Source organism: Stenotrophomonas sp. Bg11-02 (assembly GCF_002836635.1).
Lineage (GTDB): Bacteria > Pseudomonadota > Gammaproteobacteria > Xanthomonadales > Xanthomonadaceae > Stenotrophomonas > Stenotrophomonas lacuserhaii.
In genome coordinates this window covers 115344-173014 of sequence record NZ_PJAY01000051.1, presented here as the reverse complement: position 1 = coordinate 173014, position 57671 = coordinate 115344, and the positions used below count along the sequence as shown (strand labels likewise).

The following is a 57671-nucleotide window of genomic DNA, read 5'->3' as shown; positions in this document are numbered from 1 at the left end:
AAGCTCCCACTCCTCACGGCCCACGAATGGCAGTCCTTCCAGGTGCCAGGTCAGCAGATAGTCGCCGCCAGTGGTCTTCACCACTGCCGGTGCAACGTGCGAGGACAAAGGAATGAACTCGCTGATCGACGTATCGGGACTGAACATGCAACGCTCCTGGATCACTGGGCAAACCGTACTGCGGATGAGGCTTCTCAGCGCGTTTTCTTGGGACGCCGGTAGTCGTCCGGCGCCGGGGTCTTGCGGTAGGCATTGGGACTGAACACCCACATCCCGTCATGGTCCTGCAGGTTCCGCGCACGGAACTTGAACTGCAGGCGCAATCCCATCAGACGGAAGATCATTTCGTCACGCTTTGCCATCTGCCGCATGATGAAAACCGCCACTGGAATCGCGAGAAGCACCCACAGATTCCAGTACATGGACAGCAGCAAAAGGCCGCCGGCGACCATGAAGAACGGCACATACGGCACGCCGAGGAACATCGCCGGCCGTGTGCATCCGCGGAAGACGACGTTCTTATGCATAGAACAGGCTGGAGGCCTGCACGAGCGCGGCGGTGCATTCGGTGGCGCCGTCACCCAGCAGCATCTTGGCGATCTGGCTGGCTGCACCGATCAGCAGACCACCGATCAGGATCGGCGACACGTCGGAGATGCGCTTGTGGGCGAAGGCGATCTGGTAACCGGCGAAGATCACCGCGATGGTGACGACGGCGATCGAAGCCATGTTGAGCAGGCCGCTGATGCTGTCGAAGAAGCCACAGACCTTCTTGTCGGTGTCAGCGAAGCCACCCGGGGTTGCGAACACTTCCGGCACGAACAGGGCGCCGACGAAGGCAGTCGCCAGCGCGAGGGTCTTGGCGGTGCGCTTGGCGTTGGCGAGATCGATCTGGGTCTTCATGGGTTACTTTCCTTTCCTGAGCTGGAGGGTCACTGCGTTGACGGGCCGCGGGGGCGCCCCGGTTAAAATTCAGAACACGAAAGCGTCATCCACAGGCGGCCGCTGGGGAGCCTGGGGTTGCTGCGGGAGCGGCGCGTTGCCTGCTGGCGACGCGTTGCGCTGCCCCCAAGGCTGCACCAGGACAGGCTCCTGCGAGCCTTGGGTACCAGGCCCGGGAGCGATCACTTGCTGCGGTGGCTCGGCATACTGGCCGATCGGCTGCTGGGGCTGGGTCGGCTGCACTGCCCTGTCGACCAAGCCCATCACCACCCGCGACAACGCTGAATCGGCGGTGTTGAGCAGGCTGCCGCGAACCATGGCATTGGTATCCGGGTACACCACGTAAGCACGTGCCGGATCATCCGGCTGTGCCACCACCACCGGCGCCTGGCCGCTGGAGATACGATTGTTCAGCCGCGTCACCCGCTCGGGCAGTGGCTGGCGCGTGGCCGCCGCAGGACGCGGGCCCTGGCGGTCGATCACGCGGATGGGCTGCACGCCACCGCCGACCGCTGCCACCATCTGGCTGCGCTTGATCGAGTTGAAGACCTTGTCCACGTAGCCGTGCCGGAACCCGGTGGTGAAGTTGCCCGAGTAGTAGCAGCTGAAGGATTTGCCCCAGTCACCGCCCGAACGCGAATGGCATTCGGCCAGGATGCGCGAGGCCGCCTGCAGGTTCGGGCAGGTCTCGAATGCTTTCTCGTAGCTGTTGAGCCCGTACTTGGCCAGGTTGTAGCGGTTCACCTGGCCCAGCCCCAACGAAAAGTTGTAGCCGTTCTGTTCCAGCATGCGCGCGGTGGCCACGGCCTCGTCCAACCGCTGCGGCTGGCGCGCCAGCGCGCCGCCGACCACGCCGATGGCGTACGGATTTCGCGACGATTCCACCTGCACGACGTGCTTCATCACGTCCATGGAGACGGCCATTTCCGGGCAGGCCAGTGCCTCGAGTCCAGGCAGCATCAGCGTGCCCTCCCCTTGCCAGTGTTCATCCGTTCCTCAATGTGCATGCCCATGGTCAGTGCTCCTGTCCCTGGGTGCGGCCGGGATTGAAATCGATGCCGGTGATGTAGCGCGAGCCAGCATGTGCCTTCACGTGCACCACGATGTCGATGGTCATCTGCAGCAGGCGTTTGATCACCGCGAACTCCAGGCCGGAGCCCTCTGCGGACGCCTTCACCATCAGCGCCAGCTGGTCCCAGGTCTGTTCCGGGCTGCCGGCGTGGCAGCTGGTGATCGAGCCGGGATGGCCGGAGGCGCAGTTGCGGATGAAGTAGAAGGCTTCATCACCGCGCAGCTCGGCCAGGATGATGCGGTCCGGCTTCATGCGCAGGCACGCTTCCATGCAGGTCTTTGCGGTGACGTTGCTGCTGCTCTGCCCACCCTTGGAGTACAGCAGGTGCACCACGTTGGGCTGGGTGATGAACAGTTCGCGCGCATCCTCGATGGTCACCAGCCGCTCGTCGGCCGGAATATGGTTGACCAGCGACTTCATGAAGGTGGTCTTGCCGCTGCCGGTGGCACCGGACACCACGATGTTTTTGCGGTACTGCACCGCGCGCTTGAAGAACTCGGCGTAGTCGCGCGAATGGCGCAGCGCGAGCAGCTCCTGGTCCTGCGTGTTGAGGCCGGCTTCCTGTTCCAGGATCTGGTCGAAGAAGCCGTCCTGCTGATACTGCGCCAGCGTGCGGGTGTGCTTTGAAGGCAGGCGGATCGTGATGGATACCTTGCCGCCATCGCAGGCCGGCGGTATCACGAACTGCGCGCGTGGCCCGCTGGGGAAGGTCAACGAGACCATCGGGTCGGCATCGGTGATGCGCTGCCCGGTGTTGCTCTCGTTGACCACCGCCGTGCAGAACTGGCGCGCGCGCTCGAAGGTCAAGGTCGGCACCTCGACGCGTTCCCAGCCACTACGGGTTTCCAGGTACAGCTCGCCCGGACGGTTGATGCAGATTTCCGTCACGTCCTGCGACTCCATGAACCCGGCAATGCCCAGCACTTCGTACTGGTACTGCAGGAATTCACTGGAGACCAGTGCGATGGGGGAAGTTTCTGCGTCCACGGTCCGTTGCGCTCCTTACATCCGGCGGCCGAGCACGGCGCTGAAGTCGACGTCTTTGGCGACGTAGACGTTCATGACAGTGCCCTGGTTGACGGTGACGGTAGGCTGCGGTCTCTGTGAAAGTGCCTCGTTGGCGAGACGCTCCATGGTGCGTGCGGTCGCGCTTTCGTACGGACTCTGCACGGCGAAACCATTGCTTCCGATCGTCGTAGTCTCGGGGCCATTTTCAGCCGCTGCGTATTTGAACGCATCCGCCAGCAGACTGATCATCAGCGCGCTGGTCAGGCGCTTCCCCCAATGCGCGGTGTACTGACCCGGCACGCCGGCTCCACCAAGTCCATCCGTACCCGGGCTGGACATCGCAACATCAATCCCGTTGGGGGTAGTGATGCGATCCCAGATCACGTCGACACGCTCGCCCACCGGACCGCCGCCATAGCTCCCATAGATCTTTGAGCCTTTTGGCAGCAGCAATGTGCGTCCATTGATTGAATATACGGGCTCCGTGACAAGACAGGACGTATAACCCGGCACGTCGGTTATGATGCGGGTCTCGAGCACGCAGCGCAGGTAGGTACCGCGCACGAGCAGCGCGTCCGGACTACGGATGTAGGAGGCGTTCGAAATGTCCTCTACGTCTGCACCACGGCGAACCGATTGATCCCCACCGTTGGCCTGGGTCTGGTTCTGATTCAGCTGAGCGACCAATGCCGCGCGCGTTGCCGGATCAACCCCACCTTGAGACGGTTGCCCCTGTCCACCGCCCAGTGCCTCGGCGGCAGCAATTCGCCGTTCGAGCAGCGTGGGCTCACGCGGCGCACGCGGCATGGGGTCCTGAGCAAGCAACTCAAGCTGCTGGCTCTCCTGCGACGCAGGTTCGGGCGGAAGCAGCGGAATCGCATCGGCCTGGGCCGACGCCTGGGGCTGCGGCGTCGCTGCAACGCTGGGCAGCTCCGGCGTCGTGGTACGCGCTTCACTGCGCGGCGCACGTTCGGGTTCGGCTTCGCCGCCCTTGCGCAGCAGCAGGAAACCCATGGCGATTACCAGCAGCAGGATTCCGCCCAGAAAGAGCAAGGCCTTCCGGTCAAGGCGCCGTTCCTCCACTGTGCGCAGGCGAGGAGCGGCTGCATCCAGGTCCGGATCAGCCTGCGCTTCGGCGCGGTTGAAATAAGGGTTGTTCTCGGGCTGCGTGCCATCACCTGGATTACGAGCCGGCGGCACGTCACGGCGGTCGTAGGGACCGTTTTCCGGGGGAGTGTTCTGGCTCATTTATTCACGTTCCTTCGCAGACCAACGACATTCTGGCCGTGGCGGATCACCAGGTAGGGATGGGTGCCGTGTACCACAAGCGTGTTTCCTTCCACCGTGGTATTGACCACGAAGTCCTCGCCATTCTCGGTCTCTCGGCCAAATACCGCCGGGAAGATGCCAGTCTTGTATTCGGGTGACGCAGGCAGGCGCACGTAAGTGAAGCGACCGTCGTCGTACGCATTCACCGGGATCAACCAGCCCATCCTCTTCGCGCGACGCGTTGAATACGAGTAGTCGAAGTTGTAGCGCCGATCCTTTGCCAGCGATGTGCTGAGCAACGGCTTGGCCTCTTCTTCAACCGCTTCCTGGGCAACACCAAACTCGGAATCGCTGGGGTAGCTGAAGGCGATCCGGTACTGGACGCCCGCCTTGCGCGCCTGGTCGAGCTGACGCCAATCGGTCGCCACCACCTTCAGCTCGAAGATGTAGGAATGCGTTTCTGTGCGCACCATCATGTTGGTGTCCACGTCCACGTTCTTCGGCTTGAGATAGAACACGTTATCGCGGCGGGTAAGCTCCCAGCCTGCGCTGAAACCCGTGCTGTAATCAAGGATCTTCTCGTTCGGACTCAGCTCGATCTGGGTGGTCAGGCCCAGACCGGTGCGTACGGTATAGATGCGATCTTTTTCGTATTCGTAAAGGTCAACGCCCTGCGCCGAGGCCGAAGCTGCCGACAGGGCCAACGCCCCGACGAACAACCATGCAAATGTCCTGATCTTGCGACTACTCATCGGGTGCTTGCTCCATCAGCAGTTCCGGTGGAAAGGTTGCGCGCCGGCAGTGGCGTGCCTTGGCCCGGCGCAGCCTGCGCCGGCGAGCCGGGAACCGGCGCACCTTGGGCAGGCACCGGTTGCGGTGTATAGGAGCTAGGCGCAGCCTGCTCCGCCGTCGTACCGGGAGGTAGCGGCTGCGCGGGCACCGCCAGCGGCTGACCTGTCACAGGATCAAAGCGGGCGACCGGCTGTGCAGGTGCCAGTTCAGCGGCTACCCCGGCTGGCGCGGCAGTGACTGGCGCGGCGGTGCTGGCATCGGGAACCGGAACGCCGCCGGCGGCGTAGTCGCGGTCCACGCGGTATTCAGTCACCTGGAAGGAGAGCGGGTTAAGCACCCGCTCCTGCTCGTTGAGTGCGAGCGCCGCTTTGTACTCGAACTGCAGGGTGACCAACTGATTGTCCATATAGGTGGAGGCTCCGGTCCGCTTATCCAGCAACGTGCGCTGGATGCGTACCGAGGCACCACGGAAACCGCCACTTGGGAGAACGCCGAGCGGGGTGATGCTGAGTATCTTCACCCGCACCGCGCGGCCGGTACCGTAAAGGACCAGGGGACTCTGCGGGTTGCTGCGGTTGTACAGGGCCTGCAGCGCCGCGCCGACCGGCTGGCTGGACATCACGAAGACCTGCTCCCAGTCGCGCAGGCCCATGATCGCGTAATCGTAGGACTCACGTGCCAGCACATACTGGGCGACGTTGCTGCGGTTGATCGCCTCGTTGCTGGTGATCGAGTTCTCGCCCAGGTTTCCGGAAAGTCGCGCAACCGAGGCCGTACCCGTGTAGGCGTCGGCCATCACCAGGAACGGCACCTTCTCCTTCAGCGGCAGCATGTAGTAGTAGCCGCCGGCGAGCGCCAAGGACATCACCAGCGACGCACCGGCCACCCACCAGGCACGACGCTCGCTCTTGCGCGCCATGTCGGCCACGGTCAGCTCATAGCTCACCGCCTTGGCGACCGCCTGCTCCACCTTGGGACTATTGCCTGGGTCTTTCTTACGGAACATGGGGTTTTCCGGACTGCATGATCGTCAATGAGCGCCATGCCCCTGCGACCAGCGCAGGAACATCACGACGGGAAAACGGCAGCAGTCAGCTACCGCTTGGCGCGGTTTCGGCGGGTGCGGATGCGGGTGTGGCGCTGGGAGCGCTGGCTGGCGTGGTGGCCGCCGTCGGCACCGCGGCGCTGCTGCCGGCCACGATCTTGTTGCCCACGATGCTCACGTAAACACCCTGCGCTGCGTATGCAGTGGTGACGTCGGCCACGGCTTGCTGCGCACTGGTCGTGGAGATACGGGAGACGCCGCCATGCAGCGTGTAATCCGACCCCAGCCGGTAATCCAGCGACATCCCCGAATCGGCAGCCCAACGCTCGAGCATGGCCTTCAACGTGCCATCCATCGGCGATGCCTGGAAGGCATAGCTGGTGTACAGGGGAATTTCCGTGGGCGCGGCGTCGAAGCGATTGACCGGCTTCCACCGCCCGCCGAAATCAGGTGCAGGCTTGGTGGCACAACCCGACATCGCAACCGCCGCCACGGCGATGAAAATCTTCAGCAACGCTTGCTGCATACGAACATCCTTTGACGTACGAATAAGCAGCTTCGATACGGGTGGTTCGGCAGTCCAGCGTTGCATCTGCACGCTGGAACCGGTTACGCGCCGGCCTGTGCCGTTACGTGCAACCGTCTCCCCTGCGGCTCAAGCCGCCTGCCCAACAGACGCTGCGCAGGCCCTGGGGACCTGCTGCATCGCCTTGCACCGTGTACGAAGCCATCCCTGTTCCGGTGATGCTGCGCATCACCTGATCGACTCCATCAGTTCGATGAACTGAACCGATGCGGAAGAATCGCATAGAACGAGGTCAAGAGTGCGTCAAGAAAGCATGAAAGTTCAACGTATGCACGACAATTTGTTGACGTGCGTCACCAGTTCACGCCGGTGAACGCATTTATTTGACGTCATTCATCGCGCGATGATTCATATCTGCAAGCTGGGAACGTCAACCTTTGCTAGCAGGCGCGAAGTGAAGTGGCGATCCTTGTAGTAGCGGATCTTGTCGCACATCACCGGGTGTGGAATGCCCTCGTACAGGAACACTTCTTTGTCCGTGCCCATGGCCTTCAGCTCCTGGGGCAGCATCAGCGCACGCCGCTCCTCACTGAAGCTGTGGCTCTTCTCGCGGCCCTTGGTGATGTTCTTCTTGCGCAGGGTGGTGTAGCCCAGCATGTCCGAATAATCGTTGGCATCCTGCTGCTCGCGCGGGGCGAACAGGATCTGCAGCGCATGGTTGGTGATGATGGTGCGCGACACGTCGCGGCCGTAGGTGGCATCCAGCTGGGCCATGCTCTGGATGATCGGCAGCAGCCGCACGTTGTAGCCGGCCATGTAGGACACCGCCGAGGCAATGATGTCGACCTTGCCGATGGAGGTGAACTCGTCCATCAGCAGCAGCACCTGGTGCTTCAGGTCCGGATTGGACTTGGGCAGTTCCTTGGTATTGAGGTTGATGATCTGGCTGAAGAACAGGTTGATGATCATCCGGCTTTCGGCCAGCTTGTTGGGCTGGATGCCGATGTAGATGGTCATCTTCTTCTTGCGCAGGTCGGTCAGCAGGAAGTCGTTGGTGCTGGTGGCCGCGTCCAGCACCGGGTTGATCCAGGCGTTCAGCGGCTCCTTGAAGGTGCCCATGATCGAGGCGAAGGTCTCATCAGCCTGCGACAGCAGGTTGGCGAAGGCCGACTTGGCGTTGCCGCTCAGGAATGGCCGGCTGGCCAGGGTCTGCAGGTCCTTGCGCAGGTCGCTGCCATCACCGGAGGAGATGCGGTAGATCGCGCCCAGGGTCGGCACGCCCTGCCCGCCCGGGAAGCCGCTGCGGCGTTCGTCATCATGATTGTCGAACAGGTACAACGTAAACGCCATGAACGCGTTGCGCGCCTGGCTGACCCAGAACTTCTGGTCGTCCGAGCCATCCGGATACAGCATCGCGGCGATGCTCATCAGGTCGGACACGCGGAAGGCCGGGTCATCGGAGACGTAGCTGAGCGGATTCCAGCGATGGCTGCGGCGGTCTTCGGCGAAGGGGTTGAACAGGAACACTTCCTGCCCCTGTTTGGCGCGCCAGCCACTGGTGAGCTCGTAATTTTCCTGCTTGATGTCCAGCACCACCACCGACTCTTCGTATTCCAGCAGGTTGGGAATCACCACGCCCACGCCCTTGCCCGAACGGGTCGGCGCAGCCAGGATCACGAACTGCTGGCCGGACAGGCGCACCAGCTTGCCCTTGTAACTGCCCACCACGATGCTGTCGCCGGTCTTCTTGAACAGCCCGTGTGAAGACAGGTCCGAGCCGGTGGCGAAGCGCGCATCGCCGTGCAGGCCCTTCTTCTTGCGCCGCAGCAGCAGGAAACCGGCCACCACCACGAACAGGAACAGCGGGATGCCGAAGCCCACGTAACCGGCGGCCTTGATCTTGCCCACGAAGGGCGCGACCTGCGGCTGGTCCAGCGCACTGACGTAGGGGTAGTAGGTGTTCCAGCTGAAATGGCCGGTGTCCAGGCCAAGGAACAGCAGGGTCAGGTAGCCCGAAAGCAGGTAGCCGGTGACGAGCGTCGCGACGATGGCGACCGAATAACGAACCAATTTCTGCGTGGACAAACCCGATCCTCCGTGAGCGCATGATGGGCCGGACTCTACACAACTGACCGTGACACGGGTAGGTGCACCGCCCTGGACACCCCCGGTGGGTGACGACTGCCCCCGGTGGGTGACGACCGTTGGTCGTCACGCTCTTCCCGATTCCTCCCACCACATCACACCATGCGGACCACTATCCGGGTATGCTCCGCGCGCCAAAAAAACAAAACCTGGAGCAACGGAATGCAACTACTCTCTTGGAGGCTCAGGCCTGCGCTGCTGTGTGCCACCGCGTTGGCCATTTCCAGCGCTGCGTTCGCCGCCCCCCAGGCCGGCGGAGCTGCAAGCAAGCTCCCTCCGCCCGGCACGATGTCAGCGGGCCTCCCTGCTGGCGTCGATATCTTCAGCAGCATGTTCGTCAGCGACAGCAAACATATTGTCGGCGATGGCATGGGCGCCACCGCAGTGGAGGCCAAGGCGCGCGCGCGCATGGAATGCCAGAAGGCCGCCCCGGACTGTGTTGAACTGGCCACCTTCCCGATCCGCAACCATTGCACGGGTATCGCCGCCGACAAGGGCGCAGTTGCCGGCAAGCGCGCCGTGTTCGTCATGGCAGCAGCCTCCGACACCGCCGAGGCAAAGTCATTGGGCGCCTCGGTGATGGAGCAATGCACCGCCACTGGCGCCAAACAGTGCGAGGTGCAGCTTGAATACTGTTTCTAGCATCCACTGGCGCGGCGCACTGGTGATCGCCGGCCTGCTGTTCGCGGGCGGCACCGCCCAAGCCCAGAATGGTGCGCAGGCTAGGCAACAGGCGCATGCGGCGCAGATGAACTTCCTTGGCTGGCAGCAGAGCCAGCAGGCTGTCCGCTACATCAGCGCGGAAGAAGCCAACGCCGCCCAGGAAGCCGCTGCCGCAGCGCGAGCTGCAGCGCGCCGGGTCAGCGATGATGCCAAGCGTGACTGGTGGGGTTCCGTGGTGGTCAGCACGGCGGATGGCAGCTGGAACGTCATCCTCAACCAGTACGAGCCGCAGACGGCAACGCGTGACGCAATGGGAAAATGCGAAGGAACCTGCTGGCCCGTAGCCACCTTCGCCAACAGCTGCGTGGTGCCAGCCTACAGCCAACAGGGCGGCATGTACTTCAATCACGGCGAGAGCAAGAAAAAGGCTGTTGATGCAGCACTCTCCACCTGCAAGGCTGCTGGGGGCGAGCAATGCCGCAGTCCGGAAGAGCAGGCATTCTGCACGGGTTGGAAGTTTGCCTATTCTGCGGTGGACCGGCTGAGTCACCGCTTGGAATTGATCGCCACCAGTCGCGTGGCGAAGCCGAAACTCGAGTTTTTCCCCGGCGGGGCGGAGTTCATCGCCAAACCCCTGGAGGCACGCGGATCCAGTACCGCGATCACCCCAGGAAAGGGACAGGACCCGGCGATGAACATGGCGCAGCCGTGGACCGCGATCGCTGCTGAACGCGACGGCCCAGCGTTTGCGATGCACTTGGGCGTGAACCAGAAAGACGCCGGTGATACGGCAATCAGCAAGTGCGGAAAACGCGGTTGCGAAGTGGTCGTTGCATGGTCGCTGGGTCAATGCGGCGCTATTGTCCGCGGACAAACCCGCACCTACGGCGGCAAGGGGGCCAGCAAGGCCGCGGCAGAGGAAAGCGCCGTCATGCAATGCGTGGAACAGGACGAAACCATCTGTCCGGTAATGTTAAATGAGTGCATGCCGGGCAAGTAGAGTGTAAGCACGCGCTATCGCCTTCACTGCACAGGAACCCACGCCATGCACATCCTCCTCACCGGCGCGACCGGGCTGCTCGGCCAAGGTGTCCTCAACGCCTGTCTGGCCGCGCCTGATGTCGCCCGCATCACCGTGCTGGCGCGCCGGCCGCTGGACCGCACCGACGCGAAGGTCGGTGTCGTACTGCTCGAAGACTTCAGCCAGGCCGCCAGCGTGCAGTCACAGCTGGCCGGTATCGATGCGGCCTTCTACTGCGCCGGCGCCCCGCCCATCGGCACCGCTGAAAAGGAATATCGCCGCGTCACCTTCGAGCTGACCTTGGCAGTGGCGCGGGCCTATGCCGCGGCCAATCCGCAGGGCCGCTTCTTCTACATTTCCGGCGCCAATTCCGATCCCGAAAGCCGGCTGATGCCGCTGCGCATCAAGGGTGAAACCGAGGATGCGCTGCAGCGGTTGCCGATCACCACCGTGATGCTGCGACCCGGCGGCATCCTGCCCGACGAAGGCACGCACAGCCCGCACGGGGTGATGCGCATGTTCCATGCGCTGGCCAGCCCGCTGCAGGGGCTGATCGTCAAGAACGTGCCGGGGGCGGCCACCACCAACGGTGCCATCGGTCGGGCAATGATCGCCCTCGGCCGCTCCCCCAGCCCGCCTGCCATCGTCGAAAACCGCGAGATCAACCAGCTCGGCCAGCCCGCCGCGTAACGCGGGGCTCAACCGCCGCGCGCGGCCTTGCGGACTTCCGCACCGACGCGCGCCTTGACGCGATCCACGTCCGGATTGTTCGGGCCGGAATAGTCGAACGCCTGGATCACGAACACCGTCTGGTCCCCTGCGCTGATGCAGTACGAGATCAGCGAGCGCCCATCCTCGCGCGGGGCGGACACGTGCAGCACCAGCGTCTTCTGGTCCTGGTCCACGCGCGTGCTGTAGCCCACCGCCGCGGCCCCACGCGTTACCGCCGCGCGGCACGCCTGCATGCTCAGCTTGGCAGCGGGAAAGCGGTCCACGTCGTATCCGAGGCTGAAGTCATTCGCCTTGGCCGGCGAGGCCATTCCCACTGCGGCCACCGTACCCAGCGCTGCGAATATCACTGCTTTCATTCCGTTCTCCTGTCAGTAGTGAACGTGCGTTGCCGAACTCACGACCGCACGAAAATTTCGACGCGGCGATTCAACTGCCGGCCGCCGGGGTTGTCCTTGCCATCCAGTTCGTTGGGCGCCACCGGCTGAGTTTCGCCGTAGCCCTTCGACGCCGCCTGCTGGCCCGCACCACGCTGGCGCAATGCTGCCACCACCGATGCCGCGCGGCGTTCGGACAGGCTCTGGTTGTAATCGTCCGCACCCTTGGAATCGGTATGGCCGCGCACTTCCATGCCGGTCGTTTTCACTTCGGCGAGCGCGCCGGCCAAGGTATCCAGCAGATCGGCCGCGTCGGGACGGATGTCGGACTTGTCGAAGTCGAACAGCACCCGGTCATTCAAGGTGATGACATAACCGCAGGGCGCACCGGGCGGAGCGAATTTCTTCAGCGGCGGGAACTTTCCTGCCGGTGCAAGCCGCGCCAGCGGCGGCATCTTGACCGGTCGCGCGGGCGGGCCGATCGTCCCGGTGCCATCGCCATTGTTGGTGATCAGGCCTTCTTCGCCATTCCAGGTACCCGAGCCGTCCGCATTGACGCGGACCAGGCCCATCGGGCCGTTCCAGGTGCCGCTGCCGTCGCCGTTGTTGGTGATCAGGCCGCTGTCGCCATTCCAGGTACCCGCGCCCTTGCCGTCCAGCCGGATCAGGCCCGCCACGCCGTTGTAGGTGCCCGACCCGTCCGCTTCCACGCTGATGATGGCATCGTCGCCACCGCCGCCGGGGTTGCCGTTGATCGTGCCGCTGCCATCGGCATTCACGCGCACCAGTCCGCCCTCAAAATTGGCGGTGCCGCTGCCATCAGGGTTGATCACGAAGATGCCTTCGTCGCCATTGCGGGTCAGCTTGCCCTGCGCATCCACGCTGGCGATGCCCGCATCGTTGATCAGGCTGCCATCGGTACTGCAGCGCGCCGGGGAAACGGTAATCCCCTCCACCGGATCGAGGATGGACTGCAGTGAACTTTCCAGTGCACGCTGCGCCGGGGTGACGCCGATGATCTCCGGCACCACGATCGTCGGGATGACCGGGAATTCGGGGACATCGCTGTCCTGTTCCGCGTCCGCTTCCTCATTGGAAGCCGCAGTGGCGCCGCCGGTTACAGGCTCCGGAACTGCCGCATCGGGCCCCTTGGAACACCCCCCAAGCGCAATCAACAGTACGGAAACAGCAGACAGCGGCAACACACGCGTGGATGAGCTCATGTACTGGATCGTTCCGTGATGGCAGTGAGGCCAGCATCCTATCCGGCGCCCATTTGCACGGCGTGAATGGCCCGACATCCAACACATGCATCCCGCCCTGGTAGCGCCGAGCCATGCTCGGCGAGCGCACCGCGCGGCCTGCGTCAGACATCGCGCTACCGGACCACCGCATTCTCCGCCACCACCTTGTCATACGCCGCCAGGTCCAGGAATGCCTCGGCCTCCACCACGACGCCGTCTTCCATCCCGAAAATCCACACATACTGGTTCGTGTACGGGCGCCCCCCGGTGGTAGTGGATTCGGCTTCAAACCGGCTGATCACCGTATCGCCCACCGCCCATATGGCATGCACCTTGGGCACCAACGGCCGCGCCAGCCGGCGGGTCAGCGGAGCCGCCCCGCCCTCCAGGAACGCTTCAACGCCCTTGTAAGTACCCGCCACCGAACCGGAGCCATGAACGGTCCAGACGACATCGGGGGACAGCAGCGCAAACACGGTGCCGTTTCCCGCAGACCAGTCAATGAAGGCCTTCCGGACCAACGCCTCGTTGTGTGCGGCGGTGGCATGCACGGGCTCGGGCGTTGACGCGTGGGCGGAACTCAGCGCTGCAATCGCCAAGATCAGCACCAAGGCCAGGCGATTATTCGGAGTCGATCGGTTCACATGATTCTCCTTCCCGTTTTGTAGGGCCGACAATGCGCTCACCCACCCCACGGCGGTATCCATTCGTCGCTGGACACATCGGTTAGCCGCTCTGGACAATCCCGGGACAGCCCATCAAATGACCTCCGCGCGCCCATCACGCGCGCCGACGCATCGTGCAGCGATGGATATCGCCGCCGCCATCATCGGTCTGCGTCAGGCATCTCGGCCGTCCGCTCTGGTAGCGCCGAGCCACGCTCGGCGAGCGCACCGCGCGGCCTGGATCCGGCATCGTGCTACCGGAACGGAATGCCTCCGAGCACGGCTCGGCGCTACCCAGCCCACCTCCGCGCGCCCGTCACGCGCGCCCACGCATCGTGCAGCGATGGATATCGCCGCCGCCATCATCGACCTGCGTCAGGCATCTCGGCCGTCCGCTCTGGTAGCGCCGAGCCACGCTCGGCGAGCGCACCGCGCGGCCTGGATCCGGCATCGTGCTACCGGAACGGAATGCCTCCGAGCACGGCTCGGCGCTACCCAGCCCACCTCCGCGCGCCCATCACGCGCGCCCACGCGTCGTGCAGCGATGGATATCGCGGCTGCCATCATCGGTCTGCATCAGGCATCTCGCCGGCTCGCTCTGGTAGCGCCGAGCCACGCTCGGCGAGCGCACCGCGCGGCCTGCGTCAGACATCGCGCTGCCGGAACGGAATGCCGCCGAGCATGGCTCGGCGCTACCCAACCCACCTCCGCGCGCCCACGCATCGTGCACCGATGGATATCGCGGCGACCATCATCGACCTGCGTCAGGCATCTCGGCCGTCCGCTCTGGTAGCGCCGAGCCACGCTCGGCGAGCGCACCGCGCGGCCTGCGTCAGACATCGTGCTACCGGAACGAATGCCGCCGAGCACGGCTCGGCGCTACCCAGCCAACCTCCGCGCGCCCACGCATCGTGCAGCGATGGATATCGCGGCGACCATCATCGACCTGCGTCAGGCATCTCGCCGGCTCGCTCTGGTAGCGCCGAGCCACGCTCGGCGAGCGCACCGCGCGGCCTGCGTCAGACATCGTGCTACCGGAACGGAATGCCGCCGAGCACGGCTCGGCGCTACCCAGCCCACCTCCGCGCGCCGACGCGTCGTGCAGCGATGGATATCGCCGCCGCCATCATCGACCTGCGTCAGGCATCTCGCCGGCTCGCTCTGGTAGCGCCGAGCCACGCTCGGCGAGCGCACCGCGCGGCCTGCGTCAGACATCGTGCTGCCGGAACGGAATGCCGCCGAGCATGGCTCGGCGCTACCCAGCCCACCTCCGCGCGCCCATCACACGCGTCGACGCATCGTGCAGCGATGGATATCGCCGCCGCCATCATCGACCTGCTGGGCCAGCGCGCGGCGTCGGCTTCCATCTGTCCGTCCGAGGTTGCCCGGGCATTACGCCCAGAGCCAGGTGACTGGCGCCCACTCATGCAGCCGGTGCGCGAAGCCGCCGCTACCTTGGCGCGGGAAGATCGGATCATCATCAGCCGCAAGGACGAGCACCTGGATCCGGAGGCCCTGGGGTCGGGCCCCATCCGGCTGCGGCGCGGGCCTGGATTCCCGTAGCGCCCCGCCTGCCCTTACCCCGGGGCCCCTGCTTGCCGAGGCTCCCGGTTTGCCTCCAAGATGGGGCATCACACCTCAGGTAGCGCATGGATGAGCGGCTCCTCGACGACCAGCACGGCACGCGTGGCGATCCTCGTCGACTGCGATAACGTCTCACCCGAGATTGCTGAGTTTGCCTTGCAGAAGACCGCCGGACTCGGGCGGCTGGTCATCCGGCGCGGCTACGGCATGCACCCCACGTTGGGCGGGAAATGGCAGGAAATGCTGGTTCGCGAGGCATTCACCCCCTGCCTGCAGTACGCCTATGCACCACGCAAGAACACCACGGACATCGCCTTGGCGTTGGACGCCATGGAGATCCTGCTGGATGGTCGTGCAGATGCATTCTGCCTGGTAACCAGTGATTCCGACTTCGCCTACCTGTGCCGGAAACTGCGCGAACGGGGGGCAGCCGTCTATATCGTCGGCGACACCAAATCACCTCCGGCCCTCCGCAAAGCCTGCGACCAGTTCTTCGAGGGGAAGAGGAGCAGCGCGGAGGTTGCCCCAGCGCCAGTGGTGAAGCAACCCGCACCGCCTGCAGTGAAGGCGATGCCAGCCAAACCGCCCCTACCCGCCAAGCCTTCGCCAGCCGTCACGACCAAGGCGCCTGCAGCGAAGAAAGCGGCGTCACCCGTCGCCAAGCAGTCGCCTCCCTTCGTGCTTGATGCAGTCAGGCACCTGGCTGCGCAAGCGCCCGGCGGCAAAGTTGGCGGCAACGAGTTGATGCAACATCTGACCAAGGCGCACCCCGGCTTTTCACCAAAGAAGTACGGCCACTCAGGGCTGATGAAAATGCTGAAGAGCTATCCTCAGCTGGCCCACATTCCGGCCGGCTCGGGGAAATGGGCTGTGACGCTGGTGCAGCAGAAAGAGGCCGCAAAAGCGACCATCCAGATCGCAAAGCCGCCCATCAAACCCGCCCCCGCCTCACAACCTGGTACACCGCCACGTTCCGCTCAGCCAGCGCCCGCACCACTTCTGGAACCAGCTGCATCGGCAGATCCAGCTCATAACCATGGTCCACCCGCTGCAGTGACCCAGGATCGAAGTGGAACGCGGGATGGTCCCGGCTGCGCTCCAACAGGAATGCACTGATCGCCTCCCGTGCCACCCGTTGCCACTCCCCCACCTCGAAATAAACGCGGTACAGCGCATCGCTGTAATCGGCCGGGGTATCGCGTTTCGTATCGAGCGGGTCAGCGGTCACGACACTCTCCTGAGTGGTGGATGCGGAATCGGAACGGTCCTGCCTGGGGCTACCCGCGCCGCCGCGACGTCGGCCTTGCTTTCAGCGCATCCAGTGCCTCGGCATTGCGCCGCGCCCAGTCGTAGATCAGCTCGATTGGCTCCACCAGTTGCCGGCCCAGCGCGGTCAGGCTGTACTCCACGGAGGGCGGCACGGTGGGATGTTCGGTCCGCAGCACGATGCCCGCCAGCTCCATCTCGCGCAGGGTCTGGATCAGCATCTTCTTCGAGATCGCAGGCAGGCTGCGGTGCAGCGCATTGCTGCGCGCCACCCCGTCATGGCGCACGGCCAAGGTGTGCAGCACCATCGACGTCCACTTGGTGCTGAACAGCTCCAGCACCCGCCGCGGCGCACAGTCTTCGCGCCATTCCTGTTCCGGAGTGCCTGCTTTCATCGCGTGGTTACCATTTGGTGCCTTCTTTCGGGCCTGACCCCATTATCCTAAGGTGTCTGCCTGTTATTTGATGCAAAAGGCAACCTCATGACCCAGAAAGCGTTGGTAGTCGGTGCAACCGGCATCACCGGCAGTGCGCTGATACAGCAGCTGCTCCAGGAAGGCTGGGAGGTTCACGGCCTGGCGCGCAACCCGGCTGCGCTGCCGGCGGGCGTCCACGGTGTCTCGGCCGATCTGCGCGATGCACAGGGCACCCGGGCCGCACTGGCAGGCCTGCGCCCCACCCATGTATTCATCACCACGTGGTCGCGGCAGGCCAACGAGGCCGAGAACATCCGCGTGAATGCGGCCATGGTGCGCCACCTGCTGGATGCCCTGCAGCCGGCCGGTTCGGTGCAGCACGTCGCGCTGGTGACCGGGCTGAAGCATTACCTCGGACCATTCGAAGCCTACGCGCAGGGCGCGCTGCCACAGACCCCGTTCCGCGAAGAACAGCCCCGCCTGCCGATCGAGAACTTCTACTACGCACAGGAAGACGAGGTCTTTGCCGCGGCCGCGCGTGATGGCTTCAGCTGGAGCGTGCATCGTCCGCATACTGTGATCGGTGCGGCGGTGGGCAACGCCATGAACATGGGCACTACGCTGGCGGTGTACGCCTCGCTGTGCAAGCGCAGCGGCCGTCCGTTCTATTTCCCCGGCTCGCTGGCGCAGTGGAACGGATTGACCGACATGACCGACGCGCGCCAGTTGGCACGCCAGCTGGTGTGGGCCACCCAGACCCCGGCTGCCGCCAACCAGGCGTTCAATATCGTCAACGGCGATGTGTTCCGCTGGAGCTGGATGTGGGGCCGCATCGCGGACTGGTTCGGCATCGAAGCGGCGCCGTTCACCGGTGAGCTGCGCCCGCTGGAACGGCAGATGGCGGACGACGCGGCACCGTGGGTGCAGCTGGCCATCGAACAGGGCCTGACCGAGCCCGACATCCACCGGCTGGTGTCGCCGTGGCACACCGACGCCGACCTGGGCCGTCCGGTCGAAGTGATGACCGATATGTCCAAGAGCCGCCGGCTGGGCTTCCTGGACTACCAGCCCAGCGATGACGCCTTCTTCGACCTGTTCGCCACGCTGCGTGCGCAGCGGCTGATTCCGTAAGTGCCAGCCAGCGCAGCCAAACGCCCCGGAATCATCCCCGGGGCGCCTGTGCACAGCCATCAGAACCTGTAGTTCACCGTCAACCGCACGTTGCGCGGCTCGCCCCAGGTGTAGGTGCTGTACCAGTTGAAGATGGTGTAGTAGTGCTTGTCCAGCAGGTTGTTCACGTTGAGCGTGGCCGACAGCCTGTCGTTGAACTCATAGCGCGCCATCGCATCCAGCAGCCAGTACGGATCGGTGCGATGCACCAGGCTGCCGCCGTCCAGCGGGTTGGTGATGGTGCCGAAGGTGCTGCCCTGCCAGCGCGCGCCGCCGCCGATGCTCACCCCACGCAGCGCGCCGTCCTGCACGCGGTAGGTGGTGTGCAGGCTGAACTGGTCTTCCGGCTCCAGCGTTGACACCTTGGTGGACTGCTGCCGCGCGATCTTGTGCGCGTAGCCGCCCTGCACCTGCCAGCCCGATGCAACCTGGCCGGACACATCGAACTCGTAGCCCTTGGTGCGCACGCCCGCCAGCCCGCGGTAGGCGATGCCACCGCTCGGCGTCAGACCGCCACTGGGCTCGGCATAGTTGTCCTGCTCCAGCTGGAACACCGCCGCGCTCGCGTTGAAGCGTCCTTCCATGAACTCGGCCTTGACGCCGGCTTCGTAGCTGCGGCCTTCCAGCGGATCCAGCACCCTGCCCTGCTCGTCCTGGCTGCTCTGCGGCTTGAAGATGGAACTGTAGCTGGCGAACACCGAGTAGTTCTGGTTGAGGTCGTATACCAGCCCGGCGTACGGCACGATCACGCCGCTCTCGTCGATATCCATGGCCTTGTAGTTGGCCACGCGGCTGCCCAGGATCAGCTTCAGCGGATCGGCCAGGTCGAAGCGGCCCACCACGTAGGCACCGCTTTCGCGGGTCACTTCATGGTTGCCGTAGCCCCACTGCCAGTCCGGTTCGGGCACATCGCCGGTCCAGCCGCGATAATCGGCCACGCTGGTGACATAGCCTTCCTGCGGCGAGTATCCATCGTTGATCCAGCGCTTGCGCGACACGCTGCCGCCGACCACCAGTTCATGCTGGCGACCGAACCATTCGAACTTCCCGCTGACATACAGATCAGCGGCGTTGCTGGTGGTTTCGCCCACGTACTTGCCAACCCACATGCTCACGCCTTCGCCAGTGACCGGGTCCGGGTTGCCGCCGGCCGCCGCGCCCAATGGGGCGTCATAACCGTTGATCTGGTGATTGAGCTGCAGCTTGGCCACCCAGTCATTGCCGAAGGTGTGTTCCAGCGTGGCGAACGCGGTGCGGCTGTACTGCGCCCAGCTGCTCCAACGCGCACCGTTGTTGAACGAACGCGGCATCCTGTTGAAGTTGCCGGTGCTGTCCAGCAACGGAATGCCGCCCCAGCTGGAACCCTGCGGATCGCTGTCCTGGTAATCGGCGCCGACGGTCAGCAGCGTGCTGTCGTCGATGTCTGCTTCGAGAATGCCGTAGAACACCTTGTTGGTGCGCTGGTAATGGTCGACGTTGGAGTGCTTGTCCTGCTGCGCCGCCACCGCGCGCCCACGCACGCGACCACTTTCGGTCAGCGGGCCGCTGACATCCACTTCGGCGCGGTAGCTGTCCCACGAGCCGACGCCCAAGCCCATGCTACCGGCGAATTCGTGCGTCGGCTTCTTGCGGATCAGGTTGATGGTGGCACCGGGATCACCCATGCCGGTCAGCAGGCCGGTGGCGCCCTTGAGCACTTCCACGCGATCATAGATGGCCATGTCGCTGAGCGTATTGCCGGCCGAATAAGCCGAATCGCGCGCCATCGGAATGCCGTCGTACTGGAAGTTCTGCACGGCGAAACCACGTGCGTAGTACTCGGTGCGCTCGCTGTCGTAGGTGACGATGCTGATGCCCGGAGTGACCTTCATGACATCGTCGATGCCGTTGAGGCCGAAGTCGTTCATCTCCTGCCGGGTGATCACGCTGATCGACTGCGGGGTCTGACGCGGGCTCAGCACCAGCCGGGTGGCGGTGGCGATGGTACCCGGCGTGTAGGAGCCGCTGTTCTCGGTCACGGTGCCCAGCTGGTTGGCGGTCACCTGCACGGTCTGCAGGGTCCGTGCGGCCTCGTCGTCGGTCTGTGCGGCGGCGCTCTGCTGCGCCTGCGCGCTGGCGGTGAGCAGGCCCACGGTGAGCATCGCAGATACCGCCTGGGTCAGCGGCGAACGGGCAAGGGTGCGATGCAGACGAGCGCTGCGGGTCGGGGCAACAGGGGACGGAACGACGGACACGGCAGTGCCTCCAGGCAGGAAGTGATCCTCTGGCGGCGGCTTGAGGTAACAGAATGGGCGGCATGATGACGCAAATGTGACGACGGGGAAAGCCTGCGCCTGCCCCGCCGCCTGCGCGGCGATGCGGCCCCACGCCGCATCGCCATGCTCCAGTGAACCGCACTCCCTCAGTTCACCTGCACCTGTCCCAGCGGCAGTCGACGCTGCGCATCCTGCCCATCGTTCTGCGGGGCGATGTTGCGGCGGCCCGGGGTGTCATCGGCCAGCGCAAGACGCAGCGCATAGCTGCCCGGCGCCAGGCTGCTGGGCACGGTGAAGGTGGTGCTGCGGCTCTGCACCGTGCCGGGCATGATCTCGCTCAGGGTCACCGCGGGTATCGAGGTACGCGCCTTGGTGCTGCCATCAGCCGCCACCCAGTGGAGTTCCACGTGGTAGGCATTGTACAGCGGGGCCGAGCCGTGGTTCTTGATACCCAGCTGCAGCGCCGCCTGCTGGCCACGCACCTGCGTGTTGGGCCAGGTCACCGTGCTGATGCCCAGCCGGTAGCCCAGATCGCTCTTCAGCGTCTTCAACTTGGCCGCATTGCCACTGGTTTCGTGCGCCCCGGCCGGGCCGAGGAAGCTGAAGTGGTAATCGCGCAGCAGCTTGCGCACATCGGCGGTGCGGTTGGTCCAGGTACTCTTCTGGTTGCTGTTCGGGCTCTCGCCGCTGACCGGGTTGACCATCCAGTTCTGCCGCGCCGCCGGTACCTCGTTGGCCAGCCCGTATTCGAGGTTCCACCAGCCATCGTCGCTGCAGCTGGGCATCTGCGGGTTGAACGCATTGCACTTGCCGGTGAACGAGGGGAAGTAATCCTCGTGGAAGCCAAACAGCGCCGACCCCACGTCTGATGCCCGCGCATAGCGGGTCTGCAGCGGCGTCTTCAGGAAGGCAGCGGTGTAGGCATCGCGGATCAGCGAACGGGTCTGCGCGTTGGGCTGCAGGTCTTCGCAGCCACTGGTATGCCACTCTCCCCAGAAGCCAAGCAGGCCCACCTGGATGGCGGTGATGCGCGGATCGCCATCGAAGCGCGCGGCCAGCGCCTGCACGAACTGCTGCATCTGCTGGCGCGCCGCCGTGTTGTTGTAATCCAGGCTGCGGATCGGACCGTCCGAATCGCACTTGGCGCGCACCGCATACGGAATGTTGAGTGGCGCCTGTTCGAGGAACTTCGGATAGTCGCGTTCGTTCTCGCCGCCGGTGTAATGCGCGTCGATCTGGCTGGCGGCACTTTCCGGATAATCAGCGACGGGGCGCAGCACGAAGGTCGCCAGCGGATCGTCATTGAGGATCGGCTGCAGGTACAGCGTCTCCACCGCATTCCAGTCGAATACCTGGTCGGCGGTTTCAATGATCCGCCATGGAAGGTACACGTGATAGATGTGCGCCCCGTGGAAATTATCCACCCCGCCATCCACTGCATAGGAACTGCCCCACAGCATGAAACCGCGATGCGGATTGTCGAACTCCTGGGTGGATACCGCCGGGGTCAGGGTGCCGGCGTGGGCACAGGCGGTGGACAGGGCGCTGGCGAGGACTGCGACAGCCAGCATTCCGGAAAACGGACGTGACGACGACATGGACGTACCTCTTCGGTTGCACGGGGAAGACGGCGACAGGAGGCGTTGGACCAGCCCCAGGGTGTCGCCGACGACCTTATGGCATGTTTCGTTATGTATCAATGTCGAAACATAGCGAAATTTATCGATTGGATCACAGTTTCGATCTGTGCAGCGACACCAAGTAGCGCCGAGCCATGCTCGGCGGCTTTCCGTTCGGACTCGTCGCTTCCTGAAACATTTCGCGCTCCGCGCTCGCCGAGCGTGGCTCGGCGCTACCTACTACGATTTGCGGATTTTCCTTGGTGAATACGTCTTGATCTCGTTATCATGTAAACGATTACATGGAGCTTTGATCGACAATGGAAACACCGAACACCGTCCCGCACAGTCCGAAATGGCAGTTCCGCTTTGACTTCTTCGCCCAGCATGGCGCACCGAAGACCAAGGGGTACTGACAGGCTCTGAAAGACCTGCCCTTCGCCGGAAAATTCAAGGTGAACATCAACCTGTTCGCCCTGTTCTTCAGCTGGATCTACCTTTTCATCCTGGGCATGTGGCGCAAGGGTCTGGTTGTATTCGGCCTGTACGTGGCACTGGTCACCGTCTCCTTCTTCGTACCGGACCTGCTGGTACGTGCACTCGGAGCGGCGCTCGGCCTCTCGGTGGCCATGAGCACCAACTACAGCTATTACGCCGAACGCGTGAAGGGCAAGGTCAGCTGGAACCCGTTCGAAGGCCTCTTCTAAGCAGGAAAACGGTAGCGCCGAGCGCACCGCCCTTGGCTGACTGGCGGCTATCTGCCGATGGCTGATATCGCGCCGCATGCATTGCAACACCTGCACGCCAGCTCCATTTCGGGGATGCGCCCGCGGTTGGGCGCTCTCAGGAGAAATGCATGCCGCACCACGAAAAGGTCGCCCTCACCGGCGTCATCCAACACGTCTTTGCCCACCGTTTCACCTTCATCGCCGACGATGCCGCCTACCTGGCCGATCTCGGCCCGAAGGGCGCCGAAGTCTTTCCGCTCGCCCAAGGCCTGGCCATCCGCCTGGAAGGCGAACAGCGGCCTTCGGAGATCAAGGTCAGCCGCATCGCCAGGAAGGACGGAAGGTTTGTCGAGGTGGAACACAAGAAGCCGCACCACAGCCCCAAGCACCACCATCCGGACGTTCCCGCCGATCCACGCGCAGCGCTGGCTGCGGTGAAGAAAGCCGGGTGGACGGTTCACGGCACGCCAGAGCGCAAGCCCAAACACTTCGAAGTGCTGGCCCATCGCGATGGCGGAGATTGGACAGAACTGCACGTCGATTTCGCCGGTGCCATCTATAAAGAAAAGCAGGCCGACGCAGCCAAGTGGGACCTGCAGGACTGATACAGAAAAACGCCAGGCCGCATTGCTGCGGCCTGGCGTTTTTACTTACCGGTGCGATGCTTAGAAGAAGATCGCGTACAGGATGAGGATCGGAATCGGAACGCCCAGGAACCAGAGCAGCAGGGTTTTCATGTCGGTTCTCCTTGGTGGATACGAAAGTTACAGGTCGCGGCGGCGGCCGCCCCAGGTGGCACTCAGGCTGGCGAAGAACGCGCCGATGAGCAGCGTGATGAACAGCCACAGCGCGGCATGGGCCGTGGCCTTGCGGGCGTCATCCGCAGCCGTCTTGGCGGTGTTCTTGGCATCTTCCAGCGCGGCGCGCATGCGGGTCTGCACGTCGGTCACGCGCGCTTCTGCCTCGGCTTGGGTCATGCCGGTTTCGCGGGCGATCAGCTGCGCGAGGTACTGCTTGTCGGCCGGATCCAGGCCTTCGCTCTGCAGGCTGGAGACCACGATACGGTTAACCTCGGCCCGCACCTCACGGCGATCGCCACCGCGCTCGTTGCCGGGCATCGGACGCGGCGGCGGCATCGCGGCGTCACGCGGGCCGGCAGCCGGATCCATCGGTGCGCCCATCGGCGGAGCCGGCGGTGCCGGCGGCGGGTTGGTGGAGGCGTTACGGAACAGGGAATCGACCCAATAGTCCATGTCGCCTTCCTTCGCGCCCATCGCAGCCGCCCCAGCGCCTGCACCTGCCGCAGCAGCGGTGGTCGCAGCGGCGCCGGCGGTGGCACCGGCTACTTTCGCGCCTGCACCCAGTACGCCGCCGATGGCGGAGGTGAGCAGGCCAGCGGTCAGCAGCGTGGCAACCGCCCACGACACGAAACCGTGCGCGGTATCGCGGAAGTAGGTCTCGTCACCGTGCAGGTTGGTCCACTTGGTACGCAGACGGCCGGCGAGGTAGCCCCCCAGGCCGGAAGCCGCCAGGGCGGTGAAGGTCAGCCAGGCGATGCTGCTCCAGCCGAAGGTTTCCTTGGATACGCCGTCGAAAGACCACGGCGACACCGAAGACAGGCCCAGGCCGACGCCCAGGATCAGCAGCACCAGCGACAGCGCAGCAGCGGCGACAGCGCCGGCGATGATCGCGCCCCAGGACACCGCGCTTTCCGGCGTGGGAGTGATCACGGGTGTGGAAGTGACCACGGTATCGAACTCGGTGCCGAGCGGCCGGCGGTCCGGGAATCCACTGGGTGTACTCATTGGTGATGCTCCATCTGAATGGCTGCGGGCGCAGCAAGCGTCGTGAGGCTGCGCGCTTTGCTGTGAACACGGGGAAATGGGGAAATCACGCGCATTTGATCCGCATCACCGCCGTGCGGGCAGCCGTCATCCCCGCCAGAAGCGAGGCAGGAAGATGATGAGCACCGTGAAGAGTTCGAGTCTGCCCAGGAGCATCGCAAAGGACAGCACCCATTTGGCCGCGCTTGGCAGTGAGGTGAACGTGCCCGCTGGGCCGATTGTTTCGCCCAGTCCCGGACCCACATTCGACAGCGCCGTGGCCGCTCCGCTTGCGCTGGTCAAGAAGTCCAGGCCAAGCCCCAGCAGCACAACCGTCAAAACGGCATAGCAGACCAGAAACACCGTCAGGAATGCGACCACCGACCCGATCACCTCATCGGAGAGAGGTTTGCCGTCGTAAGACCTTGGAAACACCCCGTTGGGATAAAGCAGGCGCAGGAAATGAACACGCAGCATCACCGCCATGACCTCAAAGCGGAATATCTTGATGCCACCGCTGGTCGAGCCCGTACACCCGCCCACGAAGGTGAGCAGAAAGAACACCCCGACGATCGCCGCACCCCACTGGCCATAATCGGTCACCGCGTAGCCCGTCGTGGTGACCACGGACACCACACTGAATGCGGCGTAGCGGAAGGCCTGTTCGACGCCGTACTGCCCCGATACCACCAACCACGTGCCGATGCCGCCTATCGAAACAGCGAGCAGCCTCAGCAGTGACGTGACCTGGCGATCAACGAAGGCGCTTCGGTCACCCGCCAGGAAGCGTACGTACAGGACAAAGGGCACCGTGCCCGACAGCATGAAGAACGTCGCAAGCCACTGGATTCCGTTGTCCTGCCAGCGTCCGAACGACTGATCCGACGTTGAATAGCCGCCCGTGGCAATCGACGTAAGCGCATGGACAATGGCATCAAATGGATCCATCCCTGCCAGCCAGTAAGCCACTGCGGCGACGACCGTCAAACCAATGTAGGCGTAGCCGATCGTAGAGGCGATCTGCCGCACGCGAGGCATCGCCTTCTGCGAGCGATCTGACGACTCGGTTCGAAACAGCTGCATCCCGCCGACACCCAACGCCGGCAGGATGGCAATGGCGGTGGCAATGATGCCGATACCGCCCATCCATTGAAGAAGCCCGCGCCACAGCAGTAGACCAGGCGGGGCTGCATCGAGCCCTGTCATGACCGTGGCGCCGGTGGTTGTAATGCCCGAAACCGCCTCAAAAAAAGCGTTGGCGAAGTGGCCGCGTAGTTGCGGGTGTTCCGAGAACAGGAAGGGCAACGCGCTGACCGCCGAAACCGCTGCCCAGCTCAGCGGTGTCAGGGCGAAAGCCTGCCTCAAGGTCAGTCCTGACTTTCCCCACTTGCCCCCTGATCGCCAATAACCCCACGCCAGGGCGCTACCGCACATCGCAGAAACCCCCGATGCCATGCCGAACGCCAGCCAGTCCCGGTTGTCGTAGTAAAGGTCAGCGAACATCGGCAGCAGCATGAACGCAGCCGTTGCCAGCAGCACCTGCCCCACGATCGCTCCCACCAGGCGAAAGCTGTTGCTCGATGCCGAAACCCCGCCAGGAGCCCACCTCATACCGTGACCGTTGTGCTTCAAAGCGAGCGTCCGCCAGCGCCACCCAAAAGCTGCTCAGCCGCATCTATCTCGCTGTAGGCAACCACCAGTACCACCCGATCGCCCGGAACAATCCGTGTCTCGGCGCTCAGGTCCAGCGGGCGATCATCGCGGATGACGGCCCCGACCTTGATTCCCTCCGGAAGCGCGAGCGCACCAAGCGGCTGCGTCAACAGCGCAGAGCGCCCGGCGCTGATGGTGGCCTCGATCACCTCACCGAAGTCCTCGCGCAAGGTCTGCAATCCGACGATCTTGCCGCGGCGAACGTGGCGCAGCACTGTCGACACCGTCACCGCACTCGGACTCACCACGGCGTTGATGCCCATTCCAGGCAGAAGACTGGCGTAGGTGCTCTTGTTGACCAGTGTCACCGCTTGGCGACAGCCGAGCTTGCGGGCCAGGAGCGAGCAGAAAATATTCGACTCGTCATCGTTGGTTACCGCCACCATCGATTCCTTTCGATCTACCTGGGCTTCTTCGAGCACTCCACGATCCAATGCATCGCCATGCAGCACGACGACATCGCTGCCGAGCGCCTCGGCTGCATGGCGAGCCCTGTCACGATCACGTTCGATGAGCGTGATGCGCGTCTTCGGCAGCAGGGCACGGATGTTGCGCACAAGATGCATGCCTACATTGCCAGCCCCGGCGATCACCAGCGCGGCGATGGGGCGCTCGCGGTGCCCGAACAGCGCCATCGTGGCCTTGCGCCGCTCAGAACGAGCCAGCAGATAAAGCTCGTCGCCCAGCTCTACCCGATCCAGTGGCGTGGGAATGAAGGTGATTCCCTTACGGGTGACGGCAAGGAGCGTTATGTGCTCGAACCTTCCATTGGACTCAAGATCGCAGATCCGCTCACCCATGGCGGGGCAATCCGGATCAGCCACGCCAACGCCGATCACCTCCAACTGTCCACGAGCCAATGGCAGAATCGTGAATGCGCCAGGCGTTCGAAGACGTCGCGTGATGCCCTCGGCAACCTCGGCTTCCGGGGAAATGATGACATCGATCGGCAGATGTTCGGCAGCAAACAAGCCGTTGGTATCGCGTGCGGTGTAGCCGACATGCCGCAGCCTGGCAATCCGGCGCTTTACCTTGAACAGGGAATACGCCACCTGGCAGGCAACCATGTTGACCTCATCCGAACGGGTGACGGCGATCAGCATGTCAGCGTCCAACGCGCCGGCCTCGCGCAAGGTATCGGGGTACGATGCATGCCCTACCACGCCGCGGATGTCGTGGCTTTCGTCGGCCCGCCGGATCAACTCGGCATCGGTGTCTATGATGGTGATCGCCACGCCTTCCGACGCCAGCTGCCGCGCGATGGTCATGCCCACCTGCCCAGCGCCACACACGATGATTTTCATGGATTGGGGGGAGACAGGACGTGCGTCGATGTCAAGAACCCAAGCTCCGAACAGGCCCAAGAAGCATGATCTTAAAGTTCTCGAGCAGGGAGTTCCAGCAGCCTCCGCTGCAACCTGAGGCCTGATCATCGGATGTTGACGCGTCCGAACTGCCGAACAGGGATACTCCCCTGCATCAACGTCCGAGCAACTGTCCCATGATGAGCAAGTGGAAGCTGTCCCTGTTCAGGATCAGCAGGAGGATGTGGTTCCGGTCCACGCTGTATGGCGTGCTGGGCGTTGCCACCGCGCTGGCGGGCGCTGCCGCCCGGTTCGTATTGCCGCAGGGCCTCGCCGCCCAGATCGGCGCCGACTCGGTTGGCAACATCCTCGGCATCCTGGCCGCGTCCATGCTGACGGTGACCACCTTCGCCCTGTCCACGATGGTCGCCGCATACGGGTCAGCGGCCACCAACGCCACACCGCGTGCGTCCCGGTTGCTGATAGAAGATACGCGTGCCCAAGGCACGCTGGCGACGTTCGTTGGCGCGTTCCTGTTTTCCATCGTCGGGCTGATCGCACTCAGCACCGGCATCTACGGCGACAGCGGAAGGCTGGTGCTGTTTGGAGCGACCATCGCGGTCATCATCGTCATAACCGTAACGCTCCTTCGCGCAATCGAGCAGTTTTCCCGCTTTGGACGGCTCGGCGAAACGGTTGACCTGGTCGAAAAGGCCACCTTGAAGTCGATGGAACTGCGGGCAGAGGAGCCGTTTCTCGGCGCGATGCCCTATACCGGCAGCCTACCGGACACCTCCATCGCCGTCTTCGCAACAGCGGTCGGTCATGTGGAGCACATCGACATTCAACGCCTCGACGCCCTTGCAGAAGCGCATCGACTGACCGTCTACGTCGCCTGCCAGCCGGGCACGTTCGCAACGCCAAACCGCGCACTTCTCCACGTCATGGGCACCCTCCATGATGACCAGCGGGCGCAACTGGTCGAAGCAGTCACCATCGGCGGTTCCCGCAGGATAGAAAATGATCCGCGCTACGGGCTGGTCGTCCTTGCTGAAATCGGTGTGCGATCGATGTCCCCCGCAATCAACGATCCCGGTACATGCATCAGCGTCATCGGCACCTGTGTACGGCTTCTGCTGAGATGGGATGCGCTGGCGTGCGTGCAACGGGACGAGAAAGTACAGCACCGCCACGTCCATATGGCGCAGCTGGATGCGGACGACCTGTTCGAGGATGTCTTCGCCCCACTGTCCACCGAAGCAGCAGGTTCGCTGGAGGTCAACATCCGGCTGCAGAAGGCATTGGCTGCCCTTTGCGCCGGCTGCTCAGCGAGCACCCGTGAAGCGGCGCGACACCATGCGGACTCTTCATTGGAGCGCGCCCTGCAAACACTCCGCTTTGCCCAGGATCGCCAGAAGCTGCGCGCGATTCATGCGCTGGAGCAGCAGCGCGCGCAGGACGCCGCCAGCCGTCGCACGTTTGGGTCTCCTGCGCCAACGCGTTAGACTTGGACGCTTTCGTTCGCAAAATGGAGGCCACGGACACTATCGTGAAAGCATTTCCCCTCGTTTTCCTGTGTGCGGCGGCAACGGCCACGCATGCAGCACACGCTCAGGAAGCGCGCGGCGGACAGGTCGATCCGTTTGTCGACATCGGCGGCGCGGTGCGCTTCAACTACGGCTGGCTCGACTACGGGCCCACCAGCCGGCTGCAGCTGGAGCTGCTCCGCGCAGATATCGAAGCCGGTGCCGGCCCGCTCTTCTTCTCTGCCCAATATCGCTGGTATGACGGGTTCGATGCCGTCCACCACGCCTACGCGGGCTGGAATTTCAGCGAGACCACGCAACTCAAGGCAGGTATCCAACAGGTTCCCTTTGGCCTGCTACCCACCGTTTCGCAGAGCTTCTGGTTTGGCTCGGGCTATTACCTCGGGATCGAGGACGACTACGATCCGGGCGTGACATTCAGCCATCAACAGGGCGACCACCACTGGACGGCGGGCTGGTTCTCAGGCGATGAATACGGAAGCGGATCGCGCTATGACCGCTACTCGTTCGATGTGGCGCAGACACCCGACCTGCCCTACCGCGAGCGCGGCCGCGTCCACGTCCGGTACGAACATACTGGCGTGTTGAACGAGGGCGAACTGCTGCTCGGCGCATCGGCATTCAGCGGCCGCGTCCAGGACACCACCACCGGCCGCCACCGCGGACACCACGGCGCGGCATTGCACGCCCAGTGGAAGCGGGAGGGTTGGACCACCCAGCTCCAGTGGGCCCGCTACCGTTACAGCGTCCCGGGCGACCGGATTGCGATGTCAGCCTTCCTCGCCCCCTTCGAGATCGCCTCCGAAGCCGACGTGCCCAGCGCCAACGTCGCCTATTCCTTCGGCGCCCGGCGCTGGCTTGACGACATCACCTGCTACAACAACCTGAGCATGACGCGGCCGGTCGGTCGCCGCGCGGGCGTCAGGGAGTCATGGCAGAACGTCACCGGATGCAGCCTGCAGAAGGGAATCATGCTGACCTACGTGGACTGGATCGCCGGCAAGAACATGTGGTTCGCAGGCGGCGATGGCATCGGCATCGACGACGGCGGCCCCTCCCGCTGGCACAGCCGGCTGAACCTCAACATCGGGTTCTATTTCTAAGAGCACTCCGCTCTCCTGCTCCATCGCATCAACCGGAGGATTCCATGCAGAGCCCCGCTCCGCCATCCACTCCTGTCCGCCAGCGCATCCTGCCGCAGGTGTTCATCCCTACCGCGGCCATCGTCCTGCTCCTCGTGGCGCTGTCCATTTTCGTCCCGGAACAGGCCACCACCTGGTTCACCGCGGCCAAGAACTGGACCGCCAACGACGCAGGCTGGTTTACGATCCTGTCCGTCGCCGGCTTCCTTGTCTTCGTCATCGGCGTGGCCATCAGCGGTTATGGACGCATCAAGCTGGGCCCGGATCACAGCCGCCCCGACTACAGCTATGCGTCGTGGTTCGCCATGCTTTTCGCCGCAGGCATGGGCATCGGCCTGATGTTCTTCGGCGTGGCCGAGCCGATCATGCATTACGCCACCCCGCCGACGGGCACGGCCGAGTCTGCCGAGGCAGCCCGCCAGGCCATGCGCATCACCTTCTTCCACTGGGGGGTGCACGCCTGGGCCATCTACGCGGTCGTTGCGTTGGCGCTCGCCTACTTCGCGTATCGGCACAATCTCCCGCTGCGGGTGCGCTCGGCACTCTATCCACTGATCGGTGACCGTATCCATGGTCCCATCGGCCACGCCGTGGACACCTTTGCAGCCCTTGGCACCATCTTCGGCCTTGCCACCTCGCTGGGCCTCGGGGTCATGCAGATCAATTCGGGTCTGAATTATCTTTTCGGTCTGGAAATCAGCACTTTGGTGCAGGTGTCGCTGATCGGCGTGATCATCCTGGTGGCGACCGGATCGGTGGTTGCGGGCCTGGACAGCGGCGTGCGCCGCCTGTCGGAGATCAACATGATCATGGCCGTGGCGCTGCTGGCATTCGTGCTGGTCTGCGGCCCCACGGTGCATCTGATGCAGGCATTCGTCCAGAACACGGGCATGTACGCATCCCAGCTCTTCTCCATGACGTTCAACCTGTACGCGTATGAGCCGAGCGGCTGGCTGGGTGGCTGGACGTTGTTCTACTGGGGCTGGTGGATCGCCTGGTCGCCGTTCGTCGGCATGTTCATCGCGCGCATCTCCCGCGGCCGGACGGTGCGCGAATTCGTCGTCGGCGTGCTGCTGGTGCCGCTTGGTTTCACGTTCCTGTGGATGACCATCTACGGAAACTCGGCCTTGTTCATGGTCCGCTCCGATGGGGTTCAAGCCCTCGTCACGGCCGTATCCAACGACAGCTCGATGGCGCTGTTCGAGTTCCTGCGCCACCTGCCGTTGACGATGATCACCTCCTCGCTTGCCGTGGTGCTTGTGGCGCTGTTCTTCGTCACCTCCGCCGACTCCGGCGCGCTGGTGATCGACATGCTGACATCCAAGGGTGAAGAAGAATCTCCGGTCTGGCAGCGGATCTTCTGGGCACTGCTGGTTGGCGCCATCGCGGTCGCCCTGTTGATCGCCGGCGGCCTTGAATCACTCCAGGCTGCCACCATTGCCAGCGCCCTTCCCTTCACCGTGGTCATGATTCTGATGTGCTGGGGCCTGCTCAAGGCCATGCACCTGGACGCGACCAAGCGTTCGATCCTGCGTGAGGCGCGCATGCTGCCGGGCACCAGTGGCGACTGGCGCGCCAGGCTGAAGCTGCTGGCGCACAACCCCGTCAAGATCGAGGTGGTCGGGTTCATCAGGGACCATGTGCTGCCCGCGCTGCAGGAGGTCGCCGTGGAGCTGCGCAAGCAGGATCTGCCGGTCGAGGTGACCGCAGGCGATGATGGCCGGGCATGGCTGCGTGTAGGCCATGGTGAGGAAATGGACTTCTTCTATTCCGTGCGCCCCCAGCCTTACGAAGCGCCCACGTTTGCCCTGCAGGATCCCCGCCGTCCCGCCAGCGAGGGCACCCGCCACTACCGGGCGGAGGTCTACCTGCGCGAAGGCGGCCAGGACTACGACGTCATGGGATGGCCCAAGGTCCAGGTGATCCACGACGTGCTGGACCAGTATGAGCGTCACCGCCAGTTCCTGGATCACGTCCGCTGATGGCAATGCCGGCCAGCCTGCCCGGGCTGGCCGGCCTGCTTGAACGCCGGACCCGCTCTACATGCTAATCTTTCTCATTCTCACCCGCCTTTCGGCCCGCGATGACCCGCCCGACCCCTTCTCTCTCCCTTCTGGGCCTGGCCCTGATCCTCGCCTGTGCTTCGGTCCACGCAGCGCCGCCCTCTTCCGCTGATGTGCAACAGCTGGATGCCGTGCAGGTGCATGGCCGGGCGCAAACCCTTTACCGGGTGGACGATGCAACGGTGGGGACGCGCACCGATACCCCGCTGGCGTTGGTGCCGCAGTCCATCCAGGTGGTGCCGCGCGAACTGATTGAAGACCAGGCTGCGCGCCAGATCACCGATCTTTACCGCAGCATCAGCGGCATCAGTTTCTTCAGCTACGCCGGCGTGACCCTGCGCGGCTTCCGCCAGGAAAACGTGCTGTACGACGGCATGCGCGGCGACCCCTATGCCGGATTTTCGGTACCGCAACTGTTCAACATCGATCGCGTGGAAGTGCTGAAGGGTCCGGCCGGCGCGCTGTATGGCGGCGGCGACGCCGGCGGTGTCATCAACTACGTAACGCGCAAGCCCAAAGCCACGGCCGAGCGCCGCATCGAACTGCAGGCCGGCAACAACGATTTCAGGGCCGCATCGATCGACGCCACCGGGCCAGTGAACGCCACCGGCAGCGTGCGCTACCGCGCCGGGCTGTATGGCGACACCGAACAGGGCGTGCGCTGGAACGCGGACAGCGAGAGCGTGATCGGCGATGCATCGCTGGCCTTCGACGTGGGCGACACCGGCGAGTTGACCCTGCAGTTCACCGACATCACCCAGAACCTGGGCGGCAACCGCCTGCGCGGCGTGCCGGTGGACGACAACGGCAGTTTCCTGACCGACCGGCGATGGAACCATAACGAAGCCAGCGACTTCCTGGATATGCGTGCCAAGGTGGCGCTGGCGCAGTACCGCTTTTCGCCCGGCAGCAACCTGGACGTCGATGTTGGCGCACGCTGGTTCGAGAACAACGAGCATCAGATCTACCACGAGCCGATGGGCCTGATCGACCGCAACCGCGATGGCGTGCCCGAATGGATGACCCGCCAGCTGCGCAACCAGATCCGCGACAACGACGCGTTTACCGCCAACGGCAACGCGGTGTGGCGCTTCAATACCGGCAGCATCGGGCACAAGCTGCTGTTCGGCGCCGATGTCTACCAGCAGGATGCCGACTTCACCGCACAGACGGCCAACAGCGCCGACCTTGCGCGGGGTGCCGGCCCGGTGCCCGGTATCGACCTGTTCAACCCGGTGTATGGCGCCAGCTCGTGGCGCGACTACAACCTGGCCGCCCTGCCTTGGCGCAGCACCAGCACGCGCAGCAAGCGCTATGGCGGCTACCTGCAGGACGAACTGGCGCTGACCCCGCGCTGGCATGTGCTGGCCGGGCTGCGCTGGGACGGTTTCAAGGACGACGACCGCATCGCCGGCACCACCGTGGATGGCAACGACATCAGCTGGCGGCTGGGCACTACCTACACCGTGCGCGAAGGCATCAATGTCTACGCCAACATCGCCAGCGGGTTCATGCCGCAGAGCGCCGCCAACCAGAGCGCCGAAGCGGGCGGCCCGTTCGATGCCGAGCGCAGCAGGCAGTGGGAAGTGGGCCTGAAATCCCTGCTGGCCGAGCGCGTGACCCTGAACCTGGCCGCTTACCGGATCGACCGCAGCAATATCGTGCAGGCCACCGGCGAGATCGTCGATGGCGTGAACCAGCTGGCTGCCTTGGGCCTGGTGCGCAGCACCGGCATGGAGCTGGACCTGCTGGCCGATGTGACCGAACGCTGGGTGCTCAACCTGACCTACGCCTACAGCGATGCCCGGGTGAAGGATGCCGGCAGCGACGGCATCACCAATGCCTCCGGCGACCGCTTCGCCAATGCCCCGCAGAACAAACTCGGCCTGTGGACCCGCTACGAGCTGCCGGCGATCAACTCCGCCATCGGCTTCGGCGCCGATTACGTGGATGAGCGCGTCAGCCTGGATGGCCAACGGGTAAAGCCGTACACCGTGTTCGACATGAGCTGGAAGACGCAGTGGCAGCAGTGGCAGTTCCAGGCCAACGTCAAGAACCTGTTCGACAAGGTCTATGCCGCCAGCGGTTTCACCGGGCGCACCGGCCACTTCCCGGGCGAGCCGCGCCGGGTGTACGTGCAAGCCGCTTACACGTTCTGAGCCCGCCCATGCGCCAGCCTTCGCCAGCGCCCCCCACCCGCCCGGCACGTGCCGGCAGTGGCCGGCGGCTGTGGTTCGACCTGCACAGTTGGCTGGGCCTGAAGCTCTGCCTGTTCATGGGCTTTGTCTGCCTCACCGGCACGCTGGCGGTGTTCTCCCAGGAGATCGACTGGTTGCTGCACGCCCCCATGCGCGTGGCCGACGGGGGTGAGCAGGCCGGCTGGGGCGCGGTCATCCATGCCGCGCAGACGGCACATCCGGACTGGGAACTGGAAGGCATCACCGCCGGCCACACCCGTCTGTTCGCCGCACGTGCGCAGATGCGCCTGCTCGACGGAAAGCGCCGCTTCGTCTGGGTCAACCCGTATACCGCGCGGGTGACCGGCGACACCGGCTGGTTCAATACGCAACGGCTGCTGCGCAACACCCACCGCCACCTGATGCTGCCGGTGGCCTGGGGCGTGCCGCTGGTGGCGGCGTTGTCCATTCCCCTGCTGCTCTCGCTGCTCAGCAGTCTCTACATCTACAAGAAGTGGTGGCGCGGATTCCTGAAATGGCCCGACGCGTCGCGACCGCGCCGTTTGTGGGGCGATGTGCATCGCCTGGCGGGTGTGTGGTCGCTCTGGTTTCTGCTGCTGATCGGCCTGACCGGGGCGTGGTATCTGGTGGAATCGCTCGGCGGCGATGCACCGGCCGCGCCCACCCTGCAACTGGCCGAGGGCGGCGACCGGGTTGCCCCCGTAGACCCGGCTGCCGTCGACACGGCAGTGCAGACCGTCCGCCAGCAATGGCCCGCCCTGGATATCCTCGCGGCCATCCCCGCACGCGATGGCGGCAGCATCCTCTTCATGGGCGAAGCCGACGCGTGGCTGGTACGCGAGCGGGCCAACAACATCGCCGTCGACCTGCGTAGCGGGCAAGTGATGGGCCGGCATGACGGCCGTGCGCTGAGCGTCCATCAGCGCATCGCCGAAATGGCCGACCCCCTGCACTTCGGCAACTTCGGTGGGTGGCCCATCCGGCTGCTCTGGTTGCTGGCCGGCACCCTGCTGACCGGATTGTGCTTTACCGGCGTGTATCTGTATGGACTGCGCACCGTGGATTCGCTGCGATCGGCGGCAAAGAGGAGGCCAGCGTGAGTCACGAAAAGCTGCCCGGGCCTTGGCGCGCGGCATGGCACGGAATGGGCCGTTGGCGCTGGCTGTGGCTGGTGCTGCTGCTGGTGTGGGCGTCGCTGGTGCCATTGGAAGCCATGAAGTAACGGCGAGGCAGGCGCTGCCCGCGCGTCCATGCCAGGGGTGCGCAGGCGGGTGAAACGGCCTAGCGTGTCGGTGCCGGGAAACCATGCCGCCTGGCCGCCCATACCACTCCCAACGCAAGCGCCAGAAGCGCGATCAAGGCGGGGGCGAAAGCACCTGCACCCAAGCGTTCAAGCAGCACGCCCCCGACGATGGCTCCCCCGGCAATCGCCAGGTTCCAGGCCGTGACCAACATCGACTGCGCGACATCGGCGGCACTGCCTGCCACGTTGGCCAGCGCGGTCTGAAACAGCGTCGCCGAACCCCCGAACGCCACGCCCCACGCGGCCACGGCCACATACACCACGCCGGGTACAGCACGAGCCACACCGAGTGCCAAGGCGGCCATCGCGAACACTCCGATGCTGCCCAGTGTCATTGCGCGCAGGCGACGATCAATCAGTACGCCGACAATCCAGATGCCCAACAACGATGCAACGCCGAATACCAGCAGCACCGCATCGGTGCGCTGCGCCATGCCTGCCGCCGACAGGAACGGCGCGATATAGGTGTAAAGCACGTTGTGTGCCAACACGAAAGCGAGCACTGCGACCAGCACCGGGCGCACACCGGGCAGGGTGAACACCTGCCGCAGCGACAGCGCCCTGCCCGCCGCCTGCCCCGCGAGATCCGGCAGCTTGATACGCGCCCACAGCATCAGTACCAACGCCAGTCCGCTCATGATGCCAAAGCACACCCGCCAACCCACCAGGTTGCCAACGAACGTGCCGGCAGGCACGCCCAGCGACAGCGCCAGCGGTGTGCCGACCATCGCGACGGCAATGGCACGACCCTTCTGGTGGTCGGGCACCATGCGCGCCGCATAGCCGGCCAGCAGCGCCCACAACACGCCGGCCGACACGCCGGCCAGGAAGCGCGCCGTCATGGTCAGGGCGTAACTGGTGGAGAGCGTGGTCACCGTGTTGGCCAGCACAAAGCCGGCAAGAGCCGCCAACAGCAATGGACGGCGACGCAGGCCCTGCGTGGCGGCGGTCAACGGGATCGCCGCCATCAGTGACCCGATGGCATAGATCGTGACGGTCTGCCCCACCCATGCCTCGGACACTGCCAGGCTCTGCGCCATCTGCGGCAGCAGCCCAGCCGGCAGCGCCTCGGTCAGGATGGTGATGAAAGCCGCCATTGCCAGCGCAAGCAGCGACGCCAGCGGCAGCCGACCCTCCGCGGCGGCCCCCACCCGTGCCGTAGGCGCACTCATCGGTGAACCCCGCCGATGTGCGGGAAAACTGGGAGACGCGTCATGCTGTTCAACTCGCTGTGATTGGCAGGCCACAACGATAGGAACCCGGCCATTAAAGAAAAAGTGGGCTACAGTTCCTCGATGTGCGGAACATCCTGTCCGCAATGAAGGGACCGGATGATGGACAGCCTGGGTGGCTTCGTCGTGTTCGTGCAGGTAGCCGAAACCCGGAGTTTCGTCTCCGCCGGGCGGCTGCTCGGCGTATCGGCCTCCGCGGTCGGCAAGAGCGTGGCGCGGCTGGAAGAAAAGCTGGGCGTGCGCTTGTTCCACCGCAGCACACGCAGCGTCACGTTGACGTCCGAGGGCGCCCTGTTCCTGGAGCGCAGCCGGCGCATCCTGGCAGAAATAGAAGCGGCTGAAATGGAACTATCGCAGGCCACCGCCGCACCGCGGGGACGCCTGCGGGTCAGCTTGCCGCTGGTCAGCTCGCTGGTGCTGCCGGTGCTCGGCGAGTTCATGCAGGCGTATCCGGAGATCGAACTGGACCTGGATTTCACCGACCGCATGGTGGATGTGATCGAAGAAGGTTTCGACGCCGTGGTCCGCACGGGCGAACCTGCCGATTCACGGCTGTCCGCCCGTCGCTTGGGTGCCTTCCAGATGCGACTGGTCGCCTCGCCGGCGTATCTGGCGCGACGCGGCACGCCCGCGCTGCCGGTCGATCTGCAGCAACACGCCTGCCTTCACTTCCGCTTTCCGAACAGCGGCAAGCTGGAGGCCTGGGCGCTGCGCCAGACGCCCGGCGAACCCGAGCTGCAACTGCCAACCTCGATGATCTGCAACAACATCGAGACGCGCGTCTGTTTTGCGCTCCAGGGCCTGGGCATCGCTTACCTTCCAGACTTCGCCATCCGCGAGCCGCTTGATGATGGACGGCTGCTGCCGGTCCTCGCCGACTACGTACAGCGCAGCGGGGTTTTCCATGTGCTGTGGCCGGCAAGCAAGCATCCCTCGCCCAAGATCCGGGCGCTGGTCGATTTCCTGTCCGCGCGGGTGTTTCCCACATCGGAGAGCAAGGCGCCCGGATCCGAACGGCGGCGACGGCGGTAAGGTCGGTCATGGCGCCGGGACGCGGGCGGACTCAGAACAGCGTGGCCTGCGCGGCCGGATAAATCAGATCCTGCCCCACCGCCTGCGCCATCGGATTGAGCGGATGCGGCTTCGGTTCCGCACCGGACACGATGTGCAGCACCTGATTGCCGCGGTGCGTCAGCAGGTCGGAGATCAGGCGCCGATGGCAACGCCACCAGGGCGCCTCCGCGCACATCAGCGCCGTCCGGTGCGCACCCGCCAGCGCGAGGACTTTCTCCAGCCCGCTGGCAAATTCGGCAGACGTCATATGGTCGGCATAGCCCTGAAACGCCGTGTTATCCCACGCGCCGTTGGGCGATGCCGGCCGCACCCTGCGACGCCCGCCCAATTCGGGAATCCACTGATAGGTCACGCCGAGGGTTGGCAGCGTGTCTGCCATCTGCTCCGAAGCAAACCAAGGGTGGCGACGCGAGCCCGGAAAGCGACGCACGTCCGCGATGGCCGATATTCCGTGCGCGGACAGCAGCTGCAGGAACGCGTCCCAAGGCCGGGTGGAGTGGCCGATGGTCCAGATCGTCAGCGAATGCGGGGCAGGCAGATTGGACGGCATGGAACCATTAGACAGGGGTGCGCATAAAAGGCGCGTGGTCAGGGCATGGGGCCCACTGACAGTGCAGTGCAGAAAATCAGCAGAAGGCGCGCCGAGCATGCTTGCGTGGGTTGAATGCTCCTGGATAGTCCGGGTTGACCATTCTGATGACGTACTTAACTGCTAGCCTACCTACTTCAGGGCGTTGAAGAAGCCCCCCAGTTCACCCACGGGGACGTGGACACCTATATGGAATGGAAGATTCTCGCTTGTTCGCTCCTCCTGAGCCTGTCCACGACGGCTTGGGCACAAGTGCCTGAGCCAGACTCTGAGTTGGGCCAGGAGATGCAGACGCTGGTGAAGAACTACGTCGCCGAGCATCCTGGAATATCCATCGACGAAGCCATCACCAGGCTCGCGGTTCAGACGGAAATCCTGCAATCAATGCAGGACCTGCGCCGGGAGTTCGCGGGCAGATTGACGGAGATATCCATCCAACCAGCGCCGGATCAACACATCCTTGTTGAACTGAAAGGCTCAGCGCCCGTCGCCAACAGGCAACTCGTTACCCCCAGTGGTAGCACGCGGGTGGTCTTCGAGGAGGGCCACAAGCACACCGGGGAAGAGTTCCACGCACGTATAGGTAAGCACAAGGATCTTCTTTACAGCGCCATACCGGGCATAACCGGCTTGCTCGGTCGTCCAGGTGAAGATCGCTTGATCATCTACATCGAAGGCAATGAGCGGCTAGCGGAGGAGCTACAGGGTGCAGTCGAAAGGATCGAGCGCGTGCTGGGCTTTTCGATATCCCTGCGGCCAAATATGGCCGGATCTTGGATCAGCTTATAGACATCGCTCGCGTTCACAACTCGATAAAATCCCAGCGTAGACCACCATCGCTATTCAGCTGACGACCTGCCTCCGCTCACTCGTGACCACGAAGCATGAAGCGCGTCAGCCAGCTTTGACCCCGTCTCAGTCAGCTCCCTTGACGCCTGACCGGCCGAGAACCATTCGACAGCTCTACTCATGACATTCATCACGCAAACACGCTTCCAACCACGCGCCAGCTGCAACGATTGATGCTTCAGGACCTATGCCCCGGACGACCTGATCCGGGGCAAGTTTTCCGCCATAGCGATTGCCGTTCCGATCCTCAAACACAGCCGTGGTGAGATAAAGTCTGGATCCATCTGCAAGCCTGTATGTTGTGTTGGACGTAGAGTGACCAGACGTGGCACCGCCGAAAGAGCGTGTAAGAGGCCGGCCACGGAAAGCCACCGCAACGGCTTCCCCGGAGCTGGCAGTTCGTCCAGAAGTCACCACCGCGACCGGCACACTTCCAAGATCTCGCACCTCGACAATCCCTTCGTGGCCTTGGAGAGTCCAAGGACTGGAAGACCCGTCTCTATACCGGAAGCTACCTACCCCCTCCGTACCCAGCAGGGGCGATAGGCCGTACAGCATCGGCCACATGTTTCCGCCCCTGTTCCCACTGAGGTCAACAATCCACGCCCTGGCCCCCGCCTCCAGTCCTTTCGCGAGAGCTTCCCGGATGCTGTTCGCAAAGACGCGTTCAAGCTCATCGTCCGTTCCGTGGAACATCGGCACGTGGATAACCGCGATCCCTGGACGAAACATGCGCCAGGTTGCGTACTCCACTTCCGCTTTGGGTATCCTCTCCGCCTCCTGCAGGCCACCTGGCGAGCTCAGGAAGCTATGGCCGTCCCCCAGATCCCGCAGAAGGGCTTTGATGGCCGAGCGCGCTTGCCAAAGCGTGGCATCCGAGGCTGGCCGACCCGCCTCAATGCGCTCTGGGCCAAGCTCCTCGTAAGCCAGAGCATGGGTCTTGATGAGGCCTACCGCCTCGACATAGATCGCCTGAGCCTGCGCTTGCCCGGCGCTATTGGATTCAGCGGATTCCACCCTCAGCCCCTTCACCTCGAGCCGGGTTTCATTCTCGGCTACAAAGGAAACCACGACTAGATCATAAGACCTCGGCAGATCTATCTGGATCAGCGCTTCAGAGCTGGGCGCCCCACTCTCGAATCGTCGCGTTGCACGCCCGACCGTTTTCTTCCCGTCGAAAGCGCGCAACTGAACCGAGGAGGCTCCCTCTGCGGTCAGGTGCCGCGCCGACAGCTTGAGTGTCTTGGAGCCGTAGTCTTGACTCTTCAGCGCGTACATCACTCGGCACGTTGAACCGCGCTTGGCCTCGATGAGAACCGTGGCGTTCTGTCCAACTAGAGGGTCGCCCTGATACTCGAAGCGACAGTCCTGCGTTCCTTCCTCTCTGGTGCTCCAACCCAAAGGCGGAAACCCGGCAAGATTGCAGCCTGCAACAATGCAGCAGATCAAAAAAACCAGCGCCGTGGAGACATGCCTCATGAAGACCTCCGCTCACTCGTGACCACGCGAAACACGAAGCGGCGTCAGCCAGCGCTTCTCTGCAGAAACACGCTTCACGTCGGCCATGTACAACAACTGGTCCAGCGCATCCTCTTCAACCTCCTGGTCATGGAAAGCCTTGAACCACGCCGCCACCGATTCGGCGGGCCGGCGCATCCATACCTGCTTGTCGCCGGCACTGAACAGCAGCGTCCTGCAACCGGGGCCGATTTCCACCCCGTCCAGATCGCGCCACATGATGCGCACCTCGCCGAACGGTGAGCGACGGGTCAGCGAATCGCCGGTGACAAGGATCGTTGCCCCCAGGGAGCGCAGCGCGGCAAGCGCGGAGAATAACGCGATCGCAGAGCCCAACCAGAGAGTGAGGCCCTTGGCGAAGGTGACCACGAAAACGATCGCCACCAGGGCGGTGCCGAGGCCTACGATGACGTGCGGGGTTTCGGTGAAGGTGTAGACGGATCTGCGCATGTGCTTCCTGCTCATGGTGTGGTGTAGATCGTGCGTGCCCGCTTGCTGCGGGCTGTGCGCGATTGTAGCGGTACTTGGCGCGTGGCCTAAAGCACGCCGCGCAACGCGTCGCGCGCCGTCCTGACCCTATCGCGGCCGTCGCCCAGCAGGGCGTCGATCAGGCTCTCCCTGGGGATTCCCTCCTCCGCCGATGTGTGCACTTCGCGATGCGCGATATGGACGATTTCCAGCACTTCGGCAAGGGCGCGCAGCTGGCGGTCCACCAGCCTGAGATCGCAGCGCCAGGCGTCGGCGGCGGCGCGTGGATCCGCGTTGGAGCCGTCGCCGGGCGAGCGCCGGCGCGGCGGCGGTACGGCCACCACGGGGCGGTAGGCGTGCTGGGAACTTTCGTGCGCCTGCAGGATGCCTTCCAGCTTCTTGACGAAGCGCGGGGGCAGCGTGTGGACGGATTCGCCGATGAGCGCGTACAGGCGCACGCTGGCTCTGATTTCTGCGGACAAGGGGTGACCTCGCATGGCATGGCCACCGGCGCCGAGGCGCAGGGTGGCGGATGGTGCGGGTTGGCATACCGGCGTCGTACAAAGCAGTTAACCGGCGGATCATGCGATCCCCCGCACCGTCCGCCAAAAGGATGGCACGAGGGCGCATGCTCCGCCGTACCCGAAGGCGACAACGGAGACGCTTTGCTAACGACGTTCGGGATGCCAATCCCGGCTGGCCCTACGGGTCAGCACGGACATCGTGTGCTGGTGTGGCGGGCGTGTACATGAGGAAAGTTGCGGATTTGGCGCGGCGGCTGAGGTGTTACTGGACGTTGCCGAGGCCCGGCATCGAGCGCACGAACGCTGCTGGGTAGGCAAGAAGGAGCACTGCGCCGGGGATCACGCGACGGCCCTGCAGGGCGACGGCGGCGATGACGCAGACCAGCGCTCCGCATGCGCCGAGGATAAAAAGCTGCATGGCCGCGAGCATCTTCGGGCCGGCGCCCTGGGTGGCTGAGAGCCAGATGACGAGTGCTGCGCAGAGCAGTGAAATCGTGGCTGAGATGTACCAGAGGGCTTTCATTGCTTGCCTTCCGTGGCGGTTGAAGCTCGCCGCTGAGATACCACTATATGGCGTCCGTGTTCAGTGGGAGGTTCAAACATTATTGGTAGTGCGGTGACAGGCTCCGGGCCCAGTGGCGACGTCCGGGAGCGGCCAACAAGCCGCTCCCGGACGCCACATACCTTTGGATCCAACCTTAGAGAGCCTGCATGACCGAGCGCTCCGCTCGGAACAGCTCGCCAGCCCCCCAGAGCGACGACCCGGCGATGTCCGCCACGCCACTGCGGGGCTCCGTCATATCGGTAGCCACTGCCTGGAACGAGCTCATGGCGCCAATGAGGAGATTCAGTTCGGCATTTCCTGATGCCTGTCCGGCCCCCACTCCATTCTCAACTCGTCGGGACTGGGATGGGGACGCTGAAGTCGCCGAAGACAATGGACTCAGCTGGCTGGCGATACTGCTTGCAGAGATGGCATTACCACCATCACCGGGTTGCACGAAGGCAATTGCGAACTCGCCGCCCTGGAAGTGGCGCAGCACGCGCATCTGCTGGGCTGCAGTGCCATCAACGCGGACGACCAGGTCGTCCCCGTCGCGATGGTAGGACAGACGGTCGCGGCTGATGGCATCGAAGTACAACCAATCGGTGCCGCCACCCGTATTGTCGACTGTGTCCGCACCCGATCCCTCGGCATAGAAGTAAGTATCGTTGCCGACGCCGCCGAACAGCTGATCATTTCCATCTTCGCCCACCAGCTGGTCGTCGCCAGCACCCCCGATGAGGATGTCCTTACCCGATCCACTGAAGCTGCCGTTGCCACCGGACAAGTAGTCGTTACCCTCTCCTCCGTCCAGCTTGTCGTCGCCTCCCATCCCAAACAGCGTATCGTCCCCGGCGAGCCCTTTGATCAGATCGCGCCCGCTCGTCCCCACCAACTGCTCAGCACTGGCGGTGCCGTTGATCTTGGACGGGTAGTCGCTGTCGTTCCCGGCACCCGGCGTACCGCCGTCGTTGCCGCCGCCCCCGTTGTTACTCACCAGCGCATTGATTGCCGCAGTGTTGAGCGCCGAGCCGCTCGCGGGTTGCAGGTAGTCCAGCGACATGTCGCCGCCCAGGAAGTGGCCGGTCACGGTAACGCGCTGGTTGCTGTTGCCGTTGACGGTGATCACCAGGTTGTCGCCCTCTCGGGTAAACCCGAGCTGGGCCGCAGTGATGCCGTTCTGGAAGAACAACCATTCGGTACCGCCGCCAGTATTGTCGATGACGTCGACACCACCGCCGTAGATGTACTGGTCGTCACCACTGCCTCCGATCAGCACATTGCTGCCGTCCTGGCCGCGCAGTGAATCGTTGCCCGCGCCACCTTCGAGCCGGTCATTTCCGGAACCCGCCGCACTGCCGTTGCCGCCAGCCAGCGAATCATTGCCGTCACCGCCGCGCAGGGTGTCATCGCCGGCCATGCCGAACAGCGTGTCGTTGCCGCCGAGTCCCTCCAGCAGATCCTTGCCCGTGCTGCCTACCAACTGCTCCCCTGCGCCCGTCCCCTGAATGACCTGGTCGAAGCCGGTGCCGCCGCCAGCCACGATCTGGTTGATCTGCGCCGTGGTGAGGTATGCGCCGCCATCGGGTTGCACGTAGTCAATCGCCGCGTCGCCACCGAGGAAGTGGTTGGTCACGCGGACGCTGGGGGTCGCAGCGTTGTCCAAGGTGATCAGCAGGTCATTGCCGTCGCGGCTGAACGAGATCCGTTCACGGGTAACGCCGCCGTTGAAAAAGACGCCATCGAAGCCGCCTCCGGTGTTGTCAACGCGATCAACGCCGCTGCTGGTATCGAACACGTATTTATCGTCGCCCGTACCGCCCATCAGCGTGTCATTGCCGGCGCCACCCACGATGGTATCGCTGCCGCCCATGCCGTTGATGACGTTGTTCTGCGCGTTGCCGGCCAGGTAGTTGTCCAGTGCATTGCCGGTTCCGTTGATGACCCCAGCGCCGGTCAGGAACAGGTTCTCTATATTCTCTGACAAGGCATATGTCGCCGTGGTCTGCACCTGGTCCTTGCCGCCGCCGGGCGCCTCCACGACGTCATCGTCGCTTTCATCGGTGATATAGACGTCATCACCCAGTCCGCCTTCCAAGCGGTCTATCCCCTCTCCACCATCGAGATAGTCATTTCCAGCTCCACCGTCCAGCAGATCGCTCCCCGTGCCTCCGAACAGGGAGTCGTTTCCATCCAGGCCGTACAGCAGGTCGTCACCATCCCAACCGCCAAGCGTATTGGCCGCCGAGTTGCCCGTGATCGTGTTGTCCAACCCATTGCCGTTCCCGGTCTGGATTCCGACTGCCAGGATGAGGTTTTCAACTTCGTCGGCAAGCACCAGATTGGTCTCATAGCGTCGTTCGACGGTGTCGACACCTTCGCCAGCGTACTCGTGTATCCGATCGCCGCTGCTGTCGTTGATGAAGTAGTCATCCCCCAGGCCGCCGTACATCTGATCGCCGCCGGCACCGCCATCCAGGCGGTTGTTGCCGGCATTGCCCACCAGCTGGTTGTCAGCGTCATTGCCGGTGCCGCTGATGTCGCCCATACCGGTCAGTACAAGCGCTTCCAATGTGGTGCCCAGCACGTAATCGATGCTCGATTCGACGGTGTCGCGCCCCTCATCGGCCAGCTCGACCACCACATCGCCTGTCTGGTCGACCACGTAGGTGTCGTCGCCCAGCCCACCCGACATACGATCGGCACCGGCCCCGCCGTCGAGCCGATTGCTGTTGCTGTTGCCAACCAGCTCGTTGTCGTCGGCGCTGCCAACGGCCTCGACCGCGCCACTGCCCTCCGACAGAATCAAGCGCTCGATATTGGCTGACAGGGTGTAGTCGCTGCCGGCATGCACCGTGTCCGTGCCCTCGCCTGTGTGTTCGAGGATGCTGTCAAGCACGCTGTCCACATGGTAGATGTCGTCGCCAGCACCGCCCTCCATGCGATCGTCACCGGCCTGCCCATCCAGCACGTCCCCACCACTGTCACCGAGCAGATGGTCGCTGCCATCGCCGCCCAGCAACTGATCATTGCCCGCGCCACCGTCCAGGCGGTTGGCGCCGTCATTGCCTGTCAGGACATTGGCAAGATCGTTGCCGGTGCCGTCGATATCAGCCGTGCCGGTAAGTGTCAGTGTTTCCACGTGGGCCGACAGCGTATAGCTTGCGCTGCTCAGTACGTGGTCAGTGCCGGACAAAGCCAGCTCAATTATGCCGTCGTTGCTGCTATCGACCACGTAGGTGTCGTCACCGTTACCGCCGCGCGCCTCATCCACGCCCTCACCGCCGTCCAACCAGTCTTCGCCGTCCCCACCATCGAGGAAGTCGGCACCTTGGCCCCCAGACAGGACGTCGTTGCCCGCCTCGCCGCGCAGATTGTCGTTGCCTGCGTAGCCATACACGGTGTCGTCGCCCAGCCCCGCGTACACGCTGTTGTCGGCCAAATTTCCGTGGATGACGTCGGCCAGCGCCGTGGCTTCGAGCACGGCAAGGTCAAGCGCCGCAGAGTCGAGCACACGTGTCACGCCACCAGCTGAGAGCGAAAGGCCCATCGTTGCCAGTCCGGTGCCGCTGTCAAAGTAGCCCTCAAGGCGGATCCGGTCACCACTTCCGTCACGGAAGGAGAGCACCAAGTCAGCGTTGTCACGGCGTAGCACAGCGGAGTCCAACGACCGGTCGAGAAGATGCAAGGTACTTGCCCCATCCGTGTCGAGAACCGTGTCCAGGCCGTCGCCGGTCGCGAAGCGGTAGTGGTCATTTCCGCTGCCACCGGCCAGTCGGTCATTACCGGTGTCGCCCTGCACGACGTCGTCGCCATCGCCGCCCATCAGTTCGTCGTCGCCTGCACCGCCGTACAGCTCGTCATTGCCTTGTTCACCGGACAGCCAGTCGCGTCCATCGCCGCCGTCCAGCAGATCGTCGCCCGTGCCACCGTAAAGCGCATCCATCTCAGCGCCACCGAACAACTGGTCACTACCTTCGCCGCCATCCAACGTGTCGCTGCCCTGGCCGCCGTTAAGCACGTCGGCCCCCTCGCCGCCCTGCAACAGGTCATCGCCTTGACCGCCGTCCAACTGGTCGTTGCCCAGTCCGCCGGACAGCGTGTCATGGCCTGCTTCGCCTGAGAGGGCGTCGTCGCCTTCATAGCCTTGGAGATGGTCGTCGCCAGCGGTGGCGACCTGTACGCGCTGCCGGACCGTCGACACTGTCCACAGCGTGCCGTCAGAGAAGCGGATCTCATCTATGCGGGAAGGGCCGTTGCCATCGTTCTGGAAGTAGCGCGAAATCGTCAACCGATCGGTGCTGCCCGCACGCACGAGCACGAGATCGTCGCCGACGCGGCTGGCGATGATGTCTGCCGGGTCTATGCCCACCTCGAATGCTATGGCATCCAGGCGCCCCCCGGTGTCGTCATGATTATCAATCACATCCTGGCCAAATCCGGCGGCGAACCAGTAAACGTCATTGCCCTGGCCCCCGCGCAGGTGGTCGTTGCCGCTGCCGCCCCAAAGCTGGTCGTCGCCCGCGCCGCCATCCATGGTGTCGTTGCCGGCGTCCCCCACCAGGCGATCCTGGCCATCGCCACCGTTGAGACGATCGTCGCCCTCGCCGCCGGCGAGCAGGTCATTGCCATCATCACCGTTCAGCGTATCCGAGCCGCCGCCTCCGGTCAGTGTGTCATCGCCACCGCGCCCACTCAGCCACTCATTGCCCGCTCCACCATGGATGACGTCATCGCTGTCATAGCCGTAAAGATCGTCCACACCCGGAACCGGGATGAGAACCAGTGCCTTGACGTCAGCAATGCTCCATTGCACCCCATTTGAAAAACGAATGCGATCCAACCGATAGTCGCTCTGTCCATCTGCGCGGAAGTAGTCCTGGACATCGACGCGGTCGCCCGTGCTGATGATTTCGATGCAGAGGTAGTCGCCGCTGCGCCACACCTTCAGGTCGGAAGGCAGGATGCCGGCCCCGATCTCCAGCGTATCGACGCGGCCGGCGGACATATCGTGGTTGTTGATACGGTCGTGACCGCTGCCCCGGCCGAACAGGTAGCGGTCGCTACCCTCGCCGCCCTGCAGGTAGTCATCGCCTGCTCCGCCATCCAGAACGTCGTTCCCGGCGCCACCATTCAGTGCGTCCGTGCCTTGCCCCCCTTCCAGTCGGTCGATGCCGACGCCACCGTTCAGACTGTCGTTACCGGCATTGCCGTACAGCGAGTCATCGCCCTCACCACCGTCGAGGCTGTCTTCACCGTCGCCGCCGGACAGCTGGTCGCCACCGGCACCGCCCAGCAGGGTGTCATTGCCCGCGCCTGCGAACAGGGTGTCGCCGCCTTGGCCACCGTCCAGCAGATCGTCCCCAGCGCCGCCTAGAATGAGGTCATCGCCTGTGCCACCACGAAGCTGCTCGCGCACGCCGGCGGCTTGGTCACGGCCGACAAGGATGCCGTCGCCGTTGCCGAGACTGCCTCCCACAGATCCGTCGGTGGCTACGCTGCTTAGCTGCAAACCTGCTGCCGCCAAAGCGGCCGCCAAGTCAAGCTGGGATTCGGCCTGCATGAGCCAGCCGCGCAACATTGTCTCGCCCGTGCCCCAACCATTACTCAGTAAGAACCGCCCCTGGGCACGCAGCAACTCACTCAAATCGATGATCGCGTCGACTGGGCCATCTGTGAATCGCTGATTGAGCTTCACTTCCAGTGCTGAGAACGAAAAGCTGACCTGTCCAGCCTGCACGTCCCATGTCGGCGCGATCAAATCGGTATAGCCCTTCAGTCGCGATTTGCTGCTGAGCGTTGCATAGAACGCTTCGAAGATCGCATCGTAGACCTGCACATACTGCTGCACGGTCTGCGTGCCCCACCATACATCGGTAATCGGCTGGTACCCCATAATCGCCTCAACCACGCGCATCTTCATCGTCTGCACGTCATCAAGCCAAGTCGGATCGGGCCACACGAGAACCTGGTTGGGCGTCAGGCGAACGACATTGGATGAGTCTGGGTCTTCCACGCCACCGCCGGCATTGACGCGGATCGCCTGCGACGAGAAGTAAGGGCTGGTCCTCGCCCATTCCAGGATCAGATCGTCCAGAAGGTCTCTCTGCGTCTGACGTGTCTCTCCCGAAGAGAAGCTGACCAGCAATGCCTGCAACGCCGGCGACAACGCCGCAGCCTGGTGCAGTGAGCGCAAGTTCCCTATTCCACGACTGTTGACCAAGCCGCGAATCTCCTCGGGTACCGAGACATCTTCGATGTAATCAGAGCGCAGACTGTCGTTGTCGAAGTTGAAGTCCTGGAGGAGGTGCGCCTGCTCAGTCCCGTTGGCATCGCGGCGCCCGAAAGTCGACGACCCAAGCAGCGCCCCGCCGTCGACATCACCACTGCTGCCGCTCATGGCGGTCCCCAGGAACGTGATGCCCAGCTCCTGCAGGGTTAACAGTTCACCCGCATCGGTGATGCCGTTGCCGTTGGTGTCGCGCCACACGGACAGCGTGGAAAATGCCGCGTCGTTGAGATCGACCCGACCGTCACCGTTATCGTCCAGCGCAGCCAAAGCCTGGAACCCATTGGTCGCACGCTGCCCGTTTGCCAGCCGGGTCTGGTCGCCAAACAGCTCACGGCCGGAGTCAATTCGACCGTTGCCATCAAGATCGCGCACCAGCAGACCGTCGCGGGCATCCACCCAGCCACTAGCGGTGCGAATGCCATCGCTGTCGTGGTCAAACAGTGCGCCGGCCCAGCCGCCCTCGGCGACAGTCTTTACTTGTCCATCGCCGTCCAGGTCGAGAGCAAGGGGATCGTAGCGCTCGATGCGATAGGTGTTGTCGCCGCGAATACGCCGCGCCAAGTCTTCGAACCGGTCGATGAAGCGTCCGAGGCCATTGTCCATGGCCCAACCCATATCTTCGTTCAGCATGTCAAGCAGCTTGCCGAAACCGTGGTCCATCACCCAGCCCATTGCATCGCTTAACGGCGCTTCGAGCCCGGACGCGCGCAGGACACCGTTGATATTGGACAGGATGGCTGCCGCCAGGTCCTGTGCGTAGCCGGTAACCGAACCATCTTCACTTTGGACTTGCACGAAGTCCTCGCCCAGGCCCAAGGGCGGGTCGAACTGGTCTCCAAGCGTGCCTGCCCAGCGATCGGCCTCGCCAAGCTGCATGTCCCGAACTGCCGTCATAACGTCCGCGCTGATGATATCCGCGAGGGACCTCACCTCACCCGCCAACACGTCCTGAACGACCGACTCGGCCAGGATATCTGAGCCTTTCTGGAACCATGCTTCGTTGGCGTCGAGACCGTTGACATTGCCCTGCCACATGGTGGCGCCACGAACAAGATCGCTTACAAGGCTGCCGTCGTTAGCATTGATCTTGCCGGCGGCGTTGAACCAGTTCGCCATCTGGTTGAGTTCCGCGGCAGTCGCTGCATCTGAGCTTCGTGCTTGGTTCTGTGCCAGGTCGCGAAGATATCGGTAGGCATCAGCATGGTTGCCCGAGTTGCTGTAGTTCTGCAGCGTATTGCGCTGGGATGAATCGAGATTGAGGATTCCAGACATGATCTTCCTTGATGGTGCGGTTGGTAAAAGGTTGGTGGGTGAGCTACGACAGTCGCAATTGCGTCGACGGAAGCGGTCAATTACGGAAATGGCCTCTTCCGGCATTACTAAGCGCGGACCGAAGCTCGCCTTGCCCAACTAAGTTGGTAAGACGCGGACACGTCGCCTGCCTGGCCACGACGACCGCCACCGTCACGGTTCAGGACACGGCGTCTGACCAGCCATGTACCAGCTGTGCGCCCAATCGGCGTAGCGGCGGTGGTCTTGCTGACTTTCCGCGCCATACAGGTACTGGAGGAACACGCCATCCATTTGCATCTCGGCCAGGTAGGTACCCTTCTCAGTCGTGTCGCCAGAACGCTGGGTCGCAAGCACTTCAAGCCCGCAAGGCCCACTGAAGCGCAGTACGCCCCGCTCGGGCGGTCGATTGCCCGACACGATCCTCACGAAGCCATCGCCCTCGTCGATCACTTTGTCGTTGTCGCCAAACAGGGCTGCCGCTGGCAATGCCGATCCCACGCGGACCAGCAACCGTATTGCAGTCCACGGTGTGCCTGCACTCCTTCCCGGACCCTCCCGGACGCTACCGTTACTCAACGTTAGATACACGACGACGGCGTTTCCCCCGGCAGAATCTACGCCGGGGCGCGCAAGGTAAGGCTGTAAGGCTTCGTTCACGGGGCGCTCCAAAGGCGGTTCGCTGCACGCCGATATCAGGGCGACCAGGGTCGCAAGGACTATTGCTCTTTGCATTACGGCACCTCGTCGAAATTGATTCATTGCTACACGGCTTCCAGCTGCTCACGGCCATAAGCCGCTCCAGCCGCTTGTATCCAAAGCCCTGAAGTTCCGCCTTCGCTCCACCAACATTAGCTGTGCCGGCGTCACGCGCACCAAGCGCATTCAACTGCCAACTGCGTAACCGTGCGCTCGACGGGCGAGAACAGGTCCCCTGAAAGCTACGCTGATCAGTTGGCTTTCATCAACCACCCAGAAGCAAGTTCAGCTACCCGCATGTGATCGGCCTGACTTCGGGCAGTGTAGAGATACTCCAAATAGATTCCATCCAGCTGTACTTCTGCCAAGTAGTTTCCTTCGCCCGGCGTTTCACCACTACTTTGCCGGGCGTGAACCCGCCGCCCGTCGGGGCCGGTAAAGCGGACGATGCCCAGCGCAAAGGCATCCCCTGGCGGGAAATAGCGGACAAATCCATCGCCCTCATCTGTTACACGCCCGTCCTTCTCGTCTCGTGTATAGGCGTCAGGAATACGCCCTGCTCTGAGCAATAGTCGAATGCGTGACGTCGTAGGAACGCCAGTTCGTGCTCCGCCGACTAGAACGCGGCCGTCGTCAGCTGATAGATAGACGGCCAAGGCGTTGCCCCCTGCGGGCTCGGCGCCGGGCTGGTGCATGTATGGGCGCAAGGCTTCATGCATAGGCGGTTGCTCGTGAGGCCCTTGGCAGGCGGCCGTGACCAGCAGCAGAAGTGTCATCAGCGTCCGGACTAGGTGCATGGGGGTGTCCAGTGGAAGGCGATCATCCAGTTGTTCCATCACTTACCTGGCAGCTGAGGCTACCGCTCGCGGAGGGATTCAGTGGTGTGCTGCTGCAACGGACTGAGCAGGTAATCGATGACCCTGCGCTTGCCGGTCTTGATCTCGGCACTAAGGCTCATGCCTGCACTTAGCCGGACCTGCACTCCGTCGATGTGCAACGTGGCACGCTCCAACTTGACCCGTGCGGGGAACACCAGACCCAGCTTCTCGTCCTGCGCGGCATCGTGCGAGACGCTGACCACCTTGCCGGTCAGGTAGCCGTAGCGCGTATACGGAAAACTCTCCACCTTGACCGTCACCGCTTGGCCGGGACGCACGAAGCCGATGTCCTTGTTGAGCACGGTGGCTTCGATCTCCAGCGCTTCCTCGCTCGGCACCACCACCAGAAGTGGCTGGGCCGGGGTCACTACGCCGCCCACGGTATGCACCGCCAGCTGCTGCACGGTGCCGGCCACCGGCGCGCGCAGCGCCATCAATCGGTCCCGCTGGCCGGCCTTGGAGACTTCCGGGGTCATCTGCCCGATCTGCTCCTCGGCCGCGCGTAGGTCATCCAAGGTCCGCTGGCGAAAATCAGTAACCAGCACACGCAGCTCTTCGTCGGCCGCCAACAGCGCCGAACGGGTTTCCTGTACCCGATTGCGCTGGGTTGCCAGATCTCGCTCAGCCGCGATGCGTTCCTGCTCGCGCAGCAGGTAGTCGTGCCGACCCACGTACTTGCCTTCCACCAGCTTGGCGTAATCTTCCGCACGCGTGCGGGAGATTCGCGCCGACTCGTCCAGCGGGCGGATGCTCGCCTGGGTGGTTTCCAGCTCTGCCCGGCGTTGGGAGATCAGCGCCTGCAGGTTGTACCGACGCGCTTGCAATGCCTCGTACTGGCTGCTGGCCAACGCCTGCTCGGCGATGACGCGTGCCTCCGGCACTCCCTGAGCGGCCTCGAAGCGCAGCGGCTGGCCCCCGCTGATGGCTTGGGCCAGCGCTCTTTGACGCATTGCAGTCATGCGTGCATTGATCAACGCATCGCCGGCCCTGGCGAAATCGGCACTGGTGGCGGTGGCGTCCAGTTCGATCAACAGAGCACCGGCCTCCACCTGCTGACCATCTCGAACCAGAATCCGCCGCACGACCGCTGTTTCGCTGGACTGCACCACCTTGGTCCGCGAGTCCACCACCGTCCTGCCCGGCGCCACCGCCACGATATCCAGCTTGCCGAGGGTCGCCCAGACTACGGCCACCATGAACATGCAAATGATGATACGCATGGTCCACCGCGCCGTCGGCGATGTCGGCGTTTCGATCAGTTCCAGATGGGCGGGCAGGAAGGCACGCTCCTCCTCGCCACGCGGCAGCGGGTCCATTTCTCGCCTCGCCTTCCACGCCGCACCCAATACCGTGCGGTAACGCTTGAGGAAGTCCCCGATGCCATCGCGGATGTGCTTCATGCCATCCCCTGCTGCAGTCGGTACAAATGGGCGTAGTGTCCGCCGGGTCGCACCACCAACTCGTCATGTGTCCCGCTCTCAACGATCTGTCCCTTCTCCACCACCACGATCCGATTGGCGTGGCGGACAGTGGACAGGCGGTGGGCGATGATCAGAACCGTGCGGCCCTTGCAGATCGAACGCATATTGCTCATCACCGCATGTTCGGATTCGTAGTCGAGCGCACTGGTGGCTTCATCGAGGATGAGGATCCTCGGGTCGGTGATCAACGCCCGCGCGATCGCGATGCGCTGGCGCTGGCCGCCTGACAGTCCGGTACCGTGTTCGCCAACCTTGGTGTCATAGCCTTCGGGCAGCGCCGCGATGAACTCGTGCGCGCCGGCCAGCGTGGCAGCCTGGATCACCCGCTCCAAAGGCATGCCCGGATCGCTCAACGCGATGTTCTCCCGCACGCTGCGGTTGAAGAGAAAGTTCTCCTGCAGCACGACACCGAGTTGGCGACGCAGCCATGCTGGATCGGCCAACGCCAAGTCCTGTCCATCAACCAGCACGCGGCCGCGTTCGGGGGCGTAGAGACGCTGCACCAGCTTGGTCAGCGTGCTCTTGCCGGAGCCGGAGCGGCCAACGATGCCGATGACTTCCCCCGCACCGATGTCGAGCTCGATCCCCGAGAGCACCTCGAGGGCGTCGGGGCGGTAGCGGAACGCCACTCGCTCGAATGTAACGCGGCCCTTGATCGGCGGAAGTGCAAGGCGGCTGCCCGGTAGCTCGGTCCGGGTATTCAGGATATCGCCCAGGCGCTCAACGGAAATGCCTACCTGTTGGAAGTCCTGCCACAGCTGCGCCAGCCGAATAATGGGAGCCGACACTTGGCCAGACAGCATGTTGAACGCGATCAGCTGGCCCAGGCTCAGCTTGCCATCGATGACCATCTTCGCGCCCCAGAACAGGATCGCCACGCTGACGAGCTTCTGCACCAGCTGCACGCCCTGCTGGCCAACGGTTGCTACCTTGGTTACCGCGAATCCCGCACCCACATAGCCAGCCAGCTGGTTATCCCAGGTGCGGGTCACGCGTGGGTCAACGGCCATCGCTTTGACGGTGCTGATGCCGCTGACGGTTTCCACCAGGAACGACTGGTTGTCAGCGCCACGTGCGAACTTCTCGTTGAGGCGCTGGCGCAGCACAGGTGTGATGCCTGCCGAGATGAGTGCATATAGCGGCAGCGACAACACGACGATCAGGGTCAGCCAGCCGCTGTAGTAGAACATCACCGCGAGAAACACCACGGTAAAGAAGAGGTCCAGCACCGAGGTCAGCGCCTGCCCGGTCAGGAAACTGCGGATATTCTCAAGCTCGCGGACCCGCGCAATGGTGTCGCCCACCCTGCGCGACTCGAAATACGCCAGCGGCAGAGACAGCATGTGCCGGAACAGACGCGCGCCCAGCTCCACGTCGATCTTGCTGGTCGTGTGTGCGAACACGTAAGTCCGCAGGCCGCCAAGCACCACATCGAACATGGCGATTGACACTAGACCGATGGCGATTACATCCAGCGTGGTCAGCCCTCGATGCACGAGGACCTTGTCCATCACCACTTGATAGAACAGTGGCGTAACCAGCGCCAGCAGCTGGATGAAGAAGGAGACGATGAAGACCTCCAGCAGTAACTTCCGGTATTTGACCACGGCCGGGATGAACCAACTGAAATCAAAACGCGCCAGGTCACCCAACACCGACGCGCGAGACGCCACCTGCAGGATTCGGCCAGCGTAACGCTGCGTCAGCTGTTCAAACGATATGGTCTGCGGTCGCTTGGTGCGCAGGTCGTGGATCAAGACCTGTTCGCCGTTGATCCGCGCCAGGATGAACGCGTCGTCGTCGGCGCCAAACACTAGTGCGGGCAGGTTCGCCATTGCCAGCCGATCCACGGAAAGCTTGGCGATCTTGGCCTTCAGGCCCAACCGGCGTGCGACTAGCACGAGCATGGTGTCATCCACGCGCGCGTTATCGGATGCACACTCGTGCGCCAACTGGCCGGCATCCGCCGCAATTCCATGAAACTGAGCGAGCAGGACCAGCCCGCGTAACGCCAGGCTAATCTCCTCACCCCCGACCACCCCATCACCCACGACCGACAGCGCCGCATTTCCGTGTGACATGTCATCCCTGTAGCGCGGCTTCACAATGAGCGCGCGTGTCCCCGTCGCGGAGATTGATTGCGGCGCGCGACGTTGTCAATAGGGGTCAAACGACCGCCATCACAGCCTCCACAAATGCGGTGCGGACCGTATCTGCTCACCGAATTCCGCCCCGGACACGATTTATCCCACTGCGACGGATGCCAGCAGGCGATGCCAAGGGTCAGGGCTTCAGCTCGGGAGCCCAGGTGCTTGCGAAGAATACTGGGAGTATGGATGCGTACGGTGGCTTTGGATCCGGATCAGCTGGGGCTTGCTGCGTGCTGAGGTTCCAGTTGCGCCCCCCTGCCCCGGAGCACCACGTTGTCCTGGATCCATTGAAGCTTTATCGCCACTTTGCGGCGCAGCGCACGTTCGTGGCGCAGGGCCCACAGTTCGCAGCCTTTGCGGCCGACATCGAAGGAGGTGCAGCGACGCATCACCAGCGGGGTATCCAGGCCATCGTCCGCATGGAGACGAGCCAGCCACGCGCCGTCGATACGCTGGTGCATGCTGGCTACGATCTCGCCGTGGAGGAAGAGCCCGGTGGGGAGCGTGTCGAGGTGGCAGCGCGGCTTCCAGTGGAAGTCGTCTGGCATGGGGGTGAGAGTTTGCTGGGGGACGTCCATGGGGCTGGAGAATAGGCTGGGCCGGTCTCAGGGATGGAGACGGAAATCGATGCGTCGACACGTGGTTGCGGAACGGGTGCGCCCGGCATCCTGGTGGCGTCGCTGGTCATACGCCGTCAACGGCGACAGTGGCATGCTGCGCATTCGTGCGGGGGACCAACGATGCGGATGACGGGTAGTTTGCTTGCAGCAAGTGCGGTAACGCTGAAAGTCGGCGTGGTGTTCTGGGTGCTGGTGGCGTGGCGGACGCCGGGCGGTGAGCCTTGGGACGCGCCCGCGTTCTGGACTGTCGTTTATCCCATCGCACTGGTCATTGCGGCAGTCCTGGGCGCCTGCTTTCCCCGGCACGCGTGGCTATGGGGGCTGTTGCTCATGGCGCTGCAGGTGCCGGTGGTGGCCGTGGTGTCGGGCTTTGGCCCGTTGTTGCTGGCCGGGCTGATATACGCATTGGTGCTGGCGGTGCCTGCCATGGCGATCGCGGCGGCGGCAGGCGCGCTGCGTCGCCGCCTGGCTCCCCTGCGAAACAGCTAGATATGAAACGTCAGACCCGCTGAGAACCTGTCCATAGACGTGTTGGCAGAGCGTCTCTGGTATGCCTCGCAGGCGGCTTTCAGTCGCGCTTACAAGCGGGTTATGGGTCACTCGCCTGGGGTGGCTCGGCGACGGGGTGGGCTGGTGTCCTTGTAAATGGGCCGCCAGCCACGATTACCCGCGCGGAACGCTTCAGCAAAGCAGATGGACAACCGCTGTGCCACGGTCCAGCGCATGCCGGAGAATCTTGTAGGAGTCACGATCGAACTGCTCGGCACCTGGTTTGATACGCCGCGCTTTGGCAAGCGTCGGCGCACTGCCGTGGTAGGCCCAGTTGTCGACAACATGAAACTGGGTCATGTCTTCCCCGGCTTCCTCGATCGCGATGCGGCCGCCGTAAGGCCATGCGGTGACCTCCAGATGCGCAAGCGCAGCACGCAGGCGCAGCTCATGGTCTGCAGGTGTCTCCTTTCCGCAACAGGCGCCAAGGCATTGGCGCAGCATGGAACGGAAACACGGGCGGCCCTTGGGCAAGCGCTCCAGACCCAGCAGCGAGTAGCACAAGGCCTGATCGTCGGCGACGCGCCTCAGCGATTCCAACGCTGACCGTTCGCTGGAATACAGCCCGTAGAGCATCGGAGCACTGGCGAGCTCATAGTCGGCCGAATTGACCACAGAAACCTCGCCGCGATAAAGCCGCAGGCTGAACTGCCGAGGGAGTTTCCGCAGCAGCCGGTTGTAGAGGGGCATCTGGCGCTTGACCAGTTGCGCCTCCAGCAGCCGGGCACCCAAGTCGCCCGCCGTTCGAATGCAGCTGATGCTTCGGCTTTGCCGCAGCAGCGAGGCTTCTTCGCGCGTGCGCAGATGATCCATCACACGGGTGCGGACATTGATGCTCTTGCCGATATAGAGAGGCAAGCCGCCTTCGATACCGTGAAACGTATAAACCCCGGGCAGGCGGGGCAGCGCTGCGGCTACCTCCCGCAGGTGGTCGGGATACAGATACTCAGATGCGTGGCTTGATCGACGTGCTTGAGCGGCAGATGAGGGCATGAGTTCAAGGCTACCAGCGATATTCAGACTGCCAGCTGTATCGACGGGTGCGACTTAGTGACGCTCCTTTCCGGTGACAGCGGACGCGCTGGCGCTACGCCTGCCGCATCGTGGTTGGTCACGCGCTCACGCTGTTGAACCAGTCGGCGTACGGTGTGTTGCTGATCATGCGCCGGTTGAGGTCGGGGGACCCATCGGTCCACCACAGGGGGCCTCGTTCGCCCAGGCCAACCTTGGCGGTGTTTACTGCCTGCCGCGCAGCGGCAAGTGCCTCCCCATCTGCCGAGGCCTT

49 protein-coding genes and 1 pseudogene (2 of these 50 cut by a window edge) are annotated in these 57671 nt (G+C 63.7%); 17 read left to right on the top strand and 33 right to left on the bottom strand.

Annotated features, from left to right (window positions below):
• From CXG43_RS06270 to CXG43_RS06225, 10 genes are all read right to left on the bottom strand, one after another.
• Nucleotides 1-147 carry the beginning of a VirB4 family type IV secretion/conjugal transfer ATPase gene (locus tag CXG43_RS06270; RefSeq protein ID WP_101099170.1) on the bottom strand. It extends 2301 nt beyond the left edge of the window, so only the first 147 of its 2448 coding nucleotides appear in the window; its start codon is at nt 145-147; its stop codon lies off the left edge, out of view.
• Nucleotides 148-194: 47 nt separating this feature from the next.
• Entirely contained in the window at nt 195-527 is a 333-nt protein-coding gene (locus CXG43_RS06265) for a VirB3 family type IV secretion system protein (RefSeq protein ID WP_101099169.1), read from the bottom strand.
• Nucleotides 520-903 (bottom strand): TrbC/VirB2 family protein, encoded by a 384-nt coding sequence (locus CXG43_RS06260; protein WP_101099168.1) that lies wholly within the window; start codon nt 901-903, stop codon nt 520-522. The genes CXG43_RS06265 and CXG43_RS06260 overlap by 8 nt, the downstream gene beginning before the upstream one ends.
• A 69-nt stretch (nt 904-972) precedes the next feature.
• Nucleotides 973-1902: a lytic transglycosylase domain-containing protein gene (locus CXG43_RS06255; RefSeq protein WP_101099167.1), complete on the bottom strand. Its 930-nt coding sequence runs from the start codon at nt 1900-1902 to the stop codon at nt 973-975.
• A 55-nt stretch (nt 1903-1957) separates the two neighbouring features.
• Nucleotides 1958-3001: a P-type DNA transfer ATPase VirB11 gene (virB11, locus tag CXG43_RS06250; protein WP_057687456.1), complete on the bottom strand. Its 1044-nt coding sequence runs from the start codon at nt 2999-3001 to the stop codon at nt 1958-1960.
• Between the two features lie 15 nt (nt 3002-3016).
• Nucleotides 3017-4270, bottom strand: coding sequence for a TrbI/VirB10 family protein (locus CXG43_RS06245; protein ID WP_101099166.1), 1254 nt, complete (start codon nt 4268-4270; stop codon nt 3017-3019).
• Complete coding sequence (locus CXG43_RS06240; protein WP_101099165.1) at nt 4267-5043, bottom strand: TrbG/VirB9 family P-type conjugative transfer protein; 777 nt, start codon at nt 5041-5043, stop codon at nt 4267-4269. Before CXG43_RS06240 ends, CXG43_RS06245 begins: the two co-directional genes overlap by 4 nt.
• On the bottom strand, nt 5040-6089 hold the full coding sequence (locus tag CXG43_RS06235; RefSeq protein ID WP_101099164.1) for a type IV secretion system protein: 1050 nt from the start codon (nt 6087-6089) through the stop codon (nt 5040-5042). Before CXG43_RS06235 ends, CXG43_RS06240 begins: the two co-directional genes overlap by 4 nt.
• Before the next feature lie 85 nt (nt 6090-6174).
• Complete coding sequence (locus CXG43_RS06230) at nt 6175-6654, bottom strand: toxin co-regulated pilus biosynthesis Q family protein (protein WP_232767648.1); 480 nt, start codon at nt 6652-6654, stop codon at nt 6175-6177.
• Between the two features lie 408 nt (nt 6655-7062).
• Nucleotides 7063-8739, bottom strand: a complete 1677-nt coding sequence (locus CXG43_RS06225) for a type IV secretory system conjugative DNA transfer family protein (protein ID WP_101099163.1) — start codon at nt 8737-8739, stop codon at nt 7063-7065.
• A 162-nt stretch (nt 8740-8901) separates the two neighbouring features.
• Between CXG43_RS06225 and CXG43_RS19075 the strand changes: the two genes are divergently transcribed.
• From CXG43_RS19075 to CXG43_RS06205, 3 genes are read left to right on the top strand one after another with little or no spacing between them, the layout of a single operon-like run.
• A complete protein-coding gene (locus tag CXG43_RS19075) occupies nt 8902-9441 on the top strand; it encodes a DUF4189 domain-containing protein (RefSeq protein ID WP_157825168.1) in 540 nt (179 codons plus the stop codon).
• Nucleotides 9425-10462: a DUF4189 domain-containing protein gene (locus CXG43_RS06210; RefSeq protein WP_157825282.1), complete on the top strand. Its 1038-nt coding sequence runs from the start codon at nt 9425-9427 to the stop codon at nt 10460-10462. Before CXG43_RS19075 ends, CXG43_RS06210 begins: the two co-directional genes overlap by 17 nt.
• A 45-nt stretch (nt 10463-10507) precedes the next feature.
• Nucleotides 10508-11173, top strand: a complete 666-nt coding sequence (locus tag CXG43_RS06205) for an NAD(P)H-binding protein (protein WP_101099159.1) — start codon at nt 10508-10510, stop codon at nt 11171-11173.
• 8 nt (nt 11174-11181) lie between these two features.
• Here CXG43_RS06205 and CXG43_RS06200 read toward each other — a convergent pair whose 3' ends face one another.
• The 3 genes from CXG43_RS06200 to CXG43_RS06190 form a co-directional block, all read right to left on the bottom strand.
• On the bottom strand, nt 11182-11571 hold the full coding sequence (locus CXG43_RS06200) for a DUF6180 family protein (protein WP_101099158.1): 390 nt from the start codon (nt 11569-11571) through the stop codon (nt 11182-11184).
• 38 nt (nt 11572-11609) lie between these two features.
• Complete coding sequence (locus CXG43_RS06195; protein ID WP_101099157.1) at nt 11610-12812, bottom strand: OmpA family protein; 1203 nt, start codon at nt 12810-12812, stop codon at nt 11610-11612.
• A 155-nt stretch (nt 12813-12967) separates the two neighbouring features.
• A complete protein-coding gene (locus tag CXG43_RS06190; RefSeq protein WP_101099156.1) occupies nt 12968-13540 on the bottom strand; it encodes a nuclear transport factor 2 family protein in 573 nt (190 codons plus the stop codon).
• A 1266-nt stretch (nt 13541-14806) separates the two neighbouring features.
• Here CXG43_RS06190 and CXG43_RS06185 point away from each other — a divergent pair.
• Together CXG43_RS06185 and CXG43_RS06180 are read left to right on the top strand one after the other, a co-directional pair.
• Nucleotides 14807-15061, top strand: a complete 255-nt coding sequence (locus CXG43_RS06185) for a DUF3253 domain-containing protein (RefSeq protein ID WP_101099155.1) — start codon at nt 14807-14809, stop codon at nt 15059-15061.
• A gap of 90 nt (nt 15062-15151) precedes the next feature.
• A complete protein-coding gene (locus CXG43_RS06180; RefSeq protein WP_198551427.1) occupies nt 15152-16198 on the top strand; it encodes an NYN domain-containing protein in 1047 nt (348 codons plus the stop codon).
• A gap of 161 nt (nt 16199-16359) precedes the next feature.
• On the opposite strand, the gene CXG43_RS06170 is transcribed toward CXG43_RS06180, so the two are convergent.
• Nucleotides 16360-16743: a helix-turn-helix domain-containing protein gene (locus tag CXG43_RS06170; RefSeq protein WP_101099154.1), complete on the bottom strand. Its 384-nt coding sequence runs from the start codon at nt 16741-16743 to the stop codon at nt 16360-16362.
• A gap of 87 nt (nt 16744-16830) precedes the next feature.
• On the opposite strand from CXG43_RS06170, the gene CXG43_RS06165 reads away from it, so the two are divergent.
• Nucleotides 16831-17895: an SDR family oxidoreductase gene (locus CXG43_RS06165; protein WP_101099153.1), complete on the top strand. Its 1065-nt coding sequence runs from the start codon at nt 16831-16833 to the stop codon at nt 17893-17895.
• Nucleotides 17896-17954: 59 nt separating this feature from the next.
• Here CXG43_RS06165 and CXG43_RS06160 read toward each other — a convergent pair whose 3' ends face one another.
• Together CXG43_RS06160 and CXG43_RS06155 are read right to left on the bottom strand one after the other, a co-directional pair.
• Nucleotides 17955-20075 carry a TonB-dependent siderophore receptor gene (locus tag CXG43_RS06160; RefSeq protein ID WP_101099152.1) on the bottom strand — a complete coding sequence of 707 codons (2121 nt, stop codon included), beginning with the start codon at nt 20073-20075 and terminating at the stop codon, nt 17955-17957.
• 260 nt (nt 20076-20335) lie between these two features.
• Nucleotides 20336-21787: a DUF4832 domain-containing protein gene (locus CXG43_RS06155; protein WP_101099151.1), complete on the bottom strand. Its 1452-nt coding sequence runs from the start codon at nt 21785-21787 to the stop codon at nt 20336-20338.
• A 341-nt stretch (nt 21788-22128) separates the two neighbouring features.
• Between CXG43_RS06155 and CXG43_RS06150 the strand changes: the two are divergent.
• Both CXG43_RS06150 and CXG43_RS06145 read left to right on the top strand, forming a co-directional pair.
• A pseudogene (locus CXG43_RS06150) lies at nt 22129-22515 on the top strand (DUF2628 domain-containing protein).
• A 149-nt stretch (nt 22516-22664) separates the two neighbouring features.
• Nucleotides 22665-23141, top strand: a complete 477-nt coding sequence (locus CXG43_RS06145) for a hypothetical protein (protein ID WP_101099150.1) — start codon at nt 22665-22667, stop codon at nt 23139-23141.
• A 159-nt stretch (nt 23142-23300) separates the two neighbouring features.
• Here CXG43_RS06145 and CXG43_RS06140 read toward each other — a convergent pair whose 3' ends face one another.
• The 3 genes from CXG43_RS06140 to trkA form a co-directional block, all read right to left on the bottom strand.
• Nucleotides 23301-24341, bottom strand: a complete 1041-nt coding sequence (locus CXG43_RS06140; protein WP_101099149.1) for a hypothetical protein — start codon at nt 24339-24341, stop codon at nt 23301-23303.
• 126 nt (nt 24342-24467) lie between these two features.
• Nucleotides 24468-25907, bottom strand: a complete 1440-nt coding sequence (locus tag CXG43_RS06135; protein ID WP_198551428.1) for a TrkH family potassium uptake protein — start codon at nt 25905-25907, stop codon at nt 24468-24470.
• 80 nt (nt 25908-25987) lie between these two features.
• Nucleotides 25988-27376, bottom strand: coding sequence for a Trk system potassium transporter TrkA (trkA, locus tag CXG43_RS06130; RefSeq protein ID WP_101099147.1), 1389 nt, complete (start codon nt 27374-27376; stop codon nt 25988-25990).
• Between the two features lie 200 nt (nt 27377-27576).
• On the opposite strand from trkA, the gene CXG43_RS06125 reads away from it, so the two are divergent.
• From CXG43_RS06125 to CXG43_RS19565, 6 genes are all read left to right on the top strand, one after another.
• A complete protein-coding gene (locus tag CXG43_RS06125) occupies nt 27577-28881 on the top strand; it encodes a DUF2254 domain-containing protein (protein WP_232767645.1) in 1305 nt (434 codons plus the stop codon).
• Between the two features lie 44 nt (nt 28882-28925).
• Complete coding sequence (locus CXG43_RS06120) at nt 28926-30026, top strand: hypothetical protein (protein ID WP_232767642.1); 1101 nt, start codon at nt 28926-28928, stop codon at nt 30024-30026.
• A gap of 44 nt (nt 30027-30070) precedes the next feature.
• Entirely contained in the window at nt 30071-32047 is a 1977-nt protein-coding gene (gene betT, locus CXG43_RS06115; RefSeq protein WP_101099145.1) for a choline BCCT transporter BetT, read from the top strand.
• A gap of 101 nt (nt 32048-32148) precedes the next feature.
• Nucleotides 32149-34287, top strand: a complete 2139-nt coding sequence (locus CXG43_RS06110; protein WP_101099144.1) for a TonB-dependent receptor — start codon at nt 32149-32151, stop codon at nt 34285-34287.
• Between the two features lie 8 nt (nt 34288-34295).
• Nucleotides 34296-35426: a PepSY-associated TM helix domain-containing protein gene (locus CXG43_RS06105; protein ID WP_101099143.1), complete on the top strand. Its 1131-nt coding sequence runs from the start codon at nt 34296-34298 to the stop codon at nt 35424-35426.
• A complete protein-coding gene (locus CXG43_RS19565) occupies nt 35423-35548 on the top strand; it encodes a hypothetical protein (protein WP_269801220.1) in 126 nt (41 codons plus the stop codon). The genes CXG43_RS06105 and CXG43_RS19565 overlap by 4 nt, the downstream gene beginning before the upstream one ends.
• A 59-nt stretch (nt 35549-35607) precedes the next feature.
• Here CXG43_RS19565 and CXG43_RS06100 read toward each other — a convergent pair whose 3' ends face one another.
• Nucleotides 35608-36801 carry an MFS transporter gene (locus tag CXG43_RS06100; protein ID WP_101099142.1) on the bottom strand — a complete coding sequence of 398 codons (1194 nt, stop codon included), beginning with the start codon at nt 36799-36801 and terminating at the stop codon, nt 35608-35610.
• Between the two features lie 162 nt (nt 36802-36963).
• Here CXG43_RS06100 and CXG43_RS06095 point away from each other — a divergent pair, with 162 nt between their 5' ends.
• The gene (locus CXG43_RS06095) at nt 36964-37893 is read left to right on the top strand and encodes a LysR family transcriptional regulator (protein WP_101099196.1); all 930 of its coding nucleotides are present in this window, start codon (nt 36964-36966) and stop codon (nt 37891-37893) included.
• A gap of 31 nt (nt 37894-37924) precedes the next feature.
• Here CXG43_RS06095 and CXG43_RS06090 read toward each other — a convergent pair whose 3' ends face one another.
• Entirely contained in the window at nt 37925-38485 is a 561-nt protein-coding gene (locus CXG43_RS06090) for a DUF488 domain-containing protein (RefSeq protein ID WP_101099141.1), read from the bottom strand.
• Nucleotides 38486-38713: 228 nt separating this feature from the next.
• Here CXG43_RS06090 and CXG43_RS06085 point away from each other — a divergent pair, with 228 nt between their 5' ends.
• A complete protein-coding gene (locus CXG43_RS06085) occupies nt 38714-39313 on the top strand; it encodes a hypothetical protein (protein ID WP_157825169.1) in 600 nt (199 codons plus the stop codon).
• Nucleotides 39314-39487: 174 nt separating this feature from the next.
• Here the strand turns inward: CXG43_RS06085 and CXG43_RS06080 are convergent, their stop codons facing one another.
• The 10 genes from CXG43_RS06080 to CXG43_RS06035 all read right to left on the bottom strand — a co-directional run bounded on the left by CXG43_RS06080 (nt 39488) and on the right by CXG43_RS06035 (nt 55765).
• Nucleotides 39488-40852 (bottom strand): S41 family peptidase, encoded by a 1365-nt coding sequence (locus CXG43_RS06080; RefSeq protein WP_101099139.1) that lies wholly within the window; start codon nt 40850-40852, stop codon nt 39488-39490.
• Between the two features lie 12 nt (nt 40853-40864).
• Nucleotides 40865-41341 carry a hypothetical protein gene (locus tag CXG43_RS06075; protein WP_101099138.1) on the bottom strand — a complete coding sequence of 159 codons (477 nt, stop codon included), beginning with the start codon at nt 41339-41341 and terminating at the stop codon, nt 40865-40867.
• Nucleotides 41342-41427: 86 nt separating this feature from the next.
• Nucleotides 41428-41841: a hypothetical protein gene (locus CXG43_RS06070; RefSeq protein ID WP_157825170.1), complete on the bottom strand. Its 414-nt coding sequence runs from the start codon at nt 41839-41841 to the stop codon at nt 41428-41430.
• Nucleotides 41842-42145: 304 nt separating this feature from the next.
• Nucleotides 42146-42406, bottom strand: coding sequence for a hypothetical protein (locus CXG43_RS06065; RefSeq protein WP_101099136.1), 261 nt, complete (start codon nt 42404-42406; stop codon nt 42146-42148).
• 175 nt (nt 42407-42581) lie between these two features.
• On the bottom strand, nt 42582-49991 hold the full coding sequence (locus tag CXG43_RS06060) for a calcium-binding protein (RefSeq protein WP_198552983.1): 7410 nt from the start codon (nt 49989-49991) through the stop codon (nt 42582-42584).
• A 192-nt stretch (nt 49992-50183) separates the two neighbouring features.
• Nucleotides 50184-50522 carry a hypothetical protein gene (locus CXG43_RS06055; protein ID WP_101116235.1) on the bottom strand — a complete coding sequence of 113 codons (339 nt, stop codon included), beginning with the start codon at nt 50520-50522 and terminating at the stop codon, nt 50184-50186.
• Between the two features lie 437 nt (nt 50523-50959).
• Entirely contained in the window at nt 50960-51544 is a 585-nt protein-coding gene (locus CXG43_RS19070; RefSeq protein ID WP_157825171.1) for a hypothetical protein, read from the bottom strand.
• 20 nt (nt 51545-51564) lie between these two features.
• Nucleotides 51565-52986 (bottom strand): HlyD family type I secretion periplasmic adaptor subunit, encoded by a 1422-nt coding sequence (locus CXG43_RS06045; RefSeq protein WP_101099132.1) that lies wholly within the window; start codon nt 52984-52986, stop codon nt 51565-51567.
• Nucleotides 52983-55148 carry a type I secretion system permease/ATPase gene (locus tag CXG43_RS06040; protein WP_101099195.1) on the bottom strand — a complete coding sequence of 722 codons (2166 nt, stop codon included), beginning with the start codon at nt 55146-55148 and terminating at the stop codon, nt 52983-52985. The genes CXG43_RS06045 and CXG43_RS06040 overlap by 4 nt, the downstream gene beginning before the upstream one ends.
• A gap of 281 nt (nt 55149-55429) precedes the next feature.
• On the bottom strand, nt 55430-55765 hold the full coding sequence (locus CXG43_RS06035) for a hypothetical protein (protein ID WP_157825172.1): 336 nt from the start codon (nt 55763-55765) through the stop codon (nt 55430-55432).
• Nucleotides 55766-55828: 63 nt separating this feature from the next.
• Here CXG43_RS06035 and CXG43_RS19065 point away from each other — a divergent pair, with 63 nt between their 5' ends.
• A complete protein-coding gene (locus CXG43_RS19065; RefSeq protein WP_157825173.1) occupies nt 55829-56326 on the top strand; it encodes a hypothetical protein in 498 nt (165 codons plus the stop codon).
• Nucleotides 56327-56518: 192 nt separating this feature from the next.
• Here the strand turns inward: CXG43_RS19065 and cho are convergent, their stop codons facing one another.
• Nucleotides 56519-57379: an excinuclease Cho gene (gene cho, locus CXG43_RS06020; RefSeq protein ID WP_101099129.1), complete on the bottom strand. Its 861-nt coding sequence runs from the start codon at nt 57377-57379 to the stop codon at nt 56519-56521.
• A gap of 118 nt (nt 57380-57497) precedes the next feature.
• Nucleotides 57498-57671 carry the 3' portion of a hypothetical protein gene (locus CXG43_RS06015; protein ID WP_101099128.1) on the bottom strand. 144 nt of this gene lie beyond the right edge of the window, so only the last 174 of its 318 coding nucleotides appear in the window; its start codon lies off the right edge, out of view; the stop codon is at nt 57498-57500.

Excerpts from the sequence above, each read along its gene's own strand:
- CXG43_RS06265 (WP_101099169.1), bottom strand. The coding sequence starts at position 527 with ATGCATAAGAACGTCGTCTTCCGCGGATGCACACGGCCGGCGATGTTC.
- CXG43_RS06260 (WP_101099168.1), bottom strand. The coding sequence starts at position 903 with ATGAAGACCCAGATCGATCTCGCCAACGCCAAGCGCACCGCCAAGACC.
- CXG43_RS06255 (WP_101099167.1), bottom strand. The coding sequence starts at position 1,902 with ATGCTGCCTGGACTCGAGGCACTGGCCTGCCCGGAAATGGCCGTCTCC.
- CXG43_RS06245 (WP_101099166.1), bottom strand. The coding sequence starts at position 4,270 with ATGAGCCAGAACACTCCCCCGGAAAACGGTCCCTACGACCGCCGTGAC.
- CXG43_RS06240 (WP_101099165.1), bottom strand. The coding sequence starts at position 5,043 with ATGAGTAGTCGCAAGATCAGGACATTTGCATGGTTGTTCGTCGGGGCG.
- CXG43_RS06235 (WP_101099164.1), bottom strand. The coding sequence starts at position 6,089 with ATGTTCCGTAAGAAAGACCCAGGCAATAGTCCCAAGGTGGAGCAGGCG.
- CXG43_RS06230 (WP_232767648.1), bottom strand. The coding sequence starts at position 6,654 with ATGCAGCAAGCGTTGCTGAAGATTTTCATCGCCGTGGCGGCGGTTGCG.
- CXG43_RS19075 (WP_157825168.1), top strand. The coding sequence starts at position 8,902 with ATGCGGACCACTATCCGGGTATGCTCCGCGCGCCAAAAAAACAAAACC.
- CXG43_RS06205 (WP_101099159.1), top strand. The coding sequence starts at position 10,508 with ATGCACATCCTCCTCACCGGCGCGACCGGGCTGCTCGGCCAAGGTGTC.
- CXG43_RS06200 (WP_101099158.1), bottom strand. The coding sequence starts at position 11,571 with ATGAAAGCAGTGATATTCGCAGCGCTGGGTACGGTGGCCGCAGTGGGA.
- CXG43_RS06195 (WP_101099157.1), bottom strand. The coding sequence starts at position 12,812 with ATGAGCTCATCCACGCGTGTGTTGCCGCTGTCTGCTGTTTCCGTACTG.
- CXG43_RS06190 (WP_101099156.1), bottom strand. The coding sequence starts at position 13,540 with ATGGATACCGCCGTGGGGTGGGTGAGCGCATTGTCGGCCCTACAAAAC.
- CXG43_RS06185 (WP_101099155.1), top strand. The coding sequence starts at position 14,807 with ATGGATATCGCCGCCGCCATCATCGACCTGCTGGGCCAGCGCGCGGCG.
- CXG43_RS06180 (WP_198551427.1), top strand. The coding sequence starts at position 15,152 with ATGAGCGGCTCCTCGACGACCAGCACGGCACGCGTGGCGATCCTCGTC.
- CXG43_RS06170 (WP_101099154.1), bottom strand. The coding sequence starts at position 16,743 with ATGAAAGCAGGCACTCCGGAACAGGAATGGCGCGAAGACTGTGCGCCG.
- CXG43_RS06165 (WP_101099153.1), top strand. The coding sequence starts at position 16,831 with ATGACCCAGAAAGCGTTGGTAGTCGGTGCAACCGGCATCACCGGCAGT.
- CXG43_RS06160 (WP_101099152.1), bottom strand. The coding sequence starts at position 20,075 with ATGCTCACCGTGGGCCTGCTCACCGCCAGCGCGCAGGCGCAGCAGAGC.
- CXG43_RS06155 (WP_101099151.1), bottom strand. The coding sequence starts at position 21,787 with ATGTCGTCGTCACGTCCGTTTTCCGGAATGCTGGCTGTCGCAGTCCTC.
- CXG43_RS06145 (WP_101099150.1), top strand. The coding sequence starts at position 22,665 with ATGCCGCACCACGAAAAGGTCGCCCTCACCGGCGTCATCCAACACGTC.
- CXG43_RS06140 (WP_101099149.1), bottom strand. The coding sequence starts at position 24,341 with ATGAGTACACCCAGTGGATTCCCGGACCGCCGGCCGCTCGGCACCGAG.
- trkA (WP_101099147.1), bottom strand. The coding sequence starts at position 27,376 with ATGAAAATCATCGTGTGTGGCGCTGGGCAGGTGGGCATGACCATCGCG.
- CXG43_RS06125 (WP_232767645.1), top strand. The coding sequence starts at position 27,577 with ATGAGCAAGTGGAAGCTGTCCCTGTTCAGGATCAGCAGGAGGATGTGG.
- betT (WP_101099145.1), top strand. The coding sequence starts at position 30,071 with ATGCAGAGCCCCGCTCCGCCATCCACTCCTGTCCGCCAGCGCATCCTG.
- CXG43_RS06110 (WP_101099144.1), top strand. The coding sequence starts at position 32,149 with ATGACCCGCCCGACCCCTTCTCTCTCCCTTCTGGGCCTGGCCCTGATC.
- CXG43_RS06105 (WP_101099143.1), top strand. The coding sequence starts at position 34,296 with ATGCGCCAGCCTTCGCCAGCGCCCCCCACCCGCCCGGCACGTGCCGGC.
- CXG43_RS06100 (WP_101099142.1), bottom strand. The coding sequence starts at position 36,801 with ATGAGTGCGCCTACGGCACGGGTGGGGGCCGCCGCGGAGGGTCGGCTG.
- CXG43_RS06095 (WP_101099196.1), top strand. The coding sequence starts at position 36,964 with ATGGACAGCCTGGGTGGCTTCGTCGTGTTCGTGCAGGTAGCCGAAACC.
- CXG43_RS06090 (WP_101099141.1), bottom strand. The coding sequence starts at position 38,485 with ATGCCGTCCAATCTGCCTGCCCCGCATTCGCTGACGATCTGGACCATC.
- CXG43_RS06085 (WP_157825169.1), top strand. The coding sequence starts at position 38,714 with ATGGAATGGAAGATTCTCGCTTGTTCGCTCCTCCTGAGCCTGTCCACG.
- CXG43_RS06080 (WP_101099139.1), bottom strand. The coding sequence starts at position 40,852 with ATGAGGCATGTCTCCACGGCGCTGGTTTTTTTGATCTGCTGCATTGTT.
- CXG43_RS06075 (WP_101099138.1), bottom strand. The coding sequence starts at position 41,341 with ATGCGCAGATCCGTCTACACCTTCACCGAAACCCCGCACGTCATCGTA.
- CXG43_RS06065 (WP_101099136.1), bottom strand. The coding sequence starts at position 42,406 with ATGAAAGCCCTCTGGTACATCTCAGCCACGATTTCACTGCTCTGCGCA.
- CXG43_RS06060 (WP_198552983.1), bottom strand. The coding sequence starts at position 49,991 with ATGTCTGGAATCCTCAATCTCGATTCATCCCAGCGCAATACGCTGCAG.
- CXG43_RS19070 (WP_157825171.1), bottom strand. The coding sequence starts at position 51,544 with ATGGAACAACTGGATGATCGCCTTCCACTGGACACCCCCATGCACCTA.
- CXG43_RS06045 (WP_101099132.1), bottom strand. The coding sequence starts at position 52,986 with ATGAAGCACATCCGCGATGGCATCGGGGACTTCCTCAAGCGTTACCGC.
- CXG43_RS06040 (WP_101099195.1), bottom strand. The coding sequence starts at position 55,148 with ATGTCACACGGAAATGCGGCGCTGTCGGTCGTGGGTGATGGGGTGGTC.
- CXG43_RS06035 (WP_157825172.1), bottom strand. The coding sequence starts at position 55,765 with ATGCCAGACGACTTCCACTGGAAGCCGCGCTGCCACCTCGACACGCTC.
- CXG43_RS19065 (WP_157825173.1), top strand. The coding sequence starts at position 55,829 with ATGGAGACGGAAATCGATGCGTCGACACGTGGTTGCGGAACGGGTGCG.
- cho (WP_101099129.1), bottom strand. The coding sequence starts at position 57,379 with ATGCCCTCATCTGCCGCTCAAGCACGTCGATCAAGCCACGCATCTGAG.